At 72.2% G+C, this 53956-nt stretch carries 61 protein-coding genes and 3 tRNA genes (2 of these 64 cut by a window edge); 40 read left to right on the plus strand and 24 right to left on the minus strand.

The window, feature by feature from the left end:
• The 5 genes from AC1DUE_RS01985 to AC1DUE_RS02005 form a co-directional block, all read left to right on the plus strand.
• On the plus strand, positions 1-296 hold the 3' portion of the coding sequence (locus AC1DUE_RS01985) for a DUF3566 domain-containing protein (RefSeq protein WP_477037698.1). The gene continues 547 nt to the left of window position 1, outside the view; only the last 296 of its 843 coding nucleotides appear in the window; its start codon lies off the left edge, out of view; its stop codon occupies positions 294-296.
• 73 nt (positions 297-369) lie between these two features.
• Positions 370-443 (plus strand) — tRNA-Ile (locus tag AC1DUE_RS01990).
• A gap of 23 nt (positions 444-466) precedes the next feature.
• Complete coding sequence (locus tag AC1DUE_RS01995) at positions 467-586, plus strand: DLW-39 family protein (RefSeq protein ID WP_231505181.1); 120 nt, start codon at positions 467-469, stop codon at positions 584-586.
• A gap of 34 nt (positions 587-620) precedes the next feature.
• Positions 621-696: transfer RNA gene (locus AC1DUE_RS02000), tRNA-Ala, on the plus strand.
• A gap of 19 nt (positions 697-715) precedes the next feature.
• Complete coding sequence (locus AC1DUE_RS02005) at positions 716-1234, plus strand: DUF1990 family protein (protein ID WP_477037699.1); 519 nt, start codon at positions 716-718, stop codon at positions 1232-1234.
• Here the strand turns inward: AC1DUE_RS02005 and AC1DUE_RS02010 are convergent.
• On the minus strand, positions 1213-4035 hold the full coding sequence (locus AC1DUE_RS02010) for a helix-turn-helix transcriptional regulator (RefSeq protein ID WP_477037700.1): 2823 nt from the start codon (positions 4033-4035) through the stop codon (positions 1213-1215). The genes AC1DUE_RS02005 and AC1DUE_RS02010 overlap by 22 nt on opposite strands.
• A 113-nt stretch (positions 4036-4148) precedes the next feature.
• Here AC1DUE_RS02010 and AC1DUE_RS02015 point away from each other — a divergent pair, with 113 nt between their 5' ends.
• A complete protein-coding gene (locus AC1DUE_RS02015; protein ID WP_477037701.1) occupies positions 4149-4397 on the plus strand; it encodes an SCO4226 family nickel-binding protein in 249 nt (82 codons plus the stop codon).
• On the opposite strand, the gene AC1DUE_RS02020 is transcribed toward AC1DUE_RS02015, so the two are convergent.
• Positions 4394-5041, minus strand: coding sequence for a GNAT family N-acetyltransferase (locus AC1DUE_RS02020; RefSeq protein WP_477037702.1), 648 nt, complete (start codon positions 5039-5041; stop codon positions 4394-4396). The two genes, AC1DUE_RS02015 and AC1DUE_RS02020, sit on opposite strands and share 4 nt — an antisense overlap.
• Before the next feature lie 97 nt (positions 5042-5138).
• Here AC1DUE_RS02020 and AC1DUE_RS02025 point away from each other — a divergent pair, with 97 nt between their 5' ends.
• Genes AC1DUE_RS02025 through hisF form a run of 5 tightly spaced genes read left to right on the plus strand, consistent with a single transcriptional unit; the run spans position 5139 to position 9158 of the window.
• A complete protein-coding gene (locus AC1DUE_RS02025; RefSeq protein WP_477037703.1) occupies positions 5139-6065 on the plus strand; it encodes an ABC transporter ATP-binding protein in 927 nt (308 codons plus the stop codon).
• The gene (locus AC1DUE_RS02030; protein WP_477037704.1) at positions 6062-6889 is read left to right on the plus strand and encodes an ABC transporter permease; all 828 of its coding nucleotides are present in this window, start codon (positions 6062-6064) and stop codon (positions 6887-6889) included. Before AC1DUE_RS02025 ends, AC1DUE_RS02030 begins: the two co-directional genes overlap by 4 nt.
• Positions 6889-7707 (plus strand): ABC transporter permease, encoded by an 819-nt coding sequence (locus tag AC1DUE_RS02035; RefSeq protein ID WP_477037705.1) that lies wholly within the window; start codon positions 6889-6891, stop codon positions 7705-7707. The genes AC1DUE_RS02030 and AC1DUE_RS02035 overlap by 1 nt, the downstream gene beginning before the upstream one ends.
• A gap of 46 nt (positions 7708-7753) precedes the next feature.
• Positions 7754-8374 (plus strand): imidazole glycerol phosphate synthase subunit HisH, encoded by a 621-nt coding sequence (gene hisH, locus AC1DUE_RS02040; protein WP_477037706.1) that lies wholly within the window; start codon positions 7754-7756, stop codon positions 8372-8374.
• Complete coding sequence (gene hisF / locus AC1DUE_RS02045; RefSeq protein ID WP_477037707.1) at positions 8364-9158, plus strand: imidazole glycerol phosphate synthase subunit HisF; 795 nt, start codon at positions 8364-8366, stop codon at positions 9156-9158. The genes hisH and hisF overlap by 11 nt, the downstream gene beginning before the upstream one ends.
• Before the next feature lie 74 nt (positions 9159-9232).
• On the opposite strand, the gene AC1DUE_RS02050 is transcribed toward hisF, so the two are convergent.
• Positions 9233-10078 (minus strand): hypothetical protein, encoded by an 846-nt coding sequence (locus AC1DUE_RS02050; protein ID WP_477037708.1) that lies wholly within the window; start codon positions 10076-10078, stop codon positions 9233-9235.
• Positions 10079-10209: 131 nt separating this feature from the next.
• Here AC1DUE_RS02050 and AC1DUE_RS02055 point away from each other — a divergent pair, with 131 nt between their 5' ends.
• Together AC1DUE_RS02055 and AC1DUE_RS02060 are read left to right on the plus strand one after the other, a co-directional pair.
• On the plus strand, positions 10210-10749 hold the full coding sequence (locus AC1DUE_RS02055; protein ID WP_477037709.1) for a peptidylprolyl isomerase: 540 nt from the start codon (positions 10210-10212) through the stop codon (positions 10747-10749).
• A 73-nt stretch (positions 10750-10822) separates the two neighbouring features.
• Entirely contained in the window at positions 10823-11617 is a 795-nt protein-coding gene (locus tag AC1DUE_RS02060) for a rhomboid family intramembrane serine protease (RefSeq protein WP_477037710.1), read from the plus strand.
• Between the two features lie 127 nt (positions 11618-11744).
• On the opposite strand, the gene AC1DUE_RS02065 is transcribed toward AC1DUE_RS02060, so the two are convergent.
• Entirely contained in the window at positions 11745-11993 is a 249-nt protein-coding gene (locus AC1DUE_RS02065; protein ID WP_477037711.1) for a cell division protein CrgA, read from the minus strand.
• Positions 11994-12196: 203 nt separating this feature from the next.
• Here AC1DUE_RS02065 and AC1DUE_RS02070 point away from each other — a divergent pair, with 203 nt between their 5' ends.
• Genes AC1DUE_RS02070 through AC1DUE_RS02085 form a run of 4 tightly spaced genes read left to right on the plus strand, consistent with a single transcriptional unit; the run spans position 12197 to position 14597 of the window.
• Positions 12197-13033, plus strand: coding sequence for a DUF881 domain-containing protein (locus AC1DUE_RS02070; protein ID WP_477037712.1), 837 nt, complete (start codon positions 12197-12199; stop codon positions 13031-13033).
• Positions 13030-13791 carry a class E sortase gene (locus AC1DUE_RS02075; protein WP_477037713.1) on the plus strand — a complete coding sequence of 254 codons (762 nt, stop codon included), beginning with the start codon at positions 13030-13032 and terminating at the stop codon, positions 13789-13791. The genes AC1DUE_RS02070 and AC1DUE_RS02075 overlap by 4 nt, the downstream gene beginning before the upstream one ends.
• Positions 13792-13801: 10 nt before the next feature.
• Positions 13802-13963, plus strand: a complete 162-nt coding sequence (locus AC1DUE_RS02080; protein ID WP_477037714.1) for a hypothetical protein — start codon at positions 13802-13804, stop codon at positions 13961-13963.
• 1 nt (position 13964) lies between these two features.
• Complete coding sequence (locus AC1DUE_RS02085; protein ID WP_477037715.1) at positions 13965-14597, plus strand: aminodeoxychorismate/anthranilate synthase component II; 633 nt, start codon at positions 13965-13967, stop codon at positions 14595-14597.
• A 71-nt stretch (positions 14598-14668) separates the two neighbouring features.
• On the opposite strand, the gene pknB is transcribed toward AC1DUE_RS02085, so the two are convergent.
• From pknB to AC1DUE_RS02120, 7 genes are read right to left on the minus strand one after another with little or no spacing between them, the layout of a single operon-like run.
• Positions 14669-16675, minus strand: coding sequence for a Stk1 family PASTA domain-containing Ser/Thr kinase (gene pknB, locus AC1DUE_RS02090; protein ID WP_477037716.1), 2007 nt, complete (start codon positions 16673-16675; stop codon positions 14669-14671).
• Positions 16675-17988: a serine/threonine-protein kinase gene (locus tag AC1DUE_RS02095; RefSeq protein WP_477037717.1), complete on the minus strand. Its 1314-nt coding sequence runs from the start codon at positions 17986-17988 to the stop codon at positions 16675-16677. Before AC1DUE_RS02095 ends, pknB begins: the two co-directional genes overlap by 1 nt.
• Positions 17985-19436 carry a peptidoglycan D,D-transpeptidase FtsI family protein gene (locus AC1DUE_RS02100; protein ID WP_477037718.1) on the minus strand — a complete coding sequence of 484 codons (1452 nt, stop codon included), beginning with the start codon at positions 19434-19436 and terminating at the stop codon, positions 17985-17987. The genes AC1DUE_RS02095 and AC1DUE_RS02100 overlap by 4 nt, the downstream gene beginning before the upstream one ends.
• Positions 19433-20878, minus strand: a complete 1446-nt coding sequence (locus tag AC1DUE_RS02105; RefSeq protein WP_477037719.1) for an FtsW/RodA/SpoVE family cell cycle protein — start codon at positions 20876-20878, stop codon at positions 19433-19435. The genes AC1DUE_RS02100 and AC1DUE_RS02105 overlap by 4 nt, the downstream gene beginning before the upstream one ends.
• A gap of 22 nt (positions 20879-20900) precedes the next feature.
• On the minus strand, positions 20901-22124 hold the full coding sequence (locus AC1DUE_RS02110) for a Stp1/IreP family PP2C-type Ser/Thr phosphatase (protein WP_477037720.1): 1224 nt from the start codon (positions 22122-22124) through the stop codon (positions 20901-20903).
• 3 nt (positions 22125-22127) lie between these two features.
• Positions 22128-22622: an FHA domain-containing protein FhaB/FipA gene (locus AC1DUE_RS02115; protein ID WP_477037721.1), complete on the minus strand. Its 495-nt coding sequence runs from the start codon at positions 22620-22622 to the stop codon at positions 22128-22130.
• 9 nt (positions 22623-22631) lie between these two features.
• Positions 22632-23342, minus strand: coding sequence for an FhaA domain-containing protein (locus tag AC1DUE_RS02120; RefSeq protein ID WP_477037722.1), 711 nt, complete (start codon positions 23340-23342; stop codon positions 22632-22634).
• 298 nt (positions 23343-23640) lie between these two features.
• Here AC1DUE_RS02120 and AC1DUE_RS02125 point away from each other — a divergent pair.
• Positions 23641-23723, plus strand: a tRNA-Leu gene (locus AC1DUE_RS02125).
• A gap of 107 nt (positions 23724-23830) precedes the next feature.
• Here the strand turns inward: AC1DUE_RS02125 and AC1DUE_RS02130 are convergent.
• Positions 23831-24136 (minus strand): sunset domain-containing protein, encoded by a 306-nt coding sequence (locus AC1DUE_RS02130; protein WP_477037723.1) that lies wholly within the window; start codon positions 24134-24136, stop codon positions 23831-23833.
• 168 nt (positions 24137-24304) lie between these two features.
• Here AC1DUE_RS02130 and AC1DUE_RS02135 point away from each other — a divergent pair, with 168 nt between their 5' ends.
• On the plus strand, positions 24305-24784 hold the full coding sequence (locus AC1DUE_RS02135; RefSeq protein ID WP_477037724.1) for a hypothetical protein: 480 nt from the start codon (positions 24305-24307) through the stop codon (positions 24782-24784).
• Here AC1DUE_RS02135 and AC1DUE_RS02140 read toward each other — a convergent pair.
• Positions 24781-25170, minus strand: a complete 390-nt coding sequence (locus AC1DUE_RS02140; protein ID WP_477037725.1) for an HNH endonuclease — start codon at positions 25168-25170, stop codon at positions 24781-24783. The two genes, AC1DUE_RS02135 and AC1DUE_RS02140, sit on opposite strands and share 4 nt — an antisense overlap.
• Positions 25171-25352: 182 nt before the next feature.
• Between AC1DUE_RS02140 and AC1DUE_RS02145 the strand changes: the two genes are divergently transcribed.
• The 5 genes from AC1DUE_RS02145 (at position 25353) to AC1DUE_RS02165 (ending at position 29265) form a co-directional block, all read left to right on the plus strand.
• Positions 25353-25904 carry a hypothetical protein gene (locus tag AC1DUE_RS02145; protein ID WP_477037726.1) on the plus strand — a complete coding sequence of 184 codons (552 nt, stop codon included), beginning with the start codon at positions 25353-25355 and terminating at the stop codon, positions 25902-25904.
• A 16-nt stretch (positions 25905-25920) separates the two neighbouring features.
• A complete protein-coding gene (locus AC1DUE_RS02150; RefSeq protein WP_477037727.1) occupies positions 25921-26532 on the plus strand; it encodes a GyrI-like domain-containing protein in 612 nt (203 codons plus the stop codon).
• A gap of 67 nt (positions 26533-26599) precedes the next feature.
• A complete protein-coding gene (locus AC1DUE_RS02155) occupies positions 26600-26914 on the plus strand; it encodes a hypothetical protein (protein WP_477037728.1) in 315 nt (104 codons plus the stop codon).
• Positions 26915-27178: 264 nt separating this feature from the next.
• Complete coding sequence (locus AC1DUE_RS02160; RefSeq protein ID WP_477037729.1) at positions 27179-27607, plus strand: hypothetical protein; 429 nt, start codon at positions 27179-27181, stop codon at positions 27605-27607.
• A 95-nt stretch (positions 27608-27702) separates the two neighbouring features.
• Entirely contained in the window at positions 27703-29265 is a 1563-nt protein-coding gene (locus AC1DUE_RS02165; RefSeq protein WP_477037730.1) for an AMP-binding protein, read from the plus strand.
• Here the strand turns inward: AC1DUE_RS02165 and AC1DUE_RS02170 are convergent.
• Positions 29262-30710: a helix-turn-helix domain-containing protein gene (locus AC1DUE_RS02170; protein ID WP_477037731.1), complete on the minus strand. Its 1449-nt coding sequence runs from the start codon at positions 30708-30710 to the stop codon at positions 29262-29264. The genes AC1DUE_RS02165 and AC1DUE_RS02170 overlap by 4 nt on opposite strands.
• A gap of 150 nt (positions 30711-30860) precedes the next feature.
• On the opposite strand from AC1DUE_RS02170, the gene aceA reads away from it, so the two are divergent.
• The 5 genes from aceA to AC1DUE_RS02195 all read left to right on the plus strand — a co-directional run bounded on the left by aceA (position 30861) and on the right by AC1DUE_RS02195 (position 36015).
• Positions 30861-32153, plus strand: coding sequence for an isocitrate lyase (gene aceA / locus AC1DUE_RS02175; protein ID WP_477037732.1), 1293 nt, complete (start codon positions 30861-30863; stop codon positions 32151-32153).
• Positions 32154-32248: 95 nt separating this feature from the next.
• Positions 32249-33883, plus strand: a complete 1635-nt coding sequence (gene aceB, locus AC1DUE_RS02180) for a malate synthase A (RefSeq protein WP_477037733.1) — start codon at positions 32249-32251, stop codon at positions 33881-33883.
• A 64-nt stretch (positions 33884-33947) separates the two neighbouring features.
• On the plus strand, positions 33948-34622 hold the full coding sequence (locus tag AC1DUE_RS02185; protein ID WP_477037734.1) for a pyridoxamine 5'-phosphate oxidase family protein: 675 nt from the start codon (positions 33948-33950) through the stop codon (positions 34620-34622).
• The gene (locus AC1DUE_RS02190) at positions 34619-35170 is read left to right on the plus strand and encodes a hypothetical protein (protein WP_477037735.1); all 552 of its coding nucleotides are present in this window, start codon (positions 34619-34621) and stop codon (positions 35168-35170) included. Before AC1DUE_RS02185 ends, AC1DUE_RS02190 begins: the two co-directional genes overlap by 4 nt.
• A gap of 47 nt (positions 35171-35217) precedes the next feature.
• A complete protein-coding gene (locus tag AC1DUE_RS02195; RefSeq protein WP_477037736.1) occupies positions 35218-36015 on the plus strand; it encodes an SDR family oxidoreductase in 798 nt (265 codons plus the stop codon).
• On the opposite strand, the gene AC1DUE_RS02200 is transcribed toward AC1DUE_RS02195, so the two are convergent.
• Both AC1DUE_RS02200 and AC1DUE_RS02205 read right to left on the minus strand, forming a co-directional pair.
• Positions 35979-36581, minus strand: coding sequence for a DUF2510 domain-containing protein (locus tag AC1DUE_RS02200; protein WP_477037737.1), 603 nt, complete (start codon positions 36579-36581; stop codon positions 35979-35981). The two genes, AC1DUE_RS02195 and AC1DUE_RS02200, sit on opposite strands and share 37 nt — an antisense overlap.
• Positions 36582-36631: 50 nt before the next feature.
• A complete protein-coding gene (locus AC1DUE_RS02205; protein ID WP_477037738.1) occupies positions 36632-37039 on the minus strand; it encodes a VOC family protein in 408 nt (135 codons plus the stop codon).
• 321 nt (positions 37040-37360) lie between these two features.
• Between AC1DUE_RS02205 and map the strand changes: the two genes are divergently transcribed.
• Together map and AC1DUE_RS02215 are read left to right on the plus strand one after the other, a co-directional pair.
• Positions 37361-38125 (plus strand): type I methionyl aminopeptidase, encoded by a 765-nt coding sequence (gene map / locus AC1DUE_RS02210; RefSeq protein ID WP_477037739.1) that lies wholly within the window; start codon positions 37361-37363, stop codon positions 38123-38125.
• Positions 38126-38225: 100 nt separating this feature from the next.
• Positions 38226-39743, plus strand: coding sequence for a CoA-acylating methylmalonate-semialdehyde dehydrogenase (locus tag AC1DUE_RS02215; RefSeq protein ID WP_477037740.1), 1518 nt, complete (start codon positions 38226-38228; stop codon positions 39741-39743).
• A gap of 78 nt (positions 39744-39821) precedes the next feature.
• Here AC1DUE_RS02215 and AC1DUE_RS02220 read toward each other — a convergent pair whose 3' ends face one another.
• The 3 genes from AC1DUE_RS02220 to AC1DUE_RS02230 form a co-directional block, all read right to left on the minus strand.
• Complete coding sequence (locus AC1DUE_RS02220) at positions 39822-40607, minus strand: ABC transporter permease (protein ID WP_477037741.1); 786 nt, start codon at positions 40605-40607, stop codon at positions 39822-39824.
• Entirely contained in the window at positions 40604-41605 is a 1002-nt protein-coding gene (locus AC1DUE_RS02225) for an ATP-binding cassette domain-containing protein (RefSeq protein WP_477037742.1), read from the minus strand. The genes AC1DUE_RS02220 and AC1DUE_RS02225 overlap by 4 nt, the downstream gene beginning before the upstream one ends.
• 181 nt (positions 41606-41786) lie before the next feature.
• Complete coding sequence (locus AC1DUE_RS02230) at positions 41787-42452, minus strand: PadR family transcriptional regulator (protein ID WP_477037743.1); 666 nt, start codon at positions 42450-42452, stop codon at positions 41787-41789.
• A 163-nt stretch (positions 42453-42615) separates the two neighbouring features.
• Here AC1DUE_RS02230 and AC1DUE_RS02235 point away from each other — a divergent pair, with 163 nt between their 5' ends.
• Entirely contained in the window at positions 42616-43083 is a 468-nt protein-coding gene (locus tag AC1DUE_RS02235; protein ID WP_477037869.1) for a low molecular weight protein-tyrosine-phosphatase, read from the plus strand.
• Here the strand turns inward: AC1DUE_RS02235 and AC1DUE_RS02240 are convergent.
• Positions 43080-44075, minus strand: a complete 996-nt coding sequence (locus tag AC1DUE_RS02240; protein WP_477037744.1) for a magnesium and cobalt transport protein CorA — start codon at positions 44073-44075, stop codon at positions 43080-43082. The genes AC1DUE_RS02235 and AC1DUE_RS02240 overlap by 4 nt on opposite strands.
• Positions 44076-44171: 96 nt before the next feature.
• Between AC1DUE_RS02240 and AC1DUE_RS02245 the strand changes: the two genes are divergently transcribed.
• Positions 44172-44345 (plus strand): YegP family protein, encoded by a 174-nt coding sequence (locus AC1DUE_RS02245; protein ID WP_477037745.1) that lies wholly within the window; start codon positions 44172-44174, stop codon positions 44343-44345.
• Between the two features lie 44 nt (positions 44346-44389).
• Here AC1DUE_RS02245 and AC1DUE_RS02250 read toward each other — a convergent pair whose 3' ends face one another.
• Positions 44390-45316 carry an NADP-dependent oxidoreductase gene (locus AC1DUE_RS02250; RefSeq protein ID WP_477037746.1) on the minus strand — a complete coding sequence of 309 codons (927 nt, stop codon included), beginning with the start codon at positions 45314-45316 and terminating at the stop codon, positions 44390-44392.
• A 79-nt stretch (positions 45317-45395) separates the two neighbouring features.
• Between AC1DUE_RS02250 and AC1DUE_RS02255 the strand changes: the two genes are divergently transcribed.
• Positions 45396-46556, plus strand: a complete 1161-nt coding sequence (locus AC1DUE_RS02255; protein ID WP_477037747.1) for a pyridoxal phosphate-dependent aminotransferase — start codon at positions 45396-45398, stop codon at positions 46554-46556.
• A 29-nt stretch (positions 46557-46585) separates the two neighbouring features.
• Here the strand turns inward: AC1DUE_RS02255 and AC1DUE_RS02260 are convergent, their stop codons facing one another.
• Together AC1DUE_RS02260 and AC1DUE_RS02265 are read right to left on the minus strand one after the other, a co-directional pair.
• Positions 46586-49018: a carboxypeptidase regulatory-like domain-containing protein gene (locus tag AC1DUE_RS02260; RefSeq protein WP_477037748.1), complete on the minus strand. Its 2433-nt coding sequence runs from the start codon at positions 49016-49018 to the stop codon at positions 46586-46588.
• Positions 49019-49141: 123 nt separating this feature from the next.
• Positions 49142-49870, minus strand: a complete 729-nt coding sequence (locus tag AC1DUE_RS02265; protein ID WP_477037749.1) for a glutamine amidotransferase — start codon at positions 49868-49870, stop codon at positions 49142-49144.
• A 58-nt stretch (positions 49871-49928) separates the two neighbouring features.
• Between AC1DUE_RS02265 and moeB the strand changes: the two genes are divergently transcribed.
• The 6 genes from moeB to AC1DUE_RS02295 are packed head-to-tail and all read left to right on the plus strand — an operon-like array spanning position 49929 to position 53807.
• Positions 49929-51038, plus strand: a complete 1110-nt coding sequence (gene moeB, locus AC1DUE_RS02270; protein WP_477037750.1) for a molybdopterin-synthase adenylyltransferase MoeB — start codon at positions 49929-49931, stop codon at positions 51036-51038.
• A 2-nt stretch (positions 51039-51040) separates the two neighbouring features.
• Complete coding sequence (locus AC1DUE_RS02275) at positions 51041-52240, plus strand: molybdopterin molybdotransferase MoeA (RefSeq protein WP_477037751.1); 1200 nt, start codon at positions 51041-51043, stop codon at positions 52238-52240.
• On the plus strand, positions 52237-52722 hold the full coding sequence (moaC, locus tag AC1DUE_RS02280) for a cyclic pyranopterin monophosphate synthase MoaC (RefSeq protein ID WP_477037752.1): 486 nt from the start codon (positions 52237-52239) through the stop codon (positions 52720-52722). The genes AC1DUE_RS02275 and moaC overlap by 4 nt, the downstream gene beginning before the upstream one ends.
• Positions 52715-53320: a molybdenum cofactor guanylyltransferase gene (mobA, locus tag AC1DUE_RS02285; RefSeq protein ID WP_477037753.1), complete on the plus strand. Its 606-nt coding sequence runs from the start codon at positions 52715-52717 to the stop codon at positions 53318-53320. Before moaC ends, mobA begins: the two co-directional genes overlap by 8 nt.
• The gene (locus AC1DUE_RS02290; RefSeq protein WP_477037754.1) at positions 53317-53577 is read left to right on the plus strand and encodes a DUF6457 domain-containing protein; all 261 of its coding nucleotides are present in this window, start codon (positions 53317-53319) and stop codon (positions 53575-53577) included. Before mobA ends, AC1DUE_RS02290 begins: the two co-directional genes overlap by 4 nt.
• Positions 53574-53807 (plus strand): MoaD/ThiS family protein, encoded by a 234-nt coding sequence (locus AC1DUE_RS02295; protein ID WP_477037870.1) that lies wholly within the window; start codon positions 53574-53576, stop codon positions 53805-53807. The genes AC1DUE_RS02290 and AC1DUE_RS02295 overlap by 4 nt, the downstream gene beginning before the upstream one ends.
• Here AC1DUE_RS02295 and moaA read toward each other — a convergent pair.
• Positions 53804-53956, minus strand: partial view of a GTP 3',8-cyclase MoaA gene (gene moaA, locus AC1DUE_RS02300; RefSeq protein WP_477037755.1) — the 3' portion only. 933 nt of this gene lie beyond the right edge of the window; 153 of the gene's 1086 nt are visible here — the last part of the coding sequence; the start codon falls outside the window, past its right edge; it ends in the stop codon at positions 53804-53806. The genes AC1DUE_RS02295 and moaA overlap by 4 nt on opposite strands.

The following is a 53956-nucleotide window of genomic DNA, read 5'->3' on the forward strand; positions in this document are numbered from 1 at the left end:
TCCTCTCGGTCGCCATCGGCATCATGCTCGTCGTCGCGGTCGTCGTCGTCTGGCTGACGCTCGACAAGATGCACGTCTTCGCGGAGATCGACGACCTGGTCACCCAGATCACCGGTCAGGAGAGCACGATCGACGTGAAGCAGTACGTCGAGTTCCGTCGCGTCGTCTCGGGCTCCATGCTCATCGCCGTCGTCGACGTGTTCCTGCTCACGGCTCTCGCTACGATCGGCGCGTTCCTGTACAACATCGTCGCCGCGCTGGTCGGCGGCGTGCACGTGACCATGACCGACGACTGAGCGTCGTTACCCCTGCTCGATCGCCGGTTTGGGACTGACCCCAGCCCTGGGGTAGTCTCATCCGGCATTGCACGGGCCTATAGCTCAGACGGTTAGAGCGCTTCCCTGATAAGGAAGAGGTCACAGGTTCAAGTCCTGTTAGGCCCACTCCCGACCCGTGGGGGAACCCGATGAAGAAGCTCCTGCTCCTCGTGGCGGTTGCCGCCGCAGCGTTCGTCGTCTGGCAGAAGTACACCCAGGATCGCGACGAGCGCGACCTGTGGGCCGAGGTCACCGACACCTTCGAGTGACGGGATCGGCTCGTCCCACGGTTGGTCGGGGAACGGGGCCATGGCGCAATTGGTAGCGCACCTGCTTTGCAAGCAGGGGGTTAGGGGTTCGAGTCCCCTTGGCTCCACCACTCCTTTCACGGCGTCGTCGTGAGGCCGCTCGCTGATCGGGCGCTCACGTACGACGCCGTCGGCGCGACACGGCCGGGCCAGTGGATCTGGGCGGACCAGCCCGCGGGATTTCGCGCGTACCAGCGGACGGTGCAGGTCGGGCTCGGTGACGCCGACTGGGCCGACCGGTCGGCCGCCGTGCTCGAGTGGGCCGTCAAGACCCGCAGCGGCTTCACCGTCGAACCCGCGGGCCGGGTGACCGGCGCGGACCGGTGCTGGCTGACGGCGCACCTCGGACCCGTGACGGTCCGCGAGCCGGTCAAGGTCATCGCTGTCGTCGATCGACCGGACCGGTGCGGCTTCGCCTACGGCACGCTCGACGGGCACCCGGTCTCGGGCGAGGAGGCCTTCATCGTGCACCGGGACGCCGACGGTGCCGTCTGGCTCATCTTTCGGTCCCTGACCCGGCCGGGGCCTGGCCGGTGGCGGGCCGCCTACCCGGCGGTGCTGCTCGCGCAGAGGCTCTTCCGGCGTCGCTACGGCCGCGCACTGCGCTGACCTGCGGCGTTGCTCGTCGACGCGTACCAGGCGGCGATCTCGGCGCGACGGGCGGCGCCGAGCTTCGTGAGGATGTGCTCGACGTGGGCGCCGACCGTCTTCGGCGAGATGGTGAGGGTCGCCGCGATCTGCACGTTCGTCGCTCCGGCCGCGACGAGCGCCGCGATCTCCGTCTCCCGGGCCGTGAGCGGGCCCGCAGAACCGTCGGGCACGGCGCGGGCGAGGATGTCGTCGGCAAGCGTGACCAGCGCGGTCGCCCCGGGGGGCGCTGCCGCGTCGTGGGCCCGCCCGGCCAGCCCGGCGGCCTCAGCCGACCGCCGAGCGCGCAACGCGCACTGCGCCCGGTCGAGCAGCGCGTACGTGCCCTCCCAGAACCGCCCGCGCTCGTGCCAGGCGAGCGACGCTGTCTCGAGCGCCTCCCGTGCCGCGCCCGTTCGTCCGTCGGCGAGCTCCACCAGACCGCGCGCATGGTCGAGCGCGGGCAGGGTGCCGGGGACCGCGCGCCGGCGCAGCAGCGCGGACGTCGCCTCCACCCAGGCGCGTGCACCGGGACGATCGCCCGCGAGCAGGTGCGCCCGCGTCCCCGTGACCACGAACGGGAACAGGTAGGCGGCGTCGTCGACCTCGCGGGACGCGGCGTACCCGCGTCGGCACCAGTCGAGGGCCGCCGTCGTGTCGCCGGCGAGCAGGGCGGTCTCGGCCAGACCCCAGAGGGCGGGCGAGATTCGTTGCAGCTCGCGCATCTGCTCGCCCAGTGCACGCGCCTCGTCGAGCCGGTCCCGCGCCGCCGGCAGGTCGGCCCGCCCCATCGCCAGGTAGCCGAGCACGTGCAACGTCGTGATCCGCGTGGTCAGGCCGTGGTCCCCGTCCCGCAGGGCCGACCGGACGAGTGCGTCCGCACCGGTCCAGTCGCCGGTGGCCCAGTGCACGTGGCCCAGGTGCGCGGTCATGTAGTGGCGGTCGTTCCACCGCTCGACGCGCTCGGAGTAGGCGATGCCCTCGGTCAGCCACTGCCGCGCGCGGTCGTACTCGACGAGCACCGAGGCGCTCGAGCCGATCATCCGATACCCCCGGGCGGCGGCCGCCTCCGCCCCCTGCGCCTCCGCGGCCCGGACCGCCTGCTCGAGCAGCGGCCACCCCTCGTCGCCCCGGCCGGCGAACACGAGCACTGACCCGAGGGTCGCGTCGATGTCGAGCGTCGTGGCGGTCTGCTGGAGGCCGGCGGCGAGCGCGCGCGCCCTGGTCGAGTGCTCGATGGACTCGTCGAGACGTCGGTCCAGCATGTACGCGGCCGCGAGCGCTGACTCGAGGTGTGCGAGGACGGCCGGATTTCGGACGCCGACGACCGCGTCGTCGAGCAGCCGGGTCCGCTCGTCGAGGTCGGCCCCGAGCAGGTGCCGGCCGGCGGCGACGGCGGGTGCCACGGCCGCCGCGGCGGTCACGTCACCGAGCGAGACCCACAGCGCCTGCGCCTGCTCGTAGTGCTCGACCGCGCGACCGTTCTCGTCGATCGCGACGAGCTCGCCGGCGAGCTCGGCAAGCAGGGCGGCGCGGTCACGCGGCGGGAGGTCGGACGGGGCCGTGCGCAAGGCGCGCTCGTACAGACCCTCGGCCTCCCGGTGGGCCGAGACGGCGGCAGCCTGCCGGGCCGCGGCGAGGGCGTGCGGGTGCGCGAGGTCGCCGAGCCGCGCACGTTCGTACTGGTCGCTGAGGAAGGCGTCCCCCAGACCCGCCGCCCCCGCGGCGACGGCCGCGTGCAGCTCTCGACGGCGCAGCGGCGGGATGCTCTCCACCAAGGCGTCGCGGATGAGCGCGTGCCGGAAGATGAACGTGCCGGCGTCGTCGCGCGGCAGGACCAGGAACTGGTCGACGAGCTCGGTCAGCTCGCGGTCGACGTCGGTGGGGGGTTCCCCGGTGATCGCGACGAGGAGGTCGACGTCGAACGAGCGCCCGATCACCGCCGCGGTGCAGGCGAGCGACCAGGCGTCCGGCGTCAGGCTCGCCGCCCGACCGAGGACGGCGTCGGCCAGGGTGTCCGGAACCAGCGCTCCGGCGCCGATGAGCTCCTCGACGTGCAACGGGATCCCGTCGCTGCGCTCGTAGAGAGCGTCGAGCACGGTGACGTCCCAGGTCGCGCCGGTGATGGCGGCCACCATCGCGCCGGTGTCCTCGCGGTCGAGCCGGCGCAGGCGCAGCTCCTCGGCGAGGCGTTGGGTGAGCATCCGGGACCGCCACCGCCGGGTCGGCACGCTCGGGTAGAGCTCGTCGGTCCGGAACGTGCAGACGACGAACATGGGCCGGCCCGCGAGCCGGCGGGCGAGACGTTCGAGCGCGTCGAGCGTGATCTCGTCGGCCCAGTGCAGGTCCTCCAGGGCGAGCAGCACCGGACGCGGCCCGTCCCCCAGGGCGGCCAGAGCGAGCGACAGGTCGCCGACGAGGGTGCGTCGTCGGGCGTCGGCGACTCCGGGCGACGCCCCGTCCGCGACGGCCCGCGCGAAGCGGTCGCCCCGCGACGGATCGGTGCGCGCGACCTCGTCGCCGAGGTCGAGGAGCAGGCCGGCCACCACCTCGACGTCGCGCGGGAAGGCCGCCGCACGGACCACGTCCCAGCCGTCGTCCCTGGCGGTCGAGCAGAGGTGGTCGAGGAGCCGGGTCTTGCCGACGCCCGCCTCCCCGGCGAGCAGGAGCAGCTGTCCCTCGCCGTCCGCGGCCGCGGACCGCCTGCGCGCAGCGACGGCGACGAGGTCGTCGCGCCCGAGCATGACGGGCGAGACGCGCACGCCGCCCGGACCGGAGGCCATGGCAACGAATCTATGCGGAGGCTCGGGACCGCGATAGGGCGTTCGACCGATGCGGTGGAGGTGTCGTCGTCGGGACCCTGGACGCGTCAGGACAACCGGACAGGAGAGGGACGATGGCGACGTTCATGGATGTGCACGAGGGATTCTTCGGCGTGACGCCCGAGCAGCTGGCCGCTGCGCACCAGGCGGACCTGGACGTCCAGGCCGACGAGGGGATGTCGTTCGAGCGGGCGTGGCTGGACCCGGAGTCGGGCAAGGTGTTCTGCCTGTCCAACGGCCCGAGCAAGGAGGCCCTCATGCGGGTGCACGACCGCGCCGGCCACCCGTGCGACGCCGTGTACGAGGTGTCGGTCGAGGTCTAGAGGCCGAGGAGCTCCCGGACCGGGGCGACGCCGTCCAGGGTGACGTCCGGGCGCTCCTGCCTCGCCCAGTCGGCGCGGGTGAGCAGGAAGTTCCGGCTCTCGACGAGGGCGCCCTCCCGGGAGGCGCGCTCGACACCGTTGGGCGTGTAGCCGAGCCGCCGGGTGACGGCCTGGGACGCGGGGTTGTCCGCGTACGCGGCGGTGGTGGCGACCTCCGCGCCGAAGCCCTCGAACAGCAGGTGCAGCATCATCAGCCGCATGGTGGTGCCGATGCCCCGACCCTGGTGCCGACGGCCGAGCCACGAGCCGGTCTCGGCGGAGCGGGCGACGGGGAACGCCTTGGCGAAGGCGCTCTGGACGCCGAGGACCTCACCGTCGCGGACGAGCGCCAGCTCGAGCTGCCAGTTCTCCGGGTCGACCTTGGCGCGCGCCGACCACTGGTAGGTCAGGATGCTGCGCGCGACCTCGATCGGCGTGCCCTTGGACCACGGGTTGTTGAACGGCAGGGTGGCCGGGTCGTGGATGCCCTCGCCGCCGAGCGCGGCGAGCGCCACGACCCGGTCGTCGTCGAGGAACTGCAGCGACAGCTCGCCGCACGTGACGCGCAGGCCGGCGACGGGCCAGAGGTCCACCAGGGAGGTCATCGCAGAAGGCTGTCGGGCTCGCGCTCGAGCACGCAAGGGGAATCGGACCGGATATCCGCTCTGCGGCTGTCGGCGGTCACGTCTACGTTGGTGGGCTGTGAGCGCTCCCGTCATCTCCGCGACCGGCCTGACCAAGCGGTTCGGGGACTTCACGGCGGTCGACGGGATCGACTTCGAGGTGCCCGCGGGCGAGTCGTTCGGGCTGCTCGGTCCCAACGGCGCGGGCAAGTCGACCACGATGCGGATGATCGGCGCGGTCTCGGCGCGGACCGCGGGCGACCTGAGGGTGCTGGGCCGGGACCCGGACACGCACGGGCCCGAGATCCGGTCGCTGCTGGGCGTGGTGCCACAGGAGGACAACCTCGACACCGAGCTGCGGGTGCGCGACAACCTCATCGTCTACGGGCGCTACTTCGGCATCCCACGGGCGGTGGTCCGCAAGCGCGCCGACGAGCTGCTGGCGTTCGCGCAGCTGGAGGACAAGCGCACGGCCAAGGTCGACGACCTGTCCGGCGGCATGAAGCGACGGCTGACGATCGCGCGGGCGCTGATCAACGAGCCACGCATCCTCATGCTCGACGAGCCGACGACCGGCCTCGACCCGCAGGCGCGGCACGTGCTGTGGGACCGGCTGTTCCGGCTGAAGGAGCGCGGCACGACGCTCGTGCTCACCACGCACTACATGGACGAGGCGGAGCAGCTCTGCGACCGCCTGGTCGTCGTCGACAAGGGCCGGATCATGGCCGAGGGCAGCCCTGCCAACCTCATCCGCGAGTACTCGACGCGCGAGGTGGTCGAGCTGCGGTTCGGGTCCGACCACAACGCGGCCGCAGCGGAGCGGATGGCCGGGCTGACGCAGCGGCTGGAGCTGCTCCCCGACCGGGTGCTGCTGTACGCCGATGACGGCGAGGCGGTGCTCGAGCGCGTGACGCACCTCGGGCTGCGCCCGACCACCAGCCTGGTGCGCCGGTCCAGCCTCGAGGACGTGTTCCTGCGGCTGACGGGGCGGAGCCTGATCGAATGACCCTCGACCAGGACCAGGAGCAAGAGCTGACGACCAGGACCCGCCGCTTCGGCACCTGGTACGTGGCCGAGCACCAGCTGCGCGGCATGCGCGCCTACGGCTGGACGATCGTGATGACGGGCATCGGGAGCCCAGCGGTGTACCTGCTGGGCATCGGGCTCGGCCTGGCGACGTTCCTCGACCAGCCGATAGCCGACGGTGCGAACGGGCCCGTCAGCTACCTGCTCTTCGTCGCGCCGGCGCTGCTGGCCACGTCCGGGGTCACGGTTGCCACGGACGAGTTCACGTTCGTCGTGATGGCGGGGTTCAAGTGGCGCCGGATCTTCTGGGGCATGAACGCCTCGCCGATCGAGCCCGGGCAGATCGCGAACGGGCTGATCCTGTCCGTGTTCTTCCGGATGCTCTTCACGACGACCGCCTACTACCTGCTCATGGTCGCCTTCGGCGCTGTCGGGGATCCGTGGGGTGCCGCGTGGATGCCGCTGGTGGGCGTGCTCGGCGGCATGGCGTTCGGCCTCCCGCTCATGGCCTACTCGGCGTCGATCACGGAGGACAAGGGCCAGTTCGCGCTCGTCAACCGCTTCATCTTCACGCCCCTGTTCCTGTTCTCGGGCACGTTCTTCCCGCTGACGGTCCTGCCGCTGTGGCTGCAGTCCATCGGCTGGATCTCGCCGCTGTGGCACGCCAGCGAGATCGGGCGCTCGATGTCGTACGGCCTGCCGCCGGGGAGCTGGCCGGTCGCATGGCACTACGCGGTGCTCGTCGCGTACGCGGCGGTCGGCTGGGTGCTGGCCCACCGCGTGTTCCGACGGAGGCTGCGCTGATGGCCGTCGAGACCGAGGTCACGCGTCGCGCGGGCAGCGTCGGTGCGCTCTACGCGCGCAACGCCCGGTCGGTCGTGGCGCGCGGGCTGCAGGCGACGCGCAGCACCAACTGGCCGATCATGCTCTCGGGGTTCTTCGAGCCGGTGTTCTACCTCTTCGCCATGGGCGTCGGCCTCGGCACCTATATCGGGGACGTCGAGCTGCCCTCGGGCGGGTCGGTCTCGTACGCCGCGTACATCGCCCCGGCGCTCCTCGCGGTCAGCGCGATGAACGGCGCGGTCTACGACTCGACGTGGAACGTCTTCTTCAAGATGCACTTCGGCAAGCTCTACGACGCGATGCTCACCACGTCGCTCGGGCCGCTGGACGTCGCGCTCGGCGAGATCCTCACGGCCCTGCTGCGCGGCGGCGCCTACGCGGTCGGGTTCCTGACGGTCATGCAGGTCATGGGCCTGAACCTCGCCTGGTCGGCGGTGCTCGCCCTGCCCGCGGTGCTGCTCGTGGCGTTCGGGTTCGCGAGCCTCGGGATGGCGGTGACCAGCTACCTGAAGACCTTCCAGCAGATGGACTGGATCAACTTCGTCATGCTCCCGATGTTCCTGTTCTCCGCCACGTTCTACCCCGTGACCGTCTACCCGGGCTGGCTGCAGGGCATCGTCAAGGCGCTCCCGCTCTACCAGGCCGTCGAGCTCGTGCGCGGCCTGACCCTCGGGGTGCTGGACCCCGACATGCTCCAGCACGTCGCGTACTTCGTCGTGATGATCGCGCTCGGGCTGACCTTCACGACGAGACGGCTGCGCACCATGTTCCTCGGCTGATGGACGCCGCTCCTGGGCGAATCGCTCACGACGTTAGGATCGAGCAGTGATCGGGATCATCGACTACCGCACCGGGAACTCCCAGAGCGTGGCCTACGCGCTCGGCCACCTCGGTGTCCCGCACAAGCTCGTCGCCAAGCCGTCCGAGTGCGACGACGTCGACAAGTACGTCCTTCCGGGGGTCGGATCCGCGGGCGTGACCATGGAGTCGCTGGCCGACGAGGGCTGGGTCGGGCACCTGACCGAGAAGGTCCTGGGTGAGAAGCAGGGCTTCCTCGGCGTGTGCGTCGGCCTGCAGGTTCTGTTCGAGCACAGCGCCGAGGACGACCAGGAGTGCCTGGGCTGGATCAAGGGCACGGTGCGCGAGTTCGACAACACCGAGGTCCGGGTCCCGCACATGGGCTGGAACACGGTCGAGGTCCGCGGCGAGCACCCGTTCGCCCGGTCGTTCACGCCCGGCGGCTACTACTACTTCGTCAACTCGTTCTACGCGGTCCCGAGCGACCCGGATGCGCTCGTCGGCGTGACCACCTACGGGCAGCCGTTCGCGGCCGCTGTCGCGCAGGACAACATCATGGCGACGCAGTTCCACACCGAGAAGAGCGCGCGGGCCGGCCTCCAGGTGCTCAAGGCCTTCTGCGACCTGGAGGTGTCCGTTGCTCGCTAACCGGCTGATCGCCTGCTTCGACGTGAAGGACGGGCGGGTCACCAAGGCGCAGCAGTTCCAGGACAACATCGACGTCGGTGACCCGGCCGAGCTGGCCGACCGCCTCTACCGGGACGACGTCGACGAGATCGTCACCTACGACATCATGGCCAGCGCGCAGAAGCGTCAGATCGACCTGGACATGGTCCGCCGGATCGCGCACCGCACGTTCGTTCCGCTGACCGTGGGCGGCGGGATCCGTTCGCTCGAGGACATGCACCTGGTGCTGCGGGCCGGCGCCGAGAAGATCAGCATCGACTCGATGGCGGTGCGCAAGCCCGAGATCATCACGCAGGGCTCCAAGGAGTTCGGCCGCCAGTGCATCGTGCTGAGCATGCAGGTCAAGCGCGTGGAGAAGACGGCGAGCATCCCCAGCGGGTACGAGATCGCGATCGACGGCGCCCGGACGTTCACGGGCATGGACGCGGTCGAGTGGGCCCGCCGGGGTCAGGACCTCGGTGCCGGTGAGATCGTCGTGAACAGCATCGACCGGGACGGCACCGGCGAGGGCTACGACCTGGAGATCACCGGCCTGATCACCGAGGCGGTCTCGCTGCCCGTCATCGCCTCGGGCGGCGCCGGGCTGGTCAGCCACGTGAGCGACGCGTTCGCGATCGGTGCCACCGGCGCCATCGTGAGCTCGATGCTCTACTCGCCGCGGGTCGAGCACAACCTGACGGTCGAGGAGATGAAGGAGCAGCTGGGCGAGCTGGGCGAGCGCGTCCGGCCCGTGCACAGCGCCTGAGCCCAGACGGCCAGAAGACAGAGAACGACCCCCGGTCCGACGGATCCCGGGGGTCGTTCTGCGTTCCTGCGCGATCAGGCGCCGGGGGTGGTCTCCTCGGGAGCCTCGTCCGTGGCGGCGGGCTTGGTCGTGCGACGCGTGACCTTCTTGGTCGCGTCGGCAACCTTCTCCGTCAGGTCCTCGGTGGCGTCCGAGGCCTTCTCGGCGAGCGACCCGGCGGCCTCGCTGACCTTGCTGGCTGCCTTGCGGGCTCCCGCGACGGCACTGCCCGCGGCCTCCCCGACCGCGTCCGCGGCGTCGGCCACGCGGCCGTGCACGTCCCCGCTCTCGACGGGCTCCCACGGCTCGGCCCACGGGTCGACGGTCGAGCGTGACCGGCTCCAGGCGACGACGCCAGCGCCGACGGCGAGCAGGGCCGCCACCAGCCAGAACACCTTGGCGCCCGTGTGCTTCTTCTTCGTCTTTTCCGCGGCCGCGGCGGCGACGGCCGCGCTCGCTACGGCGGCCTTGTCCGCAGCCATGTCGGCCGCCTTCTCGGCGAGCTCCCCGGCCTTGAACGCCGCCTGGTGCAGCGCCTCGACCACCTTGGGCAGCACCTCCTCGACGAGCTTGTCGTGCGCGGTGTCGATGGCGGGACCCGCCGCGTCGGCAGCGGCCTCGACCTTGGGCGCGGCGGCCTTCACGGACTCCTTGTACAGGTGCTCGACGCGGGGCAGGAGCCAGTCGACGAACGCCTCCACGCGGGGCGCCGTCCAGTCCTTGGCCTGCACGGCCGCCTCGCCCGCCTTGCCGGCGGCGACACCCGCGGTGTCCTTGGCACTCTTCGCCGCGTCGGCGATCGCGGCACCCAGGTCGGCTGCCTGGTCCTTGATCTTCTCCGTATCGACGTCGATGTTCGGGCGGCTCTTGGTGAACGGCATGTCGGGCTCCCGGCTCGTCGGCTGCACTGACCTCCCACTCTGCCACCGTGCGGGCCGCTGCGCAGGAGCGCTGGCCTGCACATTTGCGGTTCACAGGCGATCGGGTGGGTGCCGCGTGCCAGACTGGGCGCATGTTTGCGACCCTGCACACGACCGCCGGCGACATCCGGATCGAGCTCTACCCGAACCACGCACCGAAGACGGTGGCGAACTTCGTGGGACTGTCCACGGGGAGCCAGGCGTGGACGGACCCGACCACCGGTGCGCAGCGCACCGACCCGCTGTACGCGGGCGTCGTGTTCCACCGCGTGATCGACGGATTCATGATCCAGGGCGGTGACCCTCTGGGCACCGGCCGTGGTGGCCCGGGCTACAACTTCGACGACGAGATCCACCCCGAGCTCACCTTCAGCGAGCCCTACCTGCTCGCCATGGCCAACGCCGGGAAGCGGCTGGACCCGGTCACCGGCAAGGTCGGCGGCACCAACGGTTCGCAGTTCTTCATCTCGGTCGGCGCCACGGAGTGGCTCAACGGCAAGCACACGATCTTCGGCAAGGTGGCCGACGACGCCAGCCGCGCAGTCGTCGACAAGATCGCGACCGCCCGCGTGCGTCCCGGCGATCGTCCGGTCGAGGACATCGTCATCGAGTCCGTCGACATCGAGGACTGAGAACACCATCAGCGAGTCCGACCCCTACGGCGCGCAGGCCGCGCCGCCGGTCTGCCCGCGCCACCCCGACCGGGTGTCGTACGTGCGGTGCCAGCGGTGCGGCCGGCCGACGTGTCCCGACTGCCAGCGGCAGGCGCCCGTCGGGATCCAGTGCGTCGACTGCGTCGCGGAGGCCGCCCGCGCGCTGCCCGCGCAGCGCACGGCGCTCGGCGGGGTCATCCGTCCCGGCCGGCCGATCGTCACGCTGACCCTCATCGGGCTCTGCGTGGTCAGCTTCGTCCTGCAGCTCGTGGTGCCCAGCTGGACCGCGCGCTGGATCTTCTCCCCGGCCGTCGGCTACTACGAGCCGTGGCGGTTCCTGTCGGTCGCGTTCCTGCACTCCACGACGAACTACCTGCACATCCTGTTCAACATGGTGGCGCTGTGGTTCGTCGGACCCATGCTCGAGCAGACGCTCGGACGCAGCCGGTACCTGACCCTGTACCTGCTGAGCGCGGTGGGCGGCTCCGTCGGTTCGGTGCTCCTCGCCATGGACCTGCCGGCGATGGCGCAGTTCAGCGTGGGTGCGTCGGGCGCGGTGTTCGGGCTGTTCGGCGCGGCCCTCGTGGTCACCCACAAGCTCGGCGGCGACTACCGCGGGATCATCGGCCTGATCGTCGTCAACTTCGCGATCGGGTTCGTCGCCACGGGCATCGCGTGGCAGGCCCACCTCGGCGGACTGGTCACCGGTGGCGTGCTCGCCGCTGCCTACGCGTACGCGCCCAAGGAGCGCCGCGCCCTCGTGGCCTTCCTCGCGCCGGCTCTCGTCGCCGTCGCGCTGTTCGTCGCGGCGGTGCTGAAGTACCGGTCGTTCGACGTCTTCTTCTGATCGGACCCTGACCGGTCGGCCCAAGTTACACAGGTGTAGTTATCCACAGACTTGTGCACCTCTGGGGACGACGAAGGCGCCGTCCACAGGTGGGATCGGCGCCTTCGTCGGACGTGTCGGGGAGCGCTCAGTGCCAGCGGGTCGTCATGCCGAAGCCGCCGATGATGAACGCGAAGCCGATCAGCAGGTTCCACTGGTGGATGCCCGGGATCGGGTAGTCGGACTGCGTCAGGTATGTGACGACGATCCAGGCGAGCCCGACGAGCATCAGGGTGAGCATCACCGGAAGGAACCACGGCGGGTTCACCTTCGGGCCGGACGACTTCTCGGGCGGCGGGATGTACGCAGCCTTCTTGCGTGAGCTCGACTCAGGCACGTCGGGTACTCCTGTCCAACGGGTGCGTGGCGTTCAGACCACGAGGAGACCGCGCGATGACGTCGCGGTCGGCGGGCGGGCGATCATTGGTGCGTCGAGCCCCGCATCGTCACGGAGTCGGCACATCGTGACCTAGCGTAGTGGGCGCCGGCACATCCTCCATCCGCTCGGCAGAGGTCGATTCCCGTCAAGGAGCCGAAAGCATGACAGACCACCCGCACCGGGCCCGGCGCTTCATCGCGCGCGGGACCCTGTCGGTGGCGCTCGTGCTCGCCCTGTCGGGGGCCCTGTTCGCGGCGAACGCCAAGTTCGCGCACGGGTCGGGCGACCGGCACCCGCAGGACCTGGCCGAGCTGGCGATGGCGGAGGAGAAGCGCGTCGAGCGGTTGTCCACCGAGGTCGACGGCCTGTCCTCGGACGTGCTCGGGCTGACGACGGCCGAGAACACCCAGACCGGAACCGAGGTGGGCGAGCCGAGCCTGGGCTACCTGGTCGAGAGCGGCCTGATTGCCGTGCAGGGTCCGGGCCTCACCGTCCGGCTGAACGACGCACCGGCCGACTCGCCTCGTCGCGACGACGTCAGCCCCGACGTCCTCGTCGTGCACCAGCAGGACATCCAGGCCGTGATGAACGCGCTCTGGGCGGGCGGCGCCGAGGCCATGGAGATCATGGACCAGCGCGTGATCTCGACGAGCGCCATCCACTGCGCCGGGAACGTGCTGCGTCTGCACGGCCGGATCTACTCCCCGCCGTACGACATCCGTGCGATCGGCGACCCCGACCGCCTCCGCCGGGCGCTGTCGTCGTCGCCCGCCGTGCAGTCCTACGTCCGGGACGCGAACGACGTGGGCCTGGGCTGGTCGCTGTCCGACTCGAGCACGTCGTCGCCGCTGGAGCTCTCGGCCTACTCCGGTCCCACCGACCTGCAGGCCGCGGAGGTCCCCGAGGGCACCGAGATCCTGCCGGGTCTCGACGACGCCGAGGCGCGCGAGCGCAACCGGTCCAGCCGCGCCCGCGCCCGGGTGTCGGAGGCCCCGTGAGCCGCGCGAAGAACGCGGTCTTCGGCACCATCGGCGTGATCGGCGAGATCCTCATCACCATCGGGGTCCTGCTGTTCGCCTTCCTGGTCTGGCAGCTCTGGTGGACGGACGTCGTCGGCAACCGGGCCCAGGCCCAGATCGTCGCCGAGCTGCCGTTCGAGCCGGTGCCGACGGCCACGCCCACCGCCGGCAGCACCGCCGCTCCCGAACCCGTGATCGCGCCGCCGCGCCACGACGACCCGCCGGTGATGGCCGAGCCGCCGCACGCGACGACCTTCGCGACGATGCAGGTGCCGCGCTGGGACGGGGAGCCCGAGCGCCCGATCAGCCAGGGCACCGACCGCGCCACGGTGCTCGACGTCCTGGGCATCGGGCACTACGAGGGCACGGCGATGCCGGGCGGGGTCGGCAACTTCGCCGTCGCCGGTCACCGCACCACGTACGCGAAGCCCTTCAACCGCGTCGCGGAGCTGCAGGTCGGGGACCCGATCGTCATCCGGACCACGGACAACATCTGGTACGTCTACCGCGTCACGTCGACGGAGATCGTGAAGCCGTCGGACGTCCAGGTCATCGCTCCGGTCCCCGGCGATCCCGGCGCGACCCCGACCGAGCGCATGATCACGCTGACCACGTGCCACCCGATGTTCTCCGCGCGGGAGCGGTTCATCGTGCACGGGGTGCTCGACTACTGGGCACCGACTGCGGACGGGATCCCCGCGGAGCTCGTTTCGGAAAACGACGGCGGCGCATCATGATGGGGGGCCGATGATGTACGGATGGCTCTGGCGACACCTGCCGGGACCCACGGTCGTGCGTGTGCTGATCCTCGCGGTCCTCGCGCTCGCCGTCCTGGCGGTCTGCTTCGCGTGGGTGTTCCCCGCGCTGGCGCCGCACATGCCGTTCAACGAGACGACAGTTGGGGAGTGACATGACCGGGTCCACGACGATTCTGGTGATCGACAACTACGACTCGTTCGTCTACACGATCGTCGGCTACCTCAACCAGCTGGGTGCCGAGACCGTGGTCGTGCGCAACGACGCGGTCCCGCCGCTGGCCGAGCGCTCGGGTTTCGACGGCGTCCTCGTCTCGCCCGGACCCGGCACCCCGGCCGAGGCGGGCGAGAGCATCCAGGTCATCCGCGACTGCGAGGCGACCGGCACCCCGATGCTCGGCGTGTGCCTGGGCCACCAGGCGCTCGGCGAGGTGTTCGGCGGGGTCGTCACGCACGCGCCCGAGCTCATGCACGGCAAGACGAGCCAGATCGAGCACAAGGGCGAGGGCGTGCTGGCCGGCCTGCCCGACCCGTTCACCGCGACGCGGTACCACTCGCTCGCGGTCGTGAACGACACGGTGTCGGACGAGCTGGAGGTCACCGCTACCGCCCACGGCATCATCATGGGCCTGCAGCACCGCACGCTCCCGCTCTACGGGGTGCAGTTCCACCCCGAGTCCGTGCTCACCGAGGGCGGTCACCGGCTGCTGGCCAACTGGCTCGAGATCTGCGGCGACGACCAGGCCGTCGCGCGGTCCGCGGGCCTGCACCCGCTCGTCCGGCTCTAGCCTCGAACGGTCTTCGGACCTGCTCGCGACGAAGGGGCCGTCCCACCCGGGACGGCCCCTTCGTCATATCGCTACGGGTTGGTGTTGCCGCCTCCGCCTCCGCCGCCTCCGCCTCCGGCGTTGCCTGACGGAGTCGTCGGGCCCTTCGAGACGTGGATGTTGATCTGCTGGTCGAAGGGCACCTCGGTGCCCGCGGTCGGGTCGGTGCGCAGCACCTGGTCCTTCGGCGCCTCGGACGTGTCCTCGACCTTGGCGACGTTGGTCAGGCCCACCCCGGCCAGCGCGGCGACAGCCTGGTCGTAGGTCATGCCGACCAGCCCGGTCGGGACGGTCGTCGTCGTCGGGGCGATGGCGATCTGCAGGTTGATCGTCCGACCCTGCTTGACCAGCGTGCCGGGCGCCTGGTCCTGCGCGATGACCGTGCCGGGTGCCTCGTTCGACGGCACCTCCTGGGTGTTCCCGGTCAGCTTCTGCTGGTTCAGGGTGTCGAGCGCCTGCTGCTTGGGCATCTTGGTGACGTCCGGGACCTCGACGTTGCCGGTGGAGACGAAGAGCGTCACCGCGGCTCCCGACTCGACGGTCGCGTCCGCCGCGGGATCGGTCTTGGTCACCTGGCCCTGCGGGAAGTCCGGGACGTTCTCGGGTTGCCGGGTCGGGTTCACCGTGAGCCCGGCCGCGGTCAGCGCCGTGACCGCGTCCTGCTCGGTCTTGCCGGCGACGTTGGGCACGGTGATGGTGCCGGGACCGGTGGAGATCGTGGCGATGACGGTCGAGCCCTCGTCGACCTCCTTGCCTGCAGGTGGGTCGGTCGAGATGACCGCGCCCTTGGCCACGTCGTCGTTGGATGCGTTGACCGGGGTGCCCCACACGAAGCCGTCGGCCTCGAGCGCGGCCTGCGCGGCCGCCGCCTGCTGGTTCGTCACGTCAGTCACCGCGACCTGGTCGGGCGCCGCATCGGGCTTCAGCAGCAGCCACAGGATGCCGCCCACGGCGAGGAGTGCGATCGCGATGAGGACCCAGAGCCACACCTTGCTGCTCCGCGACTCCTCGAGATCGTCGTCGGGCATGGTGGCCAGCGTGCCGGTGGACTGCCAGGGCGTGGCCGGCGGGATGGTCTGGGTGGGTGCGACCGGCGGGGCCATGAGCTGGGTGGACTCGGCGGCCGAGGCGGCGACGACGGCGGCGGCCGCCGCGCCGACGGCGGGCGCGGTGACGACGCCTCCGCGGACGGCGGCCTCGAGGTCGGCGCGGAACTCGGCGGCCGACGAGTAGCGCGCGTCGCGCTCCTTGGCCAGGGCCTTGAGCGTGATCCGGTCGAGCGTGTCGGGCACGTCGGACGCGAACGAGCTGGGCACCGGCGCGGCCTCGCGGACGTGCTGGTAGGCCACGGCCACCGGGGAGTCGCCGGTGAACGGCGGGCGGCCGGTGAGCAGCTCGAAGAGCAGGCAGCCGGTGGAGTACAGGTCGGAGCGGGCGTCGACGGTCTCGCCGCGCGCCTGCTCGGGCGACAGGTACTGCGCGGTGCCGATCACGGCCTGCGTCTGCGTCATCGTCGCGGCGGAGTCGGCCACGGCCCGGGCGATGCCGAAGTCCATGACCTTGACCGCGCCCGTCGGCGTGAGCATGACGTTGGCGGGCTTGATGTCCCGGTGCACGATCCCGGCGTGGTGGGAGTACTCGAGGGCGGACAGCACGCCGGCCGTGATGTCGACGGCCTCCTCGATGGGCACCGCGTGGCCGTCGCGGAGGATGTCCCGGACCGTGTGGCCCTCGACGTACTCCATGACGATGAACGGCACGTGCGCGACGACGCCGGTCGGCTCGGTGAACACGTCCTCGCCGGTGTCGTAGACGGAAACGATCGCCGGGTGGTTCAGCGCGGCAGCCGACTGGGCCTCGCGGCGGAACCGGTTCTGGAAGCTCGGGTCACGGGCCAGGTCGGAACGCAGGATCTTGATGGCGACCGTGCGACCGAGGCGGGTGTCGTGGCCGATGTGCACCTCGGCCATGCCACCACGACCGATGAGCTCGCCGACCTCGTACCGTCCGGCGAGGATCCGTGATCCGTCGTCCACCACTAGGCGTCCTCTGCTTCCGTTGATGCCGTGCCGGGAAAGGGTTCCGCGGCCTTCCCGTAGCAGGCATGCCCGTTCTGGGCACGGCCGTACTGGCCGATCATCGCATCCCCACCCCCGTCAGAAGCGTATCGGGCGGTGTTCGCGCGCGGGTCGCTCGGTCCCGGCGGTGCGGCTGCGACCAGCACAGTCGTGCCGGTCGAGGCCCCGTCGGCGTTCAGCATCGACTTCGCTGCGAACGCACCGAGCAGCGCGACGAGCACGAGGATCAGGACCAGGACCGGCCACGACCAGCGGTGTTCCGCCTTCGTCGGAAGAGGGGCCGGGTGGGAGCGCCGAGGGGCCGCCGGTTCCTCGAGCCGCCGGGTGCGCCGCGGGGGGTACGACGGGGGCGGTGCCTCCGGCGCGGCGGCCGGAGCGATCGGCGTCGCGGCCGTGGCGTAGGTGTCGGGGGTGCGGGTGGGCTGCTCCACGAGCATCGGGACGCCGCTGGGCGGGGTGCGCGGCACGAGCGTGTCCAGCAGCGCCGCGAGCTCCTCGCCCGACTGCGGCCGCTGGCTCGGCTCCTTCGACAGCAGGCGCACGACGAGGTCCGCGAGCGGCTTGTCCACGCTGGCGGGCAGCGGCGGGACGGGGTTGTTCACGTGCGCGACCGCGATGTCGACGGCGGTCGGTCCCGTGAAGGGCCGGTGACCGACGAGGGCCTCGTACGCGATGATCCCGAGCGAGTACAGGTCCGACAGCGGGGTGGCCGGGTGGCCGACCGCCTGCTCCGGTGACAGGTACTGGGCGGTGCCCATCACCATGCCGGTCGCCGTCATGGTCACCTGGTTGCGGGCCAGCGAGACGCCGAAGTCGGTGATCTTCACGCGCCCGCCGCGGCCCAGCAGGATGTTGCCCGGCTTGACGTCGCGGTGCACGACACCGGCGATGTGGGCCGCGTGCAGGCCGCGGGCCGTCTGCGCGAGGATCGGCAGCAGCCGCCTGGTCGGCAGCACGGGCTCGCGCTCGAGCAGGTCGGACAACGGCTCGCCGACGACGAGCTCCATGACGAGGAACCCGGAGCCGTCCTGCTCGCCGTAGTCGAACAGCTGCGCGATGTTGGGGTGCGACAGGGACGCCGAGTTGCGGGCCTCGGTGCGGAACCGCTCGAGGAACCCGCGGTCTCCGGCGAACTCCGAGCGCAGCACCTTGACCGCGACGGGCCGGGCGAGGGCGTCGTCGTGCGCCTCCCAGACCTCGCCCATGCCGCCGACCGCGATCTGCCGGACCAGCCGGTACCGCTCGCCGAGGGCCACACCCGGTGCCGTCTTCATGAGTTGAGCACCGCCTCCATGACCGCCTTGGCGATCGGTGCGGCGACGCGTCCGCCGGTGGCCTCGTTGCCGATGCTGCCGCCGTGCTCGACCAGGACCGCGACCGCTACCCGCGGGTTGTCGGCCGGCGCGAACGCGGTGAACCACGCGTGCGGCGGCTGGTCGGCGGTCGTCTGGGCGGTGCCGGTCTTGCCCGCCACCTGCACGCCCGGGATCTGCGCCGAGGTGCCCGAGCCGGACTGCACGACGCCGACCATCATCTGGGTCAGCGCGGCGGCGGTCGCGGGCGACACCGCCGTCGAGTACAGGGTCGGCTTCGTCGTCGTGACCGTCGTCAGGTCGGCGGACCGCACGGCGTCGACGACGTACGGCGTCATCAGGCGGCCGCCGTTGGCGATCGCCGCGGAGACCATCGCCATCTGCATCGGCGTCGCCTGCACGTCGCGCTGCCCGATCGCCGACTGCGCGGTCTCGGGGGCGTTCAGGTCGTCGGGGAACACGCTCTCGACGACGAGCATCGGGATGGTCTGGCCCGGGTCGTTGAACCCGAACTTCTCGGCCTGCGCCTGGAGCGCGTCGGCGCCGACGTTGAGGCCGAGCTGCGCGAACGCCGTGTTGCACGAGATGCGCAGCGCGTCCGCCAGCGTGATCGGGTCGGCCCCGCACCCGCCGCCGCCGAAGTTGCCGATGGTCGAGGTCGTCTCCGGCAGGTCCAGCTCGTGGGGTGCGGGGAGCGTCGACTCGGGCGTGTACTGCCCGCTCTCCAGGGCGGCAGCGGCGGTGACCAGCTTGAACGTCGACCCGGGGGCGTACCGCTCCTTGATCGCGTTGCTGCGCATCGGGTTGCCCGGCGCGGCGTCGAGCGCCTGGTACGCCGCGCTCGCGGCCACCGTGTCGTGCGTCGCCAGGGTGTTCGGGTCGAAGCCGGGCGTGCTGACCAGCGCGAGGATCTTGCCGGTCGAGGGCTCGATCGCCACGACCGCACCCTGCTGGTCGCCGAGCCCGGCGACGGCGGCGGCCTGCGCGGCGGCGTTGATCGTCGTCTCGACCGCGGCGCCCTCCGGCTTGCGGCCGGTGATCAGGTCCCGGATCCGCGTGAAGAAGAGCTGGTCGCCCCGGCCGGTGAGCTCGGCGTTGGCCGCGTTCTCCAGCTCGGACTTGCCGTTGACGATCGAGTAGAAGCCCGTCACGGCCGAGTACGTGCTGCCGTCGGTGTACTGGCGCTGGTAGCCGTACGGGTCGTCGACGGGCGTCGAGAAGGCGATGGCGTTCCCGCCGACGACGATCGGGCCGCGCGCGTTGCCGTACTCGCGGTACAGGCCGCGCACGTTGCGGGAGTCGTTGTTGAGCCTGTCGGCCTGGAAGTACTGGACCCACGTCGCGCTGCCGATGAGCACGAGGAACATGGCCATGACCACGGTGGCGAGGCGGCGCAGGGGGGTGTTCACGACTGCCTGCCGATGACCTCGGTGGGCTGGTCGCCGCCCGCCTTGCCGGTGCTGGTGCCGGCGACCACGGGCACGCCCGCGATCGGCGTCGGGACCCGGAGGTTGGGGGCCGGCCGACGGGCCTCGTCGGAGATCCGCAGGAGCAGCGCGACGATGACCCAGTTGGCGACCAGCGACGAGCCGCCGTACGCGATGAACGGCGTGACCAGCCCGGTCACCGGGATCACGCGGGTCACGCCACCGACCACGACGAACGTCTGCAGCGCGACGATGAACGCGAGACCGCCCGCGAGCAGCTTGCCGAACCCGTCGCGGACCCCGATCGCCGTGCGGAAGCCGCGCTGGGCCAGGATCAGGTAGCACATGAGGATCGCGATCAGCCCGGTCAGGCCCAGCTCCTCGCCGAGCGACGCGACGATGAAGTCGGACTCGGCGAACGGCACGAGGTCGGGCCGGCCGTCGCCCCAGCCCGTGCCGAACAGCCCGCCGCTGGCCATGCCGAACAGGCCACGGACCAGCTGGCCGGACCCGCCGTACGCCTTGTCGAACACGGCGGGGTCGAACGCGTGCAGCCACGCGTCGAACCGGGCGCCGACGTGCGAGAACGCGGTGGCGGCGAGGCCGGCGCCGACGATGAACAGGCCGAGGCCGATGATCACCCAGGACAGCCGCTCGGTGGCCAGGTAGAGCATCGCGACGAACAGGCCGAAGAAGAGCAGCGAGGTGCCGAGGTCGCGCTCGAGCACGAGGACGGCGACGGAGGCGGCCCACACGATGAGGATCGGTCCGAGGTCACGCGCGCGGGGCAGGTGCAGGCCCAGCACCTTGGGGCCGGCCAGCGCGAGCGCGTCGCGGTGCGTGACCAGGTACCCCGCAAAGAAGATGGCGAACGCGATCTTGGCGAACTCGGCGGGCTGGAACCCGACGCCCCCGACGCGCACCCAGATGCGGGCGCCGTTGATGAGCACCCCGACGCCCGGCACCAGCGGCAGCAGGATCAGGGCGAGGCCGACGACCCCGGCCGTGTAGGTGTACCGCCGGAGCGTGCGGTGGTCGCGCAGGAAGATCAGCACGGCGGCGGCCAGGAGCACCGAGATCGCGGTCCACACGAGCTGCCGGTCGGCGAACCCGGCCGTCTTCCCGCGCGCTTCGTAGGCGAAGTCGATGCGGTAGATCATCGCCAGGCCGATGCCGTTGAGCGCGACCGTGATCGGCAGGATCACCGGGTCCGCGAACGGCGCGCGCCAGCGCAGGACCAGGTGGATGCCCACGGCGAGCACCGCCATGCCGATGCCGTACTCGATGACGTCGGGCGGCACCTTGTCGGTGGTGCCGATGCCGACGAGCGCGTACGAGGCAACGCCGATGACCAGCGCGAGCACCAGGAGACCCAGCTCGACGCCGCGACCCGCACGCACGCGGTGCGGCTGGACGGTGGCCATCAGGACCCGCTCACTCGCGCACTCACGACTCGGTGTCGTCCTGCAGCATGACGACCTGGGCGCGGGCGTCGTCGAGGGAGTCGGCCTGGATGGTCTGCTCGACGCGTTCGCGCAGGTAGGCCGAGCGCAGGTCCTCCACGTCGGTCCCGGAGTGCTCGATCGGCGTCGACAGCTCGATCGGGCCGAGGTTCTGCGGCAGGCCGCGGAAGATGGTGACCTGGCCCTCGTCGACACCCACGTAGTACTGCGTGTTGATCCAGGCGACCGTCAGCGCGATGCCTCCCGCGACCACGAGGAACCCGACCAGCCACGCGATCAGGACCCCCCAGCGACGGCGCGGCTCCGGCTCCTCGTCGTCCTCGAGGTCGTCGACCGCCTCGACGGGCTCCTCGGGCTTGGTCAGGTTCGCCGCGCGGGCCGCCGGGCTCTCGTCGGCGGCCGTGGGGTCGTTGCGGGTCAGGGCAGCGGCCCCGACGACCGACGCCTGCGTCGTCGGACCCTCGCCGTCCGCGACGTCGTCCAGCTCGATGACGTCCGCGAGCACCACGGTGATGTTGTCGCCGCCGCCGGCGCGCAGGGCGAGCTGGACCAGCCGGTCGGCGCACGTGTCGACGTCGTCGATCGTCGCCATGGTCTCTTCGATGGTCTCCGCGCTGACGAACCCCGACAGGCCGTCCGAGCAGAGCAGCCAGCGGTCGCCGGGCCGCGCCTCGCGCACCGAGAGGTCCGGGGCGACGTCGGGGTCGAAGTCGCCGAGCACCCGCATGACGACCGACCGCTGCGGGTGGACCTCGGCCTCCTCGGGCGTGATCCTGCCGATGTCGACCAGGTGCTGGACGAACGTGTGGTCGGTGGTGACCTGCGTGAGCACCTTGTCGCGCATGAGGTACCCGCGCGAGTCGCCCAGGTGCACCATGGCGAGCTTGTTGCCCGCGCGCAGGATCGCGAGCACCGTCGTGCCCATCCCCGCGAGCTCGGGGTCGGTCTCGCTGCGCTGGATGATCTCCTCGCGCGCGTCGGCGAGCGCGGCCTCGAGCTGGTCCAGGGCGTCGTCGGAACCGTGCGACTCCCCGTCCAGCGGCGCGAACGCCGCGACCGCGACCGACGACGCGACGTCGCCGCCGGCGTGCCCGCCCATGCCGTCCGCGACCATGAGCAGGTGCGGCCCGGCATAGGCCGAGTCCTGGTTGTTGGAGCGCACGAGCCCGACGTCGGACCGTGCCGCATATCTGAGTGCGACGGTCACCGGTTACCTCTGCAGCTCGAGCACGCTCTGTCCCACGCGGACCGGTGTACCGGTCGGCAGCGGGGTCGGGGCCTCGACGCGCTGGTCCGCCACGAATGTCCCGTTCGTCGATCCGAGGTCCTCGACGAACCACTGGCCACCCTGCGGATAGATCCGTGCGTGCCGCGACGACGAGTAGTCGTCGTCGAGGACGAGCGTGCAGCTGGGGGCGCGACCGAGCAGGACCGCCGACGACCCGAGCGGGATGATCGTGCCACGCAGCGGACCCTCGGTGACCACGAGCCGGCTCGGCCCGGTGTTCCGTGCCGGCTTCGATGGGGCTGGGGTCGGCTGGGCCGTCGGCGCCCCGGCGGGCTGCAGGACCTTGCTCCTGCGACGACGGTCGGTGATGCGCGTGCCGTAGAGGTCGCGCCGCAGGACGCCGATCGAGGTGAGCACGAGCACCCACAGCAAGGCCAGGTAACCCAGCCGCAGCAGGGTGATCGTCAGCTCACTCATGCGCCGGCGTCACTCGTCCGGGTCCGGCTCGCCGCCTGTCCAGAACAGGATCCGCGTGCGTCCGATGGTCAGCGTGTTGCCGTCCAGCAGCGTCGCAGCGGGAACCTGGTGGCCCTCGACGAAGAGCCCGTTGGTGGATCCCATGTCGCTCGCGATCACGCCGTCGGGCGTCACCTTGATCTCGAGGTGCCGCCGCGAGACGCCCGGGTCGTCGACGATGATGTCGGCCTCCGACCCACGCCCGATGACCGTGACCGGCCCGGTGAGGATGTAGCGCTGCCCGTCGATGTCGACCAGCGGGTGCCGCGCGCTCGGCGTCGCGGTCGCCGCGGCCGGTGCCACCGCTCCGCGCACCGTCGCGCTGACCACCCGGAAGCGGGCCGCCTCGAGCTCAGTGTCCTCGCTGAACCGCACGGTGACCGGTCCGACGAACGCGAACCGCTGGCTGGCGGCGTAGTCCGTGACGTTCGCCGCGAACTCGTCGGCAAGTGCCTCCGCGCCCCACGACTCGACCTGGTCGTAGTCGGCGGTGGCCAGCTCGATCGTGAACTCGTTGGGCACGACGGTGCGGTCGCGCCCGACGACGGCCGCCCGGTCGTCCACCTCGCGGCGCAGGGCGCCGGAGAGGTCGAGCGGCTTGAGCTCGCTCTTGAAGGCCTTGGCGAACGCGTTGTTGACCACCCGCTCCACGCCGTTCTCGAACCTGTCGAGGATGCCCACGCCCACCTCCTTCGTCCGTCGGCTCGTCCCGCGCGTGCTGACCTGCACACGTGTCTCGACTCGATGGTATCCGGGCCGCAAGCGTCCGGACCCGGATGTCGGCGCGTTCGCGCGCGGCGGAGGCCCGGTACCCCCGATCGGGTGGCCCGGCGGCCCGGTGCTCGCTCCTGCACCGACGGACCGTCGCGGCGCTCGCCGGAGCCTCGTCACGCACCCTCCGGCGGCGTTCCGACGGTCCGTCGGTGGGTGGCAGCCGTGTTCGGGAGGGCTGCTCCATCGTGCTAATGTTCTCCGGCGCGCGCGAGTGGCGGAACGGCAGACGCGCTGGCTTCAGGTGCCAGTGTCCGAAAGGGCGTGGGGGTTCAAATCCCCCCTCGCGCACACAGGGGTCGTGGGGAAAACCACGGCTCAGCAGTCCGGAGATGCCCGGCAGGATCTGATCCTGCCGGGCCTTTCTGTGCCCGGCTCCGGACCGTCTCGATGCGGAGCTACACCGTGCTCTTGCGCCAGCCGGCGGCCTGCGCCTCGGCCTCGGAGCAGAACCACCGCTCGCCGGCCGCTTCGTCGACGACGGTCTCGTCGTAGTGCTCCTGGCCCGGCACGTGGTAGATCCACTCGCCCGTGTTGTGGGAGATGTTGCCCTTGATCAGGCACTCGGCCGGCGCGACCTCCGGCTCCACAGGGCCCTCGACGCCCGCCACCGGGGGCGGTGCAGCGTCCCCCGCGGGCTCCGCGCTCCAGCCCACGTAGGCCACCAGCAGGACAGCCGTCAGCAGGAACACTCCTCTGGTCAACCGCCGGGTCGTATTCACCCTGAGGATCTCGGCCGTCGGGCGTGGCGGCTTGAGAGCTGACGACGACCGTCCGCGGGCTCGTTCGTCGCGGCTCGCCCATCAAGACGCGCAGAGTGCGGGCCGATAGACGATCCAGTACCCATCAGACGACACAGACGGAGGGTCCACGTGACCACGACGGTTGCCCGCCTCTCGGCGGTCTGCGCGCTGGCGTTCGTGCTCGCCGCGTGCGCGCCCACGAGCGAGGACGAGACGGCAGCACCGCCGCCCACGATGGAGATGACCCCGCAGGTGGTGGCTCCGGCGCAGGACGGGGAGTCGTCGCAGGCGCTCGACGACTTCGTCGCGGCCGCGCAGCCTCAGATCCCCGCGATCATGGACACGTCCCCGGGCACGTACTCCGAGATCACGATCACGGCCGTCCACCCCGACACGCTCGAGTTCACCTATCGGTTCGCGCAGCCGGTCGATCCGGCCGAGGCCGTCCCGTACTTCGAGAGCATGCTGCCGACGTTCCAGTCGACGGCCGAAACGGACGTCTTCCCGAGCATGTCGAACGCCGGCGTGGGGCCCGCCCAGAAGGTGGCGTACACGTACCTGAACGCCGACGGCTCGACGGTCTGGACGCACACGTTCGAGCCGTCCTAGCCGCTGGTCGGAGCCTCGTCGGCTCCGACGACGGGCTCACGGAACCGCCCGGCCAGCACCGCCTGGATCTCGACGTGTCGTCGCAGGAACGCGCGCTCGTCGAGCCGCTTGCGCCGCAGCCAGCCGGTGACCTCGTCGTTGCACTTGCTCGCGTTGCACGAGCCGCAGGCCGGAGCGATGTTGTCGAGCGTGTACCGGCCGCCTCGGGAGATCGGCAGCACGCAGTCGCGCTGCAGGGGCACGCCGGTGGCGCCGCAGTAGGCGCAGCCGCCCCAGGCCTCGGTGAGGCCGGCCCACTGCTCGGGGCTGAGGTCGTGCTCGACGGCCGCCATCCGGCGCTTGCGCCGCTGGGCGTAGCGCGCCTGGCGGGTGCGGGGGGCGGGCATGTCGCCAGGGTAGGTACCGCCGGGGCCTACGGCGTGGAGCGAACCGCGGGCGAACGCGCAGGTGCTGACCCCTTTTCAGGGCGATCCGCGACCGCTACGTTCGGGCCACGCCGTTCCGGGCTCCCGGCCTCGGCACCTGCGGCGTCGGTGGTCGCCGCGCAAGCCGCCGAGAGGGGCGTCGCGTGAGCGCACCGCAGAAGGTCGTCCGCCGGGTGCCGTACGTGGTCGGCATCGTGCTCGCCCTCTTCCTGCTCGCGGCGTGCAACGGCGGGGACAACCTGCCCACCCCGACCCGGACGCTGCCGACGCCGACGTTCACGCTCCCGGCGCGTCCCACGCCGACGGTGCCCCCGCGACCGACGCCGACCGTCGAGCCGACCGTCGAGCCGACGGTGGAGCCGACGGTGGAGCCCACCGTCGAGCCGACGCAGGAGCCGGTGCCGCCGGTCCCGACGCAGGAGCCCGCGCCCGTGCCGACCGTCGAGCCGACCGTGGAACCCGAGCCGGTGCCGACCGTCGAACCCGAGCCGACGCCGACCACGGAGCCGACGCCGACACCGACGGAGACGGAGACGGTCGCACCGTCGCCGTCGCCCTCCCCGACGGCCGACGCCGAGGCCGAGGCCGACGACGCCGGGACACCGGCGTGGCTGTGGTGGCTGCTCGGTCTGCTCGTCGTCGGTTCCGGTGTCGGGATCGTGCTCGCCGTCCGGGCGCGCCGCCGGACCGCCTGAGCGCCACGCTGAGGGCATGACCGACAAGCTCGACGTCAGGAAGGACCTCGACGCGTACCGCGCCCAGCGCGGCCGCTTCCGGATCCTCGACGTGCCGGACATGCGGTACCTCATGGTCGACGGGCACGGGGACCCGAACACCTCCCCCGCGTTCGCGGCCGCCGTCGAGGCGCTCTACCCGGTCGTGTACACGCTGAAGTTCGCCAGCAAGCGCGAGCTCGGGCGCGACTACGTCGTCCCGCCGCTGGAGGGCCTGTGGTGGGCACGGGACATGGCGTCGTTCACGGCTGCGCGCGACAAGTCGCGGTGGGACTGGACGCTCATGCTCCTGGTGCCGGAGTGGATCGGCGGCGACCTGGTCGCGGCCTCGGTCGACAAGGCGAGCGCCAAGGCCCGGGTCGACGACGTCCGGCTGGAGCCCCTGTCCGAGGGCCGGTGCGTGCAGACGCTGCACGTCGGGTCGTTCGACGACGAGGCGGCCGTGCTGGCACAGCTGCACGACGAGTTCGTCCCGTCGAACGGGCTCCGCCTCACCGGGAAGCACCACGAGATCTACCTCACCGACTCGCGCCGGACCGCCCCCGAGAAGCAGCGGACCATCCTGCGGCAACCGGTCGCGCCGGCGTGAGACCGGTCCTGGTCGACCTGGCATAGTCGACACCGGACGCGGAGATCGACCGGAGGACGGGAACGCCATGGCCAACGTCGCCCTGAGGTGCACCAACCCGGCCTGCTCGGCGCGCGGCAAGGTGCAGACGACGAAGACGTGCGCGCTGTGCGGCCGGCCGACGGCCTGGTCCGTCCTGCGCGCAGGCCCTGCGGGGCAGGGACCGATCGGGCCGTTCTACACGACGCCGATGCCGCTCAAGCGGCACGAGCCCGCACCGCGTGCACCCGGCGACGAGACGCGCACCTGCACGAACCCGAGCTGCGCCCGCTACCACCTGGCGCAGGACGACCCGTACTGCGGTGCCTGCGGGAACGCGACCGTCGTCGCGACGACGCTCTAGGCCCGCCCGACCCGGGCCAGGTGCTCCTCGGTCAGGCGCCTCATGGCGTCGCCGACCTGCGGTTTCGGCCGCCTGCCCGCGCGGTCGTGGAGGCCCCGCGCGAGGGAAAGCGCATGCCCTGACCTGCGACGACACCCGGACGGTGGAGATCGCTCGCCGATCGGGTGACCCGGCGCCCGTGGTCGATGTGCCCGCGGCGCGCACCTGGTTGGCTCGTCCGGACGGCTCCGGGCCGTCCACCGACAGGGGGCTGCGGGTGATGGTGTGAGACGACGACACGGGTGGATCCTCGGCGCGGGCGCGGCGGTGGTCGCGCTCCTCGCCGTCCCTGCCGTCCCGTTCCCGGCCGGGCACGTGGCGGACGTCGCGGACCGGTTCCAGCCGACCGGGTCCACCGAGAGCCTGCGGACCGTCGAGCCGCGGCGCTTCCCGTGCCTGAGCGACGTCCCGTGCCCCTCGGTCCAGGTCGGCTGGATGTTCGCCTCCGCCGTCACGACCGCCCAGCTGCGGCGCTGGCTCGACGACGCGCGCTTCTCGATGGCCATCGAGGGCGACTGCGCGAACCAGGACGCGATGGACCGGGACCTGTCGACGTGCTCGGCGGAAGGCGTCGTCGAGGGCGTGCACGTCTACGTGAGCGTGTCGCGCGACGTCGCCACCGGTGCGGGCGGCGTCTCGCTCTACGCCAGCTGAGGACCGGGCCGCCAGGCCCCCAAGGACTGTGACGGGTAGCGTCCGGAGGGCGGCTGCGCACACCGGCGTGCGCGCCCCGGTGCGAGGAGCTGCTGGTGGCGATCGTCAGTCCCTACCCCGACGTCGAGATCCCCGACCAGTCGGTCTTCGACTACGTGCTGGGGTCCCTGACCCCCGACGAGCTGCGCACCGTCGCGGTCGTCGACGGGGAACGGGTGGTCACGTACGGCGACCTCGTCGAGCAGGTGCTACTCGTCGCCGGTGCCCTGGCCGCCCGGGGCGTGGGACCCGGCGACGTGGTCGCGCTGCACGCCCCGAACTCGGCGGCGTTCGTCGCTCTGTTCCACGGGATCCTGCGGTCCGGAGCGACGGTCACCACGGTGAACTCGCTCTACACAGCCGACGACATCCGGCGGCAGCTGGCCGACTCGCACGCGGCCTTCGTCGTGACGGTGTCGGTGCTCCAGGAGCCCATGCTGGCGGGTGCACGGGCCGCGGGCGTGGCGGACGACCGGATCGTGGTGGCCGACGGTGCCGACGGGTTCACCTCGTTCGCGGACCTGCTCGCGGAGGGCCGCGAGGCGCCCGACGTCACGATCGATCCCGCCACCCACCTGGCCGTCCTGCCGTACTCGTCGGGGACCACCGGGCTGGCCAAGGGCGTGATGCTCACGCACCGGAACCTCGTCGCGAACGTCGCCCAGTCGCGGCGGCTGATCCGGCTGACGCCCGACGACGTGGTCGCCGCGGTCCTGCCGTTCTTCCACATCTACGGCATGACCGTGCTGCTGAACCTCTCGCTGCGGCAGCGCGCCCGGCTGGTCACGCTGCCCCGGTTCGACCTCGCGCAGTTCCTCGGCACGATCGCCGCGCAGCGCTGCACCTATCTGTTCGTCGCTCCGCCGATCGCGCTCGCGCTCGCCCGGCACCCGCTGGTCGACGAGCACGACCTGTCCAGCGTGCACACGATCCTGTCCGGGGCCGCACCCCTGGACGGCGCGCTCGCGGACGCGGTGGCGGCACGCCTGGGCTGCCGGATGGTCCAGGGCTACGGGATGACCGAGATGAGCCCGGTGTCGCACGCGGTCCCGGCCGACCGTGACGACCTGCCCCGAGGGTCGATCGGCCTGCTCGTGCCGAACATGGTCGCCCGCGTCGTCGACCCGTCAGACGGCCACGACATCGACGTCCCCGCCGAGGGCCGGAGCGAGCCGGGCGAGCTCTGGTGCCAGGGTCCCAACGTGATGGTCGGGTACCTCGGCGACGACGCCGCGACGGCCGAGACGCTGGACGACGAGGGCTTCCTGCACACCGGCGACATCGTGACCGTCGACGCGAGCGGGGCGTTCTACGTGGTCGACCGGCTCAAGGAGCTGATCAAGTACCACGGCTACCAGGTCCCGCCGGCCGAGCTCGAGGCGCTGCTGCTCACCCACCCGGACGTGCAGGACGCGGCGGTGATCGGGGTGGCCGACGCCGATGGCCAGGAGACGCCGAAGGCCTTCGTCGTGAAGGCGGGCGACCTCGACCCCGACGAGCTCATGGCCTGGGTGGCCGAGCGCGTCGCGCCGCACAAGAAGATCCGGCAGGTCGCCTTCGTCGACGCCATCCCGAAGTCCTCGTCGGGAAAGATCCTGCGCAAGGACCTTCGCGCCTAGGACGGTGCGTGCCGGTCCAGGAACCGGTAGACCTCCGTGGTGTCCACGCCCGGGAACACACCGACGGGCAGGGCGGCGAGCAGGGAGGCGTGCGGGCGCGCGCTGGGCCAGGCCTTGTCGGACCAGCGGTCGGCGAGCTCGGCGGGGGGCTGCCGGCAGCACATCGGGTCCGGGCAGCGTGAGGCGGAACGCTCGGTGGTCTCGCGGCCGCGGAACCAGCGGACGTGCGCGAACGGCACGCCCACGCTGACGGAGAAGACCCCCTGCGACGAGGGCTGGACGCGGGACGTGCACCAGTACGTCCCCGACGACGTGTCGGTGTACTGGTAGTACGGCGAGAACCGGTCGGCCAGCGTGAAGACGACGCGGGCGGTCCACTGCCGGCACACGGGCTGGCCCTCGATGGCCCCCAGCGCGTCCGACGGGAACACCACGCCGTCGTTCTCGTAGGCCTTGTGCAGGGTGCCGCCCTCGTGGACCTTCATGAAGTGCACCGGGATGCCCAGGTGCCGCGTCGCCAGGTTGGTGAACCGGTGGGCCGCCGTCTCGTAGGGCACCGCGAACGCGTCGCGCAGGTCCTCCACCGACAGCCGGCGCTCGGCCTTGGCCTCCTGCAGGAACGCCGCGGCACCCTCCTCGGGGAGCATCAGGGCGGCGGCCAGGTAGTTGGCCTCGACGCGCTGTCGCAGGAAGTCGCCGTAGTCCTTCGGCTCGGCGTGGCCGAGCACGTGGCTGGCGATGGCCTGCAGCAGCGGTGAGCGCGCATCGCTCGTGCCGGGGTTGCCCTGCGGGAGGTAGATGCGGCGGTGGGCCAGGTCGGTCACGGTGCGCGTCGAGTGCGGCAGGTCGGCGACGTAGTGCAGCCCGAACCCGAGGTGCGCGGCGATGTCGGCGGTCGCCCGCTGCGAGAGGGGTCCGCCGGGGTGGTCGATCGCGGCGAGCAGGCGGCGCGCGTGGACCTCGAGCTCCGGGAAGTAGTTGTCCTGCGCGCGCATCCGCGCCCGCAGCTCGGCGTTGGCGCGTCTTGCCTCCTCCGGCGTCGCCGCGTTCTCGGTGAGCAGCCGCTGCACCTCGGCCTGCAGCCGGACCAGCGCCTCGAGCGCGTCGGCGGGCAGCGTGCGGCCGACCTTGACGGTGGGGACGTTGAGCGACGCGAACAGCGGCCCGCGCTGCGCCCGCTCGAGCTCGACCTCCAGGGCCGCGCGTCGCGTGGGCGGGTCGGTGCGCAGGAGCTCGGCGAGCGGGACGTCGAGCGCCTCGGCCACCTGCGCCAGCAGCGAGAGCTTGGGCTCGCGGTGCCCGTTCTCGAGCATCGACACCTGGCTCGGCGCCCGGCCGATCGCCGTGCCGAGGTCGTCGAGCGTCATGTTCCGGCTCGTCCGCAGGTGCCGGATCCGTCGTCCCAGCACGAGCGTGTCGAGGCCCCCGTTGGCCGTCGTCGTCATGCCGTCCACCGTCTCCCACCCCAACCCTTCTGTCCAGGAGAAGAACGGCCGATCTTCTGGCCTCCAGGCGGGGAAAGAACCGCTCGGGTCACGCGAACGTAGAGGTCAGGCAGAACCGCCGAGAAGAACCACCAAAGATGGAGGATCACGATGAGCACCACCGGCGACCAGACGCAGACCGCGAGCGAGCTCGAGGCGAGCTGGGCCCTCGACCCCCGCTGGGCGGGCATCGAGCGGGTCCACACTGCGCAGGACGTCGTGGCGCTGCGCGGGTCGGTCCGCGAGGAGAGCACGCTCGCCCGGCGCGGGGCGGAGCGCCTGTGGCAGCTCCTGCACTCCCGAACGCTGCTGCCGGCGCTCGGCGCGCTCACCGGGAACCAGGCCGTCCAGCAGGTCCGTGCCGGGCTCGAGGCCATCTACCTCTCGGGCTGGCAGGTGGCCGCCGACGCCAACCAGGCCGGCCAGACGTACCCGGACCAGTCGCTGTACCCGGTCAGCTCGGTGCCGACCGTCGTCCGCAGGATCAACAACGCGCTCCTGCGGGCCGACCAGATCGACTTCGCCGAGAACGGCCGCCGGACCCGCGAGTGGCTGGCGCCGATCATCGCCGACGCCGAGGCGGGCTTCGGGGGACCGCTCAACGCCTACGAGCTCATGCACGCGATGATCGCGGCGGGCGCGGCCGGCGTGCACTGGGAGGACCAGCTGGCCGCCGAGAAGAAGTGCGGTCACCTGGGCGGCAAGGTGCTCGTCCCCACGTCGCAGCACGTGCGGACCCTCTCGGCGGCGCGGCTCGCGGCGGACGTCGCCGGGGTGCCGACGATCGTCGTCGCCCGGACCGACGCGCTGGGCGCTGACCTGCTGACCTCGGACGTGGACCCCCGCGACGAGCAGTTCCTCACCGGGGAGCGGACCGTCGAGGGCTACTACCGGGTGCGGAACGGGCTGGACCCCGTCGTGGCCCGGGCCGAGGCGTACGCGCCGCACGCCGACCTGCTCTGGGTGGAGACCTCGACGCCCGACGTCAAGCTGGCCATCGAGTTCGCGGAGCGTCTGCACGACCGGTTCCCCGGCAAGCTCCTCGCCTACAACTGCTCGCCGTCGTTCCACTGGCGCTCGCAGCTGGACGACGCGCAGATCGCCCGGTTCCAGCGGGAGCTGGCCGGTCACGGGTACGTGTTCCAGTTCATCACCCTGGCCGGCTTCCACGCCCTCAACCACTCGATGTTCGACCTCGCCCACGGCTACGCCGCCCGGGGCATGAGCGCGTACGTCGAGCTCCAGGAGGCCGAGATCGCCTCCGAGACGGACGGCTACACGGCCACGCGCCACCAGCGCGAGGTCGGTACCGGCTACTTCGACCGTGTCGCCACCGCGATCTCCCCGAGCAGCGCCACCCTCGCGCTCGCCGGCTCCACCGAGACAGCCCAGTTCACCCACTGACCAGCCGGCGGCGCCCCTGCCCGGCGGCGGCGCCCGCTGCACGGGGCGCCGACGCCCATACCGGGCGCCGTCGACACCCACCCTGGAGGACTCCCATGACCATGACCGCGCTGTTCCGACCCCAGACCACACCGACCGGACCGGCGGTGCCCGGCACCGACGAGGTCCTCACCGTCGAGGCGCTCGACTTCCTCACGGACCTGCACGCCCACTTCGCGGGCCGGCGGCACGACCTGCTGCTGGGCCGCCAGAACCGCCGGGTGCGCTTCTCCAACGGCGCCGACCCGGACTTCCTGCCGCTCACCGCGCACATCCGGGCCGACCCGCCCTGGCGCGTCGCCGGCCCCGGGCCCGGCCTGGAGGACCGACGCGTCGAGATCACCGGCCCGACCGACCGCAAGATGACGGTCAACGCCCTGAACTCGGGCGCGAAGGTGTGGCTGGCGGACCTGGAGGACGCCACCAGCCCGACGTGGACCAACATCGTCGGCGGCCAGAAGAACCTCATGGACGCCATCCGCGGCCGGATCGACTTCACCAGCCCCCAGGGCAAGGAGTACCGCGTCGGGCCGACGACGCCGACCATCGTCATGCGACCGCGCGGCTGGCACCTGACCGAGAAGCACCTCGACTTCACGGACCGCACGGGCCAGACCGGTGCCACGTCGGCGAGCCTGGTCGATGCCGGGCTGTACCTCTTCCACAACGCGCAGGCGCTGATCGACTCGGGCCGCGGGCCGTACCTCTACCTGCCCAAGCTGGAGGGGCACCTGGAGGCGCGCCTGTGGGACGAGGTGTTCCGCTACACGGAGGCCTACCTGGGCCTGCGGTACGGCGCGATCCGCGCGACCGTCCTGATCGAGACCATCACGGCGGCGTTCGAGATGGAGGAGATCCTCTACGAGCTGCGCGACCACTGCGCCGGCCTCAACGCGGGGCGCTGGGACTACATCTTCAGCGTCATCAAGAACTTCCGCGCCCGCGGTCCGCGCTTCGTCCTGCCCGACCGGTCGGCGGTGACCATGACCGTCCCGTTCATGAAGGCGTACACCGAACTGCTCGTCGCGACCTGCCACAAGCGCGGCGCGCAGGCGATCGGCGGGATGAGCGCGTTCATCCCGGACCGTCGGGACCCGGAGGTCACGTCGCTGGCGCTCGCCCAGGTCACCGCGGACAAGCAGCGGGAGGCGGGCCAGGGGTACGACGGGACCTGGGTGGCCCATCCCGACCTCGTCCCGGTCGCTCGGGCGGTGTTCGACGAGGCCCTCGGCGACCGCGTCGACCAGCGCGACGTGCTGCGGTCGGACGTCCGGGTCACCGCGGCGCAGCTGCTCGACATCGCCTCGGCCGGCGGCGGCGAGCCGGGTGCCGTCACGGATGCGGGCCTGCGCGCGAACGTCTCGGTGGCCGTCCGGTATCTCGAGGCCTGGCTGCGCGGCAGCGGCGCGGTCGCCATCGACCACCTCATGGAGGACGCGGCGACGGCGGAGATCTCGCGCTCGCAGGTGTGGCAGTGGGTGCACCAGGAGATCGTCACGGCCGAGGGCACCCGCATCGACGCCGACCGCGTCCGCGCGGTCCTGCTCGCGGTCCTGTCCGAGCTGCCGCGCACCCCGCAGGACCGGTACGACGACGCGGCCGACCTGTTCGCGCAGGTCGCGCTCGCGGAGGACTTCCCGACGTTCCTCACGGTCCCCGCGTACACGCAGTTCCTCGTCGAGCGTCCGTGATCCTGGGGCGCGGTCCGTCGGACATCCCGGCGGGCCGCGTCCTGGCGGTCAGTAGCCTCGGCGCATGACTCTCCCGATCGACGAGCAGACCCGCATCCGCCGCCTGCCCGAGCGCCAGCGCACGGAGCGCGAGGAGCTGCACGCGATCCTCGACGCCGGGCTGGTCGCGCACGTCGCGTTCGTGCGGGACGGGCGGCCGGTCGTGATCCCGTTCCTCTACGCGCGCGACGGCGAGACGCTGCTCCTGCACGGGTCGACCGGCGGCGGGCTGTTCCTGTCCCCCGAGGGCATCGACGTGTCCGTCGGGGTGACGCACGTCGACGGCCTGGTGTTCGCGCGGTCGGTGTTCGACAGCTCGGCCAACTACCGCAGCGTCGTCGTCCACGGCCGTGCGGTCGCCGTGCCGGCCGACGAGAAGGAGGCCGCGCTGCTCGTCGTCTCCGAGCACCTCATGCCGGGCCGGTGGGACGAGGTCCGTCCGTCGACCCGCAAGGAGCTCGCCGCCACCTCGATCCTGCGCATCGGGCTGGACCGCGCGAGCGTGAAGGTGCGGGCGTACGGCGCCTCGCAGGAGCCCGACGACGGCGAGGACCGCGCGGTGTGGGCCGGCGTGCTCCCCTTGGCTCTGGTGGCGGGCGTGCCGGAACCGTCCACCGACGTCCCGGTCCCGCCCTCCGTCCAGGCGGCCGCCGCGAAGTTTCCTTACGACGCGATCGACTCGGGTACCGTCCGCGTGTGACCAAGCGCAGCTGGCTCGTCCTGATCGCGATCGACGTCGTCCTGCTCGCGATCGCGCTCGCCCTGATCCTGCCCACGGGCAACGTCGCGGCCGCCGGACTGGTGGTCATCACGTTCGTCGTCGTCCCGGCTGCCCTGTTCATGACGAACCGGAGCATCGAGCGCGCCAACCGGAAGCGCTCGGCCGCGCTGGAGAAGTCGCACCCCGGCTCGACCTTCGTCCCGTGCGTCACCGGACCCACGCAGGAGCCGCTCCTGAAGGCGGCCGGCGAGCGGACCACCAACGGCGTCTCGGCGACCCTCGTGTACGGACCCCGCGGCATCTCGGTCTGGTCCGGCAAGTCGGCGGAGACCAAGGTCTTCGCCTACCCGTGGTCTCGGATCGCCGGAGTCACCAGCGCCGCCGACGTCCGGACCTGGCAGAAGCGCACCACCACCGGCCTGCGCATCACGCTCACCGACGGCGAGCCCCAGGACGTCGCCGTCACGGTGCCGAAGCCCAAGGTCCCCGCGCTCGCCGAGAGCATCTGGGCGGCGCGGCCGGTGTGACCCGTCCGGCCTCGCGGCGGCCCCGCGGGATCGGCCAGGATCGAGGCATGACCGACGACGATCGGCCGGTGCTGGTCACCGGCGGGACCGGGACCCTCGGACGTGCCCTGGTGCACACGCTCCTCGACGCGGGACGCGCGGTCCGCGTGCTCAGCCGCCAGGAGCGGTCGCCCGCGGTTCCCGACGAGGTCGAGTGGGTCGTCGGCGACCTGCTGACCGGTGACGGCCTGCTCGAGGCGCTCGACGGGGTGTCCGCGGTCGTCCACTGCGCGAGCAACCCGCGCAAGCCCGAGGAGGACCTCGACGCCGCCGTCCAGCTGATGCTCGCCGGCCGCGCCGCGCGCCTGCCGCACCTGGTCTACATCTCGATCGTCGGCATCGACGCCGTCCCGACCGCCTACTACCAGGCGAAGCTGCGGGTCGAGGAGATCGTCGAGGACAGCGGCCTTCCGTGGACCATCCTGCGCGCCACGCAGTTCCACGACTTCGTGGCCTTCCTACTTGGCGCCCTGACCCAGGGACCCGTCGCGCCGGTGCCGCGCGGCATCAGCGACCAGCCGGTCGACGTGCGCGAGGTGGCGCTGCGGCTCGCCGCGCTGGCCTCGTCGGAACCCGCGGGTCGCGTGGACGACCTGGGTGGACCGCAGGTGCTCACCGTCGACGAGCTGATGCGCACCTACCTGGCGGCGACGGGGCGCCGTGCGCGCATCTGGCACATCCCCGCAGTCGGACCCCTCAAGCTCTACCGCGACGGCGGCCACCTCGCGCCCGACCACGCGACCGGCCGGATCACGTTCGCGGAGTGGCTTCAGCGCGGCGGGATGCTGGACGCCTCCGCCAGGTAGGTCCAGGTCCAGGTGCCCGCCGGGCCGACGACGACGTCCGCGCTGCCCCAGGTGCCGTCCGCGGTCACCGTGCAGAGGAACTCCATCCCCGCGATGACGGTCGCGGTGTCCGGGCACGTGGCCGTGACGGTCGGGCCCAGGCCGGCGACGAGCCCGGCCACGATCTCCTGCTCGAGCTCGGCGCGCCGGAGGGGGACGGCGGGCGCCTGGACGGCGGGCGCCGGCGCCTGCTCGCCAGCGGCCGGGGGCACGGGCTGCTGCACGACCGCAGGTGCGTTGGCGTGCGGGTGCGCGTCGTCGATCAGGTTCGTGACGAGCAGCGCGAGCTTGAGGGCGATGACGACGACCGCCAGCCCGGCCGGGACCGCGGCCACCGTGCGCTTGCGGCCGGGTCGACGCCGGGGCCCCGCGGTCCGGCCGTCGTCGGGCACGACCGGCGAGATCTCGTCCGTCGTGGCCCGCACGTGGTGCGACCAGCCCGCGCCGTCGAACCACCGCTGCTGGTTCCGGTCATTCGGGTCGAGGTACCAGCCCGGGGGCTGCGGTGCGGTCGTCGGGTACTTCACGCCCGTGCATCGGCACGCGCGCGCCGCCGCTTGATCGTTGCTTCGGGGGACTAGTTCTCGAAGAAGCAGAACGGGTGGCCGGCGGGGTCGAGCAGGACCCGGACGTCGTCCTGCGGCTGGAACGCGGCGAGGCGGGCGCCCGTGGCGAGGGCGTGCTCGACCCCTGCCGCAAGGTCGTCGACCCGGATGTCCAGGTGCAGCTGCATCTGGTTGTGGTCGACGGTGGCCGGCCAGACGGGCGGGCGGTACGCCTCGTCCGAGCTGAACGAGAGGCCGCTGCCGCCGCCGGGCGGGCGGAGCATGACCCAACCGGGCTCGTCGGCGATCACGGGCCAGCCGAGGAGCCGGTGGTAGAAGTCCGCGAGCGCGTTGGCGTCCTGCGACTCCAGGACGGTCGCCGAGAGCGAGAACCGGCGGCCCGCGTGGTCGTTCCAGGGTGCGGTCGGTGGAGTGCTCATCGCTCCAGGGTTCCCACGGGGTCCCCGGTTCGCCACCGGAGAAAACCCTTGGCAGTCCCGGGCAACCGGACGTACGTTCGTGTCACACGGGAAGGAGGTGGTCCAAGACATGATTTCTCTGAGGACGCGTGAGGTGACTGCCGGCTAGTCGCCCGGCAGCAGTTTTTCGGACGGATTGCATCCGCCCGCAGACCACCGGTCGGCGAGCGAATCCATGGCAGTCACCGCAGCCCGTGGGAGCCGCGAACTCGTCCCTCGCGGCAGGGCCCCTCGATGGGGTCCGGCCCACGGGCTGTTGCCTGCCCGTGGCAGGGTGGGGCCGTGGCCCTCAAGAACCCCGCTCAGATCGACGCCATGCGTCCCGCCGGCCGCTTCGTCGCCGGCGTCCTGTCCTCCCTGCGTGACGTCGCCCGCGAGGGGATGACCCTCAAGCAGCTCGACACGCACGCACACCAGATGATCGACGCCGCCGGCGCGCACTCGGTCTACCTGGGCTACCACCCCTCGTTCGGCGCGATGCCCTACCCGGGCGTCCTGTGCACCTCCGTCAACGACGCCGCGCTGCACGGGCTGCCGTCGGACTACGTGCTCGCCGACGGCGACGTGCTGTCCATCGACTTCGCCGCGCAGCTGCAGGGGTGGGTGGCCGACTCGGCGCTCACGTTCCAGATCGGCACGCAGGACCCGTCGGTGACCGCGCTCATCGAGACGACCGAGCGTGCCCTGGCCGCGGGCATCGCCAAGGCCCGCAACGGCGCGCGGATGGGCGACGTGTCGTCGGCGATCGGGACCATCGGGCGGGCCGGCGGCTACGGGATCAACGCGGACTTCGGCGGTCACGGCGTCGGGCGCACCATGCACGAGGACCCGCACGTGCCCAACCTCGGCCGCCCGGGCACGGGGCAGAAGCTCAAGACCGGCCTGGTCATCGCGATCGAGCCGTGGTTCATGGCGGGTGGCGACGACTACACGATCGACCCCGACGGCTGGACCATCCGCACCGCCGACGGCTCCGTGGCCGCCCACGCCGAGCACACGGTCGCCATCACCCCGGACGGCCCGCTGGTCCTCACGGCCCGCGACTGACCACCCGCCCCGGACGCCGCGGCGGCGGGTCGCTTGCAGCGCGGGGATAGATTGGATCGGTCCGGCGTACCCCGTCGCCATCAGCACGAAAGAGGCTGTCATGTCCGCGCTCGTCGATACCGCACCTCTCATCGGTCACGTCGTCGGGGGGCAGGTGACGACGCCCGACGGCTCCCGGACGCAGGACGTCCACAACCCCGCGACGGGGGAGGTGTCGGGTCGCGTCCTGCTGGCCGACCAGGCCGAGGTCGACGCGGTCGTCGCCGGGGCGCTCGCGGCGTCGGCAGCCTGGGCGCAGGAGCCCATCGGCAAGCGGGCCGGCGTGCTGTTCGCGTTCCGGGAGCAGCTCGTCGCGCACACCGACGAGCTCGCCGCGACGATCACCGCCGAGCACGGCAAGGTCATCGCCGACTCGCTCGGCGAGGTGGGCCGCGGGCTCGAGGTCGTGGAGTACGCCTGCGGCATCCCGCAGCTGCTCAAGGGCGAGTACACCGACCAGGCCGCGACGGGCGTCGACGTGTTCTCGTTCCGGGAGCCGCTCGGCGTCGTCGCGGGCATCACGCCGTTCAACTTCCCCGCGATGGTCCCGCTGTGGATGTCGCCCATGGCCATCGCGACCGGCAACGCGTTCGTGCTCAAGCCGTCGGAGCGCGACCCCTCGTCGTCCCTCCTGCTGGCCCGCCTGTGGAAGGCCGCCGGGCTTCCCGACGGGGTCTTCTCCGTGCTGCAGGGAGACCGCGTGGCCGTCGACGGGCTGCTCACGCACCCGGACGTCTCGGCGGTCTCGTTCGTCGGCTCGACCCCGATCGCGCAGCACGTCTATGCGACGGCGACCGCTCATCGAAAGCGCGTGCAGGCCCTGGGCGGCGCGAAGAACCACGCGGTCGTCCTGGCCGACGCCGACCTGGACCTCGCCGCGACGCACCTGACCGGTGCGGCGTTCGGCGCCGCCGGCGAGCGGTGCATGGCGATCTCGGTGGCGCTGGTCGTCGACGACGTGGCCGACGCGCTGCTGGAGCGGCTGAAGGCGGCCGCGGAGAAGGTCCGCGTCGCGCCGGGCAACGACCCGAACAGCGACATGGGTCCCGTGATCACCAAGGCCGCGCAGCTGCGGATCGAGGAGATCGTCACGGACGCGGTCTCCACGGGTGCCCGGGCGCTCGTGGACGGTCGCGGGCACACGGTCGACGGGTTCGAGGGCGGCTACTTCGTCGGCCCCACGGTGCTCGACCGTGTCACCACCGACATGCGCGCGTACGCCGAGGAGATCTTCGGGCCGGTGCTGGTCGTGCTCCGGGTGGCCGACCTGGACGAGGCGATCGCCCTGGTCAACGCCAACCCGTACGGCAACGGCACCGCGATCTTCACGTCCTCGGGCGACGCCGCTCGCACGTTCCAGCGGGCCGTGCACGTGGGCATGATCGGCATCAACGTGCCCATCCCCGTGCCCGTCGGCTGGCACTCGTTCGGCGGGTGGAAGGACTCGCTGTTCGGGGAGAGCCACATCTACGGCCCCGAGGCGGTCCGCTTCTACACGCGCAACAAGGTGGTCACCAGCCGCTGGCCCAGCTCCCCTGCCACGGCCAAGTTCCACTTCGGCCGCACGACGAGCCACTGACCCACCCGCAACGTCCGCACTCGTGGGGCCTCTGACCTCCACGAGTGCGGACGTTGCTGTCGGTGCAGACGTTCTGCTCTACAGCGAGCGCTGGTAGGTGCGCATGGCGCGGACCGACCACCAGGCGACCACAGCCGCGAGGGCCGCGAGCCACAGGGCGCGGGTTCCGACGACGGACCAGTCCACCGCCGGGGACATCGCGGTGCGGGCGATCTCGACGGCCCAGGTCAGGGGGTTGAGCTGGGAGACCGTCTCGACCCAGGACGGCAGCAGCGACGCGGGCATCAGGGCCGTCGACAGGAACGTCGCAGGCAGCACGATGATCGTCGAGATGCCGATGAGGGCGGTCTGGTCGCGGGCGAGCAGCGCGACCGCCGCCGAGAGCGAGCAGAACGCGGCGGCGAGCAGGATCGACGCGCCCAGCGCGACGAGGAGACCGAGCACCCCGCCGTCGTAGGACGCGCCGGCCAGGAACCCGATCCCGAGCACGCACAGCCCCTGCACGAAGCAGATCATCAGCTGCTGCACCAGCTGACCGGCCACGAGCGACGAGCGGTGCACCGGCGAGGTGAGCATGCGATCCATCACGCCGGAGCGGATGTCGTCGATGAAGCCGGTGCCCGCCCAGGCGCCGGAGTACAGGACGGTCATCATGAGGATGCCCGGCACCAGGAAGGTCATGTAGTCCTCGGAGCCGAAGTCGGGGACCGTCGCGACCGACGAGAACACGTTGCCGAACAGCAGCAGCCAGATCACCGGCTGGATGATCGCCACGCCGAGGCCCCACGGCTGACGGAACCCGTCGACGGTCCAGCGACGGGTGACCTGCGAGGTCTGGGTGACCCAGGACGCGGTGGTGCTCATCGAGCGACCTCCAGCTCGGGCGCGGACGTCCACGACCGGCCCGCGAAGGCCAGGTAGACGTCGTCGAGGGTGGGACGGGAGACGCCGACGGCGCCGTGCCGGATGCCTGCGGCCTGCAGGGCGGCGATGACGGCGCCCACGGCGGCGGGCCCGTCGGAGGTGCGCGCGACGAGGCGACCGGTGGGCCCCTCGACGTGCACGGAGACGTCGCGCAGGAGCGCGACGGACGACGCGACGTCCCGCACGAGAGCGGCATCCGGCTCGACGAGGTCGACGGACAGGGTGTCGCCCTCGAGCGTCGCCTTGAGCGCCTCCGGCGACCCGGCGGCCACGACCCGACCGCGGTCGACGACGGTCAGGCCGTCGGCCAGCCGGTCGGCCTCCTCGAGGTAGTGCGTGGTGAGCACGACGGTCAGCTCGTCCTCGCCGGCCAGCCGCCGGATCTCGGCCCACATCGCGGAGCGGGCCTCAGGGTCCAGGCCGGTGGTGGGCTCGTCGAGGAACAGCACGGACGGGGTCCCGACGAGCCCCAGGGCCACGTCGAGCTTGCGGCGCGTGCCGCCCGAGAGCTTGCCGGCGCCGCGGTCGGCGAACTCGGCGAGCCCGAAGCGGTCGACGAGGACTGCGGCCCTGGAGGCCGACGACGACCGCGACAACCCGCGAAGCCGCGCGGCCATCACGAGGTTCTCGCGCGGGGTGAGCAGCGGGTCGGCGCCGGTCCCCTGGGACACGTAGCCGATGGCCCGCCGGACCGCGGCGGCGTCACGGACGACGTCGTGGCCGGCCACGCGCGCGGTGCCGGACGTGGCCCGGGCGAGCGTGGTGAGCACCTTGGTGGTGGTGGACTTGCCGGCGCCGTTGGGGCCGAGCAGCCCGTGCACGGTGCTGGCGGGGATGGAGAGAGTGAGCCCGTCGAGGGCCCGCACGTCCGGTCGGCCGCGGCCGCCGGGGTAGGTCTTGACCAGGTCGAGCGCGTCGACGGCTGTGTCTTGGGGCATGGGACTGCCTTCGGGTCGAGCCGGTTCTTGCACCGGCGGATGGGCCGACCGAGGAGCCACCTATGCTGGGTGTGCAGCGGATCGCACAGGTGCCCTTGCGGGTCTCGGTCGGTTCGTGGTGGTCGGCCCGGGTGTTCCAGCACCTGGGCCGACCTTCTTCGCGCTCGGGTGAGCGCGAGATCTAGGGCGGCGAGGACGTGTAGGAGGCGAGCGCCTCGGCCAGCTCGTCGGGGGTCAGGCGCCCGCCCGCCAGGGTGCGTTCGTGCAGTTCGCGCCACAGGTGCACGCCGTCGAACGAGCCGTCCGCGATGCTCGTCGCGAGCCCCACGACGAAGCCGTGCTCTGCGGTCAGGATGGCGATCTCGTAGGCGCTCTCGAGCGTGAAGATCGCGGGCAGGCCCATCGCGGCGGACTCGTCGATGCCGGCGCGCAGGGTGCTCAGCGAACGCTCGAGCGTCGCCTGTCGCAACCGCAGCAGCCGGACGACGTCGTCGGGACCCAGCAGGGGCAGGAACGAGAGCGCGGCCTCGAACTGCGGGAACTCCTTGGCGGGCGTGCGGACCAGGTCGGTGAGCCAGTCGATGGCCTCGGTCGCGCCGGAGTCGGTGAGCCGGTAGACGGTGCGCGTGGGCCGGTTGCCGTCGCGCTCGGTGGACGCGGCCTCGATCAGCCCGTGCCTCACCAGGGAGTCGACGACCGAGTACAACGAGCCGAAGTTGAGCTTCACCGACTCGTCCTTGCGCCGCTCGCGCAGGGTCATCGACATCTCGTACGGGTGCATCGGCCGCTCCCACAGGAGCGCGAGGACGGCGAGGGCAAGGGGGTTGCTCCGCGATCGTGCCGCCATGCCCGCCACCTCCGACGCGTATCGTCCGATTCCGAATGCTCGACTCAGAGTATATCGCGTCTATGTCGCGTCTCAACCCCCAGATGCGACGACGTCCGTGCGATGTGAGGAATCGTGTCGGCACGTCGTGCGACGATCGAGCGTGCCTCAGCCCTACGCCGTGATGGTCGTCTGCACGGGAAACATCTGCCGCTCACCGATGGCCGAGGTGGTGCTGCGCGACCGGTTCGCCGCCGCAGGCCTGGGCGACCGCGTCGTCGTCGACTCGACGGGGATCAGCGACGAGGAGCACGGCAACCCGATCGACCGGCGCGCGCGGGCGGTGCTCGTCGCGCACGGGTACGACCCGGCCGACGGCCACCACGCCCGACGGGTGCGCGCCTCGGACCTGCCGTCGCACGACCTCGTCCTGGCGATGACGTCCGCGCACGCGCGGGCGCTGCGGCAGCTCGGCGACGCCGACGTGCGCATGTACCGGTCGTTCGACCCGGATGCGCCCGTGGGCCGGGCCGAGCACGCGCTCGACGTCGACGACCCCTGGTACGGCGGCGCCGCGGACTTCGAGGCCTGCCTCGCGCAGGTCGAGGCGGCGGCCGACGGCGTCGTCGCGTACGTGCGCGGCGTGCTCTAGAGCCAGCGGTTGCGGCGGAACGCCATGTACAGCGCCACGCAGATGACGCCGATGCCCCCGACGACGACGTAGAACCCGTACGGGGCACCCGACCCGGGGATCACGTCGAAGTTCATGCCGTAGATGCCGGCGACCGCGGTCGGGACGATCGCAATGGCCGCCCACGACGAGATCTTGCGCATGTCGGAGTTCTGCTGGATGCCGACCCGGTTCTGCTCCATGCTCACCTGCGCCAGGTCGGCCTGCATGACGTTGGTGAGCAGGGCGTCGGCGGCCTCGACGAGCTCGGCGGCGTGCAGCGCGTGGTCCTGCACGTCGCGGAAGTAGGGCCGCGCGTATGCCGGGATGTTCGGGACGGTCTCGTCGGCGAGCCGGGTCAGGGGGCCGACGAGCGGGACGACGGCCCTGCGGAACTGCTGCACCTCGCGCTTGAGCTTGTAGATGCGCTCGGCGTGGTCGCTGCTCGGGTCGTCACCGAACACCTGGTCCTCGATCTCGTCGAGGTCGACCTCGATCGCGGCGGTGACGTCGAGGTACTGGTCGACGGCCTTGTCCATGATGCCGTGCAGCACCGCCGCGGGACCGTGCTGGAGCATCTCGGGGTCGCCCTCGAGCGCCTCGCGCACCTGCGCGGGGATCGTCGTGACGCCGTGCCGGACGACGATGGCGAAGCGGTGGCCGACGAAGATCGCGAGCTCGCTGACCTCGACCACCTCGACGTGGTCGACGTAGAACACAGGCTTGACCACGGCGAACGTCAGCGACCCGTAGCGGTCGAGCTTGGGCCGCTGGTGGGACGCGATCGCGTCCTCGATGGCCAGCTCGGGCAGCTCGAACGCCTCGGCGAGCGCGGCGAACTCCTCCTGCGTCGGGTCGTGCAGGCCGATCCAGACGAAGCCGTCCTCCTTCTCCGCCTCCCGCATCGCGACGGTCAGGTCGTCGAGACGGTGCAGGCGTCGGCCCCCGGCGTACAGCGCGCAGTCCACGATCACGGTTCCGAGGCTAAGGCTCCCCGCGCGCGGGCCCGGGACCCGCGCCAGACTGAACGTGACCGTGCAGAACCCGGCGGTCCTACCTCGGAGGCTGACGTGAAGTTCGAGATCTGGAAGGACAAGGCCGGCGAGTTCCGGTTCCGGCTCGTCGCGACGAACGGCAACGTGCTCGCGAGCAGCGAGGGCTACACGACGAAGGCGAACGCGCAGGGTGCGATCGCCCGCATCCAGTCGGACGCGGCGAACGCCGCGGTCGTCGACAACAGCTGATCGCGGGCGGCCGCGGCCCGCAGGCCGGGCCGCCCGGTCGGGCGTCAGGCGACGCGGACGACGATCTTGCCCCGCACGTGGCCCGTCTCGCTGGCGCGATGGGCATCCGCGGCGTCGGCGAGCTCGAAGACCTCAGCCACCTCGACGTTCACCGTGCCGGCATCGATGAGTGCCGTCAGCGCGTCCAGGTCGTCGTGGTCCGGTCGGACCCAGACGTAGTGGCCGCCGAGCTCCTCGCGTGCCGCGGCGACGACGACGGAGGCCACCACGCCGTCGGCGGCCAGCACGCCCCGGGCGGTGGGCACGAGGTCGTCGCCGCCGAAGTCGAGCACCACGTCGACGCCGTGCGGTGCGAGCGCGCGCACACGCTCCACGACACCCTCGCCGTACACGACCGGCTCGGCACCCAGGCCGCGCAGGTACTCGTGGTTGCGCTCGGACGCTGTGCCGATGACGCGAGCCCCGAGCGACCGGGCGATCTGCACCGCGAACGCGCCGACCCCGCCCGCGGCGGCCAGCACGAGCACGGTCTGCCCGGAGGCGACACCGGACCGGCGGATCGCCTGGTACGCGGTGAGCCCGGCGAGCGGGACCGCGGCGGCCTCTTCGAACGTCAGCGTGGCCGGCTTGCGCGCCAGGGTGCGCACGGGCGCCGCGACGAGCTCGGCGAACGTCCCGCCCTGCACCCAGTCGCGGCGGACGTAGCCGTAGACCTCGTCGCCGACCCGCAGCTCCGGGGTGTCCAGGCCGACGCGCTCGACGACCCCGGCGACGTCCCATCCGGGGACCGCGGGGAAGGTCACGTCCATGATCGGGTCCAGGTAGCCCGCGCGGACCTTCCAGTCGACCGGGTTGACCGAGGCGGCGCGCACGCGCACCAGGACGCTGTCGGGGCCGACCTTCGGGGTGGGGAGCTCGGTGAGACCGAGCACGCTGGCGTCGCCGTAGCGGGAGTAGGTGATGGCTCGCATACCTCTGGCAACGGGGCGGACCGCGCCCGTGTTTCCGACGGGGACGTGATGTCGGTCGCTCGTGCGCCACCATGGCTCCATGAAGGTTGCCTCCCGCGCGCACGTCCCGCCGTTCGCCGTCATGGAGATCCTGGCTGCCGCGAACGCCCGCCGGGCCGCGGGCGAGAACATCCTCAACCTCTGCGCCGGCGAGCCGTCGACGGGTGCGTCCGAGGTCGTGCGGCAGCGCGCGATCGACCTGCTCACCGCGGGCGACCTGGGGTACACCGAAGCCCTCGGCGCACCGGGCATGCGTGCGGCGATCGCCCAGCACTACCGCGACTGGTACGACGTCGACATCGAACCCGGCCGGATCGCGGTGACCACGGGGTCGTCGGGCGGCTTCCTGCTCGCGTTCCTCGCCGCGTTCGACGTGGGCGACCGCGTTGCGCTGGGCGTGCCCGGCTACCCGGCGTACGCGAACATCCTGGCGGCGCTCGGCTGCGAGGTCGTCACCCTGCCCTGCGGCCCCGAGACGCGGTACCAGCCGACGGTCGCGCAGCTGGAAGCCCTGACGCAGCCGATCGACGGCCTCGTCGTCGCCTCTCCCGCCAACCCGACCGGCACGATGATCGACCCGGCCGAGCTCGCCGCGCTGGCCGACTGGTGCGGCGCGCACGGCGTCCGGCTGATCAGCGACGAGATCTACCACGGCATCACCTACGACTCCTCGACGCCCCCGACCGCGGCGTCCTACCTGGCGCAGGGCGCCGTCGTCGTGAACTCGTTCTCCAAGTACTGGGCGATGACGGGCTGGCGCCTGGGCTGGCTCGTGCTCCCGGACGACCTCGTCTCCGCGGTGGGTGCGCTCGCCGGCAACGTGGCCCTCTGCCCGCCCGCGCTCGCCCAGCACGCCGGCGTCGCCGCGTTCAGCCCGTCCGGCTACGCCGCAGCGCGGGAGAACGTGGCCCGCTACGCGTCGTCGCGCGCGTTGCTCCTCGAGCGCCTGCCCGAGCTCGGCTGGACGCGCATCGCCCCGGCCGACGGGGCGTTCTACCTCTACGCCGACATCTCGGCCAGCGGCCTCGACTCGATCACGTGGTGCGCCCGGCTCCTCGACGAGGCCGGCGTGGCCCTGACTCCGGGCACCGACTTCGACCCCGTCGACGGGCGCAGGTGGGTCCGGCTGTCGTTCGCGTCGTCGGTCGAGGTGGTCGGCGAGGCGATCGAGCGCATCGTGGCCTGGCAGGCGACGCTCTAGGCGTCACCCGCCCCCCGGGTCGAGCGCCGTCAGGACCGGCGTGGCACCCCGTGGCACGGCAGCGGGTGCCGGATCGGGGGCGCCACGTAGGTGAACGACGCCCAGGTGGTCGAGCTGCCGGCCGGGGTCGCGGCCGTGAGGTGGACGGCGCCGGCACCGTGCTTGGGCACGACGACGAGCAGCGTCGTGCTGTTCAGGACGGTCACGCTCGTCGCGGCGACGGACCCGAACGCGACCGTCGTCCTGCCCTTGACGAAGTTCTTCCCCGTCACGATCGTGAGGCTCCCGCCGGTCGTCAGGCCGGTGCTCGGCAGGGCTCGACCGACGACCGGGAGCTTTCCGGTCGAGCCGGTCACGGTGTGGGCGACCTGGGCCGTCGAGGTGGCGTAGGTGGTGTCGCCCGCGTAGGTGGCGCTCACGGTGTGCGAACCCACCGCCAGGCCGGTGGTGCTGAGCTGCGCGACCCCGCCCGCGAGCGGGACGGCGACGGGAGCGGCACCGTCGACGACGAACTCGACGGAGCCGGTCGGGGTTCCGGCGGTGCTGCTGACGGTCGCGGCGAACGACGCGGCCGCGCCGGAGGTCGTCGGCCCGACAGGACCGATCAGCGCCAGCGTCGTCGTCGCCTTCTCGTAGGTGTACGTCGCCGGGGCGCTCGTCCGACCCTGCGTCGTCACGACCACGTCCACGGGTCCCGCGGCGTGCGCGGGTGCCGTCGCGACCAGCGAGCCCGGTCCGTCGACCATGACCGCCGCGGGGACGCCGCCGAACGTGACCGAGGTGTCCGGTCCGAATCCCGAACCCGAGATGCTCACCTGCTGCCCACCGAGGACCGAGCCGGTGGGCGGTGCGAGGGAGTCGATAGACGGTGCGGGGCCGCCGGGCACGTAGTCCACCATGGCCGCACCCGTGCCGTACGTGGCGTCTCCGACGTACCAGACGTCGACCCACGGATAGGTGCCCTGGTCGATCGCGTCGAACGTGAGCGTCGCGTGTCCGTCGACGAGGTCGGCGTCGGCATAGACGACGGTCCGGGCCAGCGAGTTGCCGACCCACACCGAACCGGTCGGCGTGCCCTGGGCGCCGGTCACGGTGACGTCGATGCTGAACGGCTCGCCGAGCACGGGTGCGTGAGCCGCGGTCGCGACGAGCGTGACCGACGCGGAACCCTTGGCGCTCGTGTGGATGGCGATGCCGTCCGCCGTCCCGCCGGCCGCAAGGACGACGGGGGTCGCCTGGCTGAAGCGGGTCTCGCCAGGAGAGGCGGCGTAGTACGTCTGCACGATCGACGCAGCGGCCCCCCAGTCCGACCGGGCGGAGACACGGTAGGTCCCGGGGGACAGCAGGTTGATCGAGAACGAGCCGTCGCTGCCCGTGTACGCGCCGTTCTGGTCGGTGTCCGACAAGGCGTCGACGAACGCGTGCGCCATGGGCGTGCCGTCAGGGCCGAAGACGGTCCCGGTCACGGTCGCGCCGGCGATCAGCGTCAGGTCGTGCAGCGTGACCGTCTCCGCCCCGGCGACGTGCACGTCCTCGCCGGCGTTCCAGTCCCTCCCGCCGGGGTAGACGACACCGACGAGGTTGGCCGCCCAGTCGGACTGGGCGTAGACGCTGTAGTCCCCGTCGGCCAGGCCCGTGATCGCGTAGATGCCGTCGGCGTCCGTCGTCGCGCCGCCGTTCGAGCCGTCCGGCGTGGACGCCCACACCTCGATGCCGGCCTTCGGCGACCCGTCCGGCGCGAGGACCCGGCCGGTGATGGCGTTGCCGCGCGCGAGCACCGCGTCGTTCAGTGTGAGCGCGGTACCGGGCGCCAGGGCCACGACGGTCTGGGAGTCGGGCGTGTGCGCGTCGTCGTACAGCTCCGAGACCCACGCCGAACCGTTGGGTGCCGTGAACGAGATGCGCCAGTCACCGGCGCGCAGACGGGTCGCGCTGTAGGTGCCGTCGGCAGCCGTGGTGGCCGCGGCGTACGAGAACGCCGCCGAGTTCATGGTCACGCCGACCCCGGGGACCGGGTGTCCGTCGGCGTCGAGGACACGTCCGGCGATCGAGCTCGCACGGTCGAGCGAGGCGTCGATGCCGGTCGCGTCGCCGGTGCTCACGACGACCGGAGTACCGGTCCAGGAGTTCGCGGCGTCCTTGTACGTCTCGCCCAGAAGGGGGCCGCCGAACGGGGGCACGAACGTCACGGTGTACGAGCCGGGGAGGAACCCGGCCGCGCTGTAGTGGCCGTTCGCGTCCGTCGTCACGGGGATGCTGAACGGCGCGGGCGGAGTGATGTCCACCGTGACGCCCGCTGCAGGTGCACCCGTGTCGTCCGTCACCGTCCCCGAGATGCTGAACGTCGTGGGCGCGTCGTCGGCGGAGGCGACCGCCGGGGCGAGTGCGGCGAGGCCGATGAGCGTCGCGACGGCGGTGAAGAACGCGACGAGTCGGCGGACGACAGGACGAGACGGATTCACGTGAGCAACCCCCTGCTACGAGTGCGCTCCGCGGCGGAGGCGGGGGAAATGTACCGTGACGTACCGTTTCGCGGCCGGCCTTCGGCGAGATTCACTCGCCCAGGCGACAGGTCGTCGCGCTCGTCAGGCGCGGGCGTAGCGCCGGACGAACGCCGCGAGGATCCGTGGCGGCACGGAGACGTCCGTGGCGCGGACCCGCGCGACGACCTCCTCGAGCTCCGCCGGCGGGAAGTAGCCGTACCCGGAGTACGTGCGGATGCGCCCGACGATGCCGTCGACGTCGAGCTCGGGGTGGAACTGGGTGGCGTAGAGGTTGGTTCGGACCCGGAACATCTGCACGGGGCACGCGGGCGACGAGGCGAGGAGCGTCGCGGTGCTGGGGAGCACACGGCACGCCTCCTTGTGCCCGACGTACGCGTCGAACCGGCGCGGGAGTCCGGCGAGCAGCGGGTCGGCCACGCCCTCGTCGGTGAGGGTGATCGGCACGGCACCGATCGGCTCGCCGTACGTCGTGTCGATCACCCCGCCCTGGTGCACGCCGAGCGTCCCGACGCCGTAGCAGGCGCCGAGGAACGGGAAGTCCCGCGTGACCACCTCGTCGAGCAGCACGGACATCTCGGCCTCGACCCGGGTCTGTGCGTCGGACTTGCTCGACGCACTCGCGTCGAACGGGCTTCCCCCGACGAAGACGCCCGACAGGCCGTCCAGATCGAGGTCGGGCATGGTGGTCGACTCCAGCCGGACCCGGAGCAGGTCGTCCGAGGCCAGCCCGCCGAACCGCAGGAACGCCGCGTACTCGCCGTCGGCGGCGTCGTCCTGAGAGCGCGTGGCGAGCAGCACGAACGGCCTCATCCCCGCAGGCTCCCAGCGGCGGCCCCGGGACGCGACCGCACGACGTAGGTTTGTCGTCGTGCTGCTTCCTGCGCTGGTCCCCCTCGGGCCGCCCCTGACCCGTGAGCAGCTCGCGCGCGGGTCGCGGCACCTGCTGCTCGCCGAGCTCGGGGTCGACGGGCAGCGACGGCTGCGGAACGCGAAGGTGTGCGTGATCGGCGCCGGTGGGCTCGGGGCGCCGGTCCTGCAGTACCTCGCGGCGGCGGGGGTCGGCACGATCGGGATCGTCGACGACGACGTCGTGGACGTGAGCAACCTCCAGCGTCAGGTGATCCACGGGACTGCGGACGTGGGCCGGGCGAAGGTCGACAGCGCGGCCGAGTCGATCGCGGCGCTCGACCCGGACATCGTCGTGACGACGCACGGCGAGCGGCTGACCAGCCAGAACGTCGACGCGATCCTGAGCGGGTACGACGTCGTCGTCGACGGCACGGACAACTTCCCCACCCGCTACCTGGTCAACGACGCGTGCGTGCGGCTCGGGCTCCCCGAGGTCTGGGGGTCGGTGCTGCGGTTCGACGCGCAGACCACCGTGTTCTGGGGGCGCCACGGTCCGCAGCTGCGCGACCTCTTCCCCGAACCGCCCGCCGCCGACGAGGTCCCGTCCTGCGCGGAGGCCGGCGTGCTCGGCGCACTGTGCGGGCAGGTCGGCTCCGTCATGGCGACCGAGGTGGTCAAGCTGGTCACCGGCACCGGAGAATCACTGCTCGGCCGCGTGCTCGTGATCGACGCGCTGCGCGGCCGCTGGTCCGAGGTCCCACTCATCGGCACGCAGCACATCGCCCCCCCGCGCAAGGAGAGCACCATGCCCGACGACGTCCCGATCACCACCGCGCCCGAGCTCGTGGCCCGACTGGTAGCCCGCGAGGCCGGCGCCGACGACTTCCTGCTCATCGACGTGCGCGAGCCGGAGGAGTTCGCCGCCGGGGCGATCCCCGGGGCGGTCCTGATCCCGCTCGGCAGCGTGCTCGACGGCTCGGCGCTGGACGGCCTGCCGCGCGACCAGGAGATCGTCGTGCAGTGCCAGGTCGGCGGGCGCTCCCTGACCGCCGCGCGCGTGCTGCGCGGGCTCGGGTACGACGCGAGCAACCTCGACGGCGGCATCCTCGCCTGGTACGCAGCCAGCTGACCGTGCGACCACTCGACGACCACCGCGCCGCAGCCCTGGCGCTCGCCGAGCCGCTCGCGGCGCAGGAGCGCGCGCTCGACGAGCTGGACGGGATGGTCCTGGCACAGGACGTCCGCAGCGACGAGTACCTGCCCCGGTGGGACAACTCGGCGATGGACGGCTACGCCGTGCGCGCGGCCGACATCTACCCCGGCGCCACGCTGCGGGTGGTCGCGGAGCTCGCGGCGGGTTCCGACGAGGAGCCTGAGGTCACCGCCGGTACGGCCGCCCGCATCATGACGGGGGCGCCGCTGCCCGCCGGCGCGGACGCGGTCGTGCCGGTCGAGGACACCGACGGCGGGACGTCGTGGGTGTCCGTCGCGCTCGTGCCGGAGGAGGGCGCGCACATCCGTCGAGCCGGCGAGGACGCCGTCCCCGGCGACCTCGTCGTCGCCGCGGGGACGGCCCTCGGCCCGGCGCACATCGCGGCGATCGCGTCCGTCGGCCGCGCGTCGGCGCTCGTGCACCGTCGTCCGCGGGTCGCGGTCGTGTCGACCGGCGACGAGCTCGTCGCGCCCGGGACCCCGCTGCTGCGCGGTCAGCTCCCCGACTCGAACTCGTGGCTGCTCGCGGCAGCGGTCCGGGAGGCCGGCGGCATCCCGGTGCGGCTCGGGCCGGTCGCCGACGACCCGGACGCGCTGCACGCGCTGCTGCTGGGCATCGAGGACGTCGACCTCGTCGTCACCTCGGGCGGCGTGAGCATGGGCGCGTACGACGTGGTCAAGGCCGCGCTGGCCGACGAGCCCGACGTCGAGTTCGTCCGGGTCGCCGTGCAGCCGGGCAAGCCGCAGGGGTTGGGGCGCCTGGCGAACGGCATCCCGATCGTCACGCTGCCGGGCAACCCGGTCAGCTCGTTCGCCTCGTTCGAGATGTTCGTCCGGCCCGCGCTGCGCCGGATGGCCGGGCACGCGGACGTCGAGCGGCCCACCGCGACCGCGATCAGCGACGACGCCTGGACCACGCCCCCTGACCGCGCCCAGATCATGCCCGTGCGGTACGTGTCGGACGGCGGCCACCCGCACGTCGTGCGCGCCACCGGACGCGGCTCCGGCTCGCACCTCGTCGCGAGGCTCGCGCTGGCGGAGGGGCTCGCCGTGATCCCCGCGTCGGTGGACTCCGTGTCTGTGGGCGATCGGGTACGAGTGATGAGGGTCAGGCCATGAGCGACCAGCCGTTCACACACCTCGACAGCGCCGGGCACGCCCGGATGGTCGACGTCACCGCCAAGCAGCCGACCGTCCGCGCGGCGACGGCGTCGGGTCGGGTCGTCTGCGGGCCGGAGGTCGTCGCGGCCCTGCGCTCCGGCGGGGTGCCCAAGGGCGACGTGCTCGCGGTCGCGCGGATCGCGGGCATCTCGGCCGCCAAGCGCACGGCCGAGCTGCTCCCGCTCGCGCACGTGATCGGCGTGCACGGCGTGGTCGTGGACCTGACGATCACCGACGACGGCGTCGACATCACCGCCACCGTCCGGACCGCCGACCGCACGGGCGTCGAGATGGAGGCGCTGACCGCCGTATCCGTGGCCGCGCTCGCCGTCGTCGACATGGTCAAGGGGATCGACAAGTCGGTGCGGATCGCGGACGTGCGGCTCGAGGCGAAGTCCGGCGGGAAATCGGGCGACTGGGTGCGGCCGGACGATGCCTGAGGCCGCGTTCGACGCTGTCGTCCTCGCCGGTGGCCGGGGTTCGCGCCTCGGCGGGCCGTCCAAGCCGGAGGTCGTGGTCGGCGGCCGGGCGCTGCTGGACCACGCCCTGGCGGCGGTGAGCGATGCCTCCCGGGTGGTGGTCGTCGGACCACCGTCGGTGGCGCGTCCCGGCATCCCGACCGTGCTCGAGGACCCGCCCGACGGCGGCCCGGTCGCGGGGCTGGCAGCGGGGCTGGCGGCGCTGGCCTCCCTCTCGTCGACCAGCGAGTACGTCGTCGTCCTGGCCTGCGACATCCCCCGCGCCGGAGCCGCGCTCCCGGCCCTCCGCGCGGCGACGTCGGCCGACGGCGTGGACGGTGCGCGCCTGGTCAGCCCGGACGGACACCCGCAGCACCTCGTCGCGGTCTACCGCTCCAGCGCCCTGACAGCGGCGCTGCTTCGGCTCCCGACCGTGCACGGGGCCTCGATGCGCGCGCTGACGACCGGCCTGACACTGGTGGACGTCCCCGACACCGACGACTCGGCCGCCGACGCCGACACCTGGCCCGACGTCGCACGACTGGACGCGGAACTGACGGCTGAGAGGATCGACCCATGACCGACGACCCGCGCCGCGCCCCGGGCGCCGACCTGCCCGTCTGGATCGACCAGCTCTGCGTGGCGCTCGGCGTGGACCGTGAGCTCGTCGACATCGACCGCATCCTCGAGGTGTCCAGCGGGGTCGCGCACCAGGTCGCGAGACCCGCGGTCCCGGTGACCATGTTCGTCGCGGGCCTCGCGGCCGCCGGCACGGACCCGGCCGCCGTCGAGCACCTGCTCGCCGCGATCGACGAGCGGGCCGCTGCGTGGGAGTGATCAGCGTGCGCTACTTCGCGGCCGCGGCGGAGGCCGCCGGTGTCGACACGGAGCAGCTCGAGGCGGGGTCGGCCGACCAGGTGCGGGCAGCGATGATCGGCGCGCATCCCGCGCTCGCGGCGGTGCTGGGCCGCTGCGCGCTGCTGGCCGACGGCGTCCGGGTCGACGGGCCCGACCCGGTGCGAGCCGGCGCGACGCTCGACGTGCTCCCCCCGTTCGCCGGCGGCTAGCCGCCGATCGCGCTCATCGGGCGGTCGGGCTGCAGGAACGACGGGTCGTCGATGTCGTGGCCGGCCTTCTTGCCGGCCAGGCAGCGGCGGTAGGCCTCGGCCAGCGCCTCGTCGACGTCGGACGGGATCGGCGCGGGCCGCGGGGCCGC

Source organism: Cellulomonas sp. P4_A2 (assembly GCF_056402515.1).

Excerpts from the sequence above, each read along its gene's own strand:
- AC1DUE_RS01995 (WP_231505181.1), top strand. The coding sequence starts at position 467 with ATGAAGAAGCTCCTGCTCCTCGTGGCGGTTGCCGCCGCAGCGTTCGTC.
- AC1DUE_RS02010 (WP_477037700.1), bottom strand. The coding sequence starts at position 4,035 with ATGGCCTCCGGTCCGGGCGGCGTGCGCGTCTCGCCCGTCATGCTCGGG.
- AC1DUE_RS02015 (WP_477037701.1), top strand. The coding sequence starts at position 4,149 with ATGGCGACGTTCATGGATGTGCACGAGGGATTCTTCGGCGTGACGCCC.
- AC1DUE_RS02020 (WP_477037702.1), bottom strand. The coding sequence starts at position 5,041 with ATGACCTCCCTGGTGGACCTCTGGCCCGTCGCCGGCCTGCGCGTCACG.
- AC1DUE_RS02030 (WP_477037704.1), top strand. The coding sequence starts at position 6,062 with ATGACCCTCGACCAGGACCAGGAGCAAGAGCTGACGACCAGGACCCGC.
- AC1DUE_RS02035 (WP_477037705.1), top strand. The coding sequence starts at position 6,889 with ATGGCCGTCGAGACCGAGGTCACGCGTCGCGCGGGCAGCGTCGGTGCG.
- AC1DUE_RS02050 (WP_477037708.1), bottom strand. The coding sequence starts at position 10,078 with ATGCCGTTCACCAAGAGCCGCCCGAACATCGACGTCGATACGGAGAAG.
- AC1DUE_RS02055 (WP_477037709.1), top strand. The coding sequence starts at position 10,210 with ATGTTTGCGACCCTGCACACGACCGCCGGCGACATCCGGATCGAGCTC.
- AC1DUE_RS02070 (WP_477037712.1), top strand. The coding sequence starts at position 12,197 with ATGACAGACCACCCGCACCGGGCCCGGCGCTTCATCGCGCGCGGGACC.
- AC1DUE_RS02080 (WP_477037714.1), top strand. The coding sequence starts at position 13,802 with ATGATGTACGGATGGCTCTGGCGACACCTGCCGGGACCCACGGTCGTG.
- AC1DUE_RS02085 (WP_477037715.1), top strand. The coding sequence starts at position 13,965 with ATGACCGGGTCCACGACGATTCTGGTGATCGACAACTACGACTCGTTC.
- AC1DUE_RS02095 (WP_477037717.1), bottom strand. The coding sequence starts at position 17,988 with ATGAAGACGGCACCGGGTGTGGCCCTCGGCGAGCGGTACCGGCTGGTC.
- AC1DUE_RS02105 (WP_477037719.1), bottom strand. The coding sequence starts at position 20,878 with ATGGCCACCGTCCAGCCGCACCGCGTGCGTGCGGGTCGCGGCGTCGAG.
- AC1DUE_RS02115 (WP_477037721.1), bottom strand. The coding sequence starts at position 22,622 with ATGAGTGAGCTGACGATCACCCTGCTGCGGCTGGGTTACCTGGCCTTG.
- AC1DUE_RS02140 (WP_477037725.1), bottom strand. The coding sequence starts at position 25,170 with ATGCCCGCCCCCCGCACCCGCCAGGCGCGCTACGCCCAGCGGCGCAAG.
- AC1DUE_RS02150 (WP_477037727.1), top strand. The coding sequence starts at position 25,921 with ATGACCGACAAGCTCGACGTCAGGAAGGACCTCGACGCGTACCGCGCC.
- AC1DUE_RS02155 (WP_477037728.1), top strand. The coding sequence starts at position 26,600 with ATGGCCAACGTCGCCCTGAGGTGCACCAACCCGGCCTGCTCGGCGCGC.
- AC1DUE_RS02170 (WP_477037731.1), bottom strand. The coding sequence starts at position 30,710 with ATGACGACGACGGCCAACGGGGGCCTCGACACGCTCGTGCTGGGACGA.
- aceA (WP_477037732.1), top strand. The coding sequence starts at position 30,861 with ATGAGCACCACCGGCGACCAGACGCAGACCGCGAGCGAGCTCGAGGCG.
- aceB (WP_477037733.1), top strand. The coding sequence starts at position 32,249 with ATGACCATGACCGCGCTGTTCCGACCCCAGACCACACCGACCGGACCG.
- AC1DUE_RS02185 (WP_477037734.1), top strand. The coding sequence starts at position 33,948 with ATGACTCTCCCGATCGACGAGCAGACCCGCATCCGCCGCCTGCCCGAG.
- AC1DUE_RS02195 (WP_477037736.1), top strand. The coding sequence starts at position 35,218 with ATGACCGACGACGATCGGCCGGTGCTGGTCACCGGCGGGACCGGGACC.
- AC1DUE_RS02205 (WP_477037738.1), bottom strand. The coding sequence starts at position 37,039 with ATGAGCACTCCACCGACCGCACCCTGGAACGACCACGCGGGCCGCCGG.
- AC1DUE_RS02215 (WP_477037740.1), top strand. The coding sequence starts at position 38,226 with ATGTCCGCGCTCGTCGATACCGCACCTCTCATCGGTCACGTCGTCGGG.
- AC1DUE_RS02220 (WP_477037741.1), bottom strand. The coding sequence starts at position 40,607 with ATGAGCACCACCGCGTCCTGGGTCACCCAGACCTCGCAGGTCACCCGT.
- AC1DUE_RS02225 (WP_477037742.1), bottom strand. The coding sequence starts at position 41,605 with ATGCCCCAAGACACAGCCGTCGACGCGCTCGACCTGGTCAAGACCTAC.
- AC1DUE_RS02230 (WP_477037743.1), bottom strand. The coding sequence starts at position 42,452 with ATGGCGGCACGATCGCGGAGCAACCCCCTTGCCCTCGCCGTCCTCGCG.
- AC1DUE_RS02235 (WP_477037869.1), top strand. The coding sequence starts at position 42,616 with ATGGTCGTCTGCACGGGAAACATCTGCCGCTCACCGATGGCCGAGGTG.
- AC1DUE_RS02250 (WP_477037746.1), bottom strand. The coding sequence starts at position 45,316 with ATGCGAGCCATCACCTACTCCCGCTACGGCGACGCCAGCGTGCTCGGT.
- AC1DUE_RS02255 (WP_477037747.1), top strand. The coding sequence starts at position 45,396 with ATGAAGGTTGCCTCCCGCGCGCACGTCCCGCCGTTCGCCGTCATGGAG.
- AC1DUE_RS02265 (WP_477037749.1), bottom strand. The coding sequence starts at position 49,870 with ATGAGGCCGTTCGTGCTGCTCGCCACGCGCTCTCAGGACGACGCCGCC.
- moaC (WP_477037752.1), top strand. The coding sequence starts at position 52,237 with ATGAGCGACCAGCCGTTCACACACCTCGACAGCGCCGGGCACGCCCGG.
- mobA (WP_477037753.1), top strand. The coding sequence starts at position 52,715 with ATGCCTGAGGCCGCGTTCGACGCTGTCGTCCTCGCCGGTGGCCGGGGT.
- AC1DUE_RS02290 (WP_477037754.1), top strand. The coding sequence starts at position 53,317 with ATGACCGACGACCCGCGCCGCGCCCCGGGCGCCGACCTGCCCGTCTGG.